Genomic DNA, 57,671 nt, shown 5'->3' with positions numbered 1-57,671 from the left:
GAATTCATGGAGGAGCTAGAGACTATTACATACTGTTCTTATTTAAATGAACTTGTAGACATAGCATTAGTTGATGGGGAAGTGAATTTTAATGTATTTAAAGACTTAGTTACAACCTATTATCTAATAAAAAATAAAGTAGGAGATATAGAGGTTTTAATAAGAGCTTTTGAGATTAAATTAATTTTTAATACAGGATATGCAATGGATTTATCACATTGCAGCAAGTGTTCAGAGAAAATTACAATGTCTAATTATATCAGTATAACAAATTATGGTGCAATTTGTACAAAATGCAGTAGGGAAAATTGCATTAAAATCTCAAATTCGACTTATAATATATTAAGATACATTATTAATTCCCCTTTGGAAAAAGTTTATAGGCTAAATGTTAGTAAGAGCAGTAAATTAGAATTATATAAATTAAGTCAAGCTTTTATTTTAGAGTTATATAGTAGAAAACCTAAAAGTTTAGAAATGTTCAATTATATTATTAAGGAGTGAGTTAAATGGAAAACATAACATTAGAAAAAATCGACATAATAAGAGAGAGGACTGGGGTTAACTACGCAGAGGCTAAAGATGCCCTTGAAATTTGTGAAGGGAATGTAGTAGATGCTCTAGTTTATTTAGAAGAGAAAATCAAAAATGAATCTAAAGAAAAAATAAATGAATTTGTAACTACAAAGGAAGACTTTAAAAAGTGGATAAATGATTTAATTCAAAAAGGAAATGTAACTAGAATTAAAATAAAAAAAGGCGATAGAGTTGTTGTAGATGTTCCAGTTAATGCTGGTATTGCAGCTGGGATGGTTAGCATGATTTTCCCACCAGTATTAGGAATAGGAGTTCTAGCAGCTATAGCTACAAAAGTTACTATTGAGATTACAAAAGAAGACGGGACAGTAGAAGTTGTAAATGCAGTTATTAAGAATGTAGTGGATGATACAATGGATAAAGTTAATAAATTAAAAAAAGATGTAAAAGAAAAGTTTAATGAAAACGATAAAAATTATAATGAAGAAGGTAAATCTTATTCTTATACAGTAAATTTTAATGAAGAAAAAGTAGAACCTATGGAAAATCAAAATTCTTGTTCACAAGAAGAGAAATGCTGCAATCATGATGAAAAATGTCATGAAGATAGCTGTTCTTGTGAGGATAACAAAGAAGATAAATAAGGTGATAATATCTTTGTAATATGAGGAGAAAGGACTACTTTAAAATTGGTCCTTTCTTTTTATTAAAATTTAATTTGTTTAAAATGTGAAATAAAAAAACAAAAAAACTTTAATATGTTACATTATTAATTAAATAATGTACACAATATCTATTGTAATATGATTAATAATACATTATAATAAAATTAAATACAAAACAAGCAAAAAAATTATAATATCTAAGGAACGGAAGAGGGTGAAGAAGATTAAGTTAACAGATAGACAAGAAGAAATCATAAGAATAGTTAAAAGTAATGAACCAATTACTAGTGAAAAAATAGCTAAAAAGCTAGATGTAACAAGGGCAGCCTTAAGACCAGACTTAGCTATTTTGACTATGACGGGAATATTGGATGCTAGACCTAAGGTAGGATATATTTACTCTAAAAAACCCTCTTATAGCATAATTTATGATCATCTTAAGGCAGTAAAAGCTAAAGAAATTATGAGTGAACCTAGTTTGGTGAAAGAGGAATGTAGCGTTTATGATGGTATTGTTCAATTGTTTTTAAATGATGTGGGTACATTGTTTATTGAAAATAATGAAGAAGGTTTAGTTGGGGCTGTATCAAGAAAAGACTTCTTAAAAATTGCTATGGGTGGAACTGACATGCACAAAGTGCCTATAGGTATAATTATGACTAGAATGCCAAATATAATTTTACTATCAGAGGAAGAACCAGTGTATGATGCAGCAAGAAAAATAATTACTCACGAAGTTGATAGTTTACCAGTAGTAAAGACTATGAAAAAGGATGGAAAGGATTTCAACAAAGTAGTTGGAAAAGTTTCTAAGACAAATATAACAAAACTTTTAATTAATTTAAGTGAAAACGGGTAAAATTTTATTTGGGTGGGACATATATGTCCTAAAGTTTGGGCTAAATTCTCTTGTTTTATCATAATAAACTATGAATAAATAAGGAGTTGGCATTATGGAAAATAAAAAATATGTGTATTTATTCAATGAAGGAAATTCATCAATGAGAAACCTTTTGGGGGGGAAAGGAGCTAATCTTGCTGAAATGACAAGGTTAGGAATACCAGTACCAGAAGGATTTACAGTAAGTACTGAAGCTTGTTTAAAATATTACGATGATGAAAAAGTTTTATCAAAAGAGATTATAGGAGAAATAAAAAGTTCTTTAAATAAAATAGAAGACACAACAGGGAAAAAGTTCGGGTCAAAAAAGAACCCACTATTAGTATCTGTTCGTTCAGGGGCTAGGGTTTCTATGCCAGGAATGATGGACACTGTATTAAACCTAGGTTTAAATGATGAGACGGTGGAAGGAATTGCTGAACTTACAAAAAATAAAAGATTTGCATATGATTCTTATAGAAGATTTATTCAAATGTTTTCTGATGTTGTAATGGGTCTTGACAAAAGTTATTTTGAAAAATTTATAGATGAGATGAAAGAGGAAAAAGGAGTAGAATACGATACAGATTTAGACGCAGAAGATCTTCAGAAATTAACTTATAAATTTAAGGAATACTATAAAAAAGAAATAGGAGAATCCTTTCCACAAGATCCATTTACACAGTTAATTAAATCCATAAATGCTGTTTTTGAATCATGGAATAATCCAAGAGCCATTGTATATAGGAGATTACATGATATACCAGGAGATTGGGGAACAGCTGTAAATGTTCAAAGAATGGTCTTTGGTAACATGGGAAATACTAGTGGTACAGGTGTTGCTTTTACTAGAAACCCATCTACAGGGGATAATAATATTTTTGGTGAGTACTTGATAAATGCTCAAGGAGAAGATGTTGTTGCAGGTATTAGAACACCTCAGACAATTACAAAATTAAAAGAAGATTTACCAAAATGCTATGACGAATTTATTAGCATATCACAAGCTTTAGAGAAACACTATAAAGATATGCAAGATATGGAGTTTACTATAGAAGAAGGTAAGCTTTACTTTCTTCAAACGAGGAACGGCAAACGAACAGCTGAGGCAGCTTTAAAAATAGCTGTAGAACTTGTAGAAGAAGGACTTATTACTAAAGAAGAGGCACTATTAAAGGTGGAGCCAAGGTCCCTTGATACTTTACTGCATCCAAACTTTAAAGAAGAAGAATTAAAAATGGCTAAAGAAATAGCAAAAGGACTTCCTGCATCCCCAGGTGCTGCTTGCGGAAAAGTTTATTTTACAGCAGAAGAGACTAAGATTCATCATGAGGCAGGGGAAAAAGTGATTTTAGTAAGACTTGAAACTTCTCCAGAAGATATAGAGGGTATGATAGCCTCTGAGGGCATACTTACTGTAAGAGGAGGAATGACATCTCATGCAGCAGTTGTAGCTAGAGGACTTGGAACTTGTTGTGTTGCTGGGTGTGGTGCTATAAGAGTTAATGAAAAAGAGAAATACTTCTCAGTAAATGGACAGGTAGTAAAAGAAGGAGATTATATTTCTCTAGATGGAAGTACAGGTAAGGTGTATCTTGGTGCTATAAAAACAAAAGCTCCAGAGATAAGTGGATATTTCGGTACCTTTATGTCCTGGGCAGATAGCATAAGAAAACTTAAGGTAAGAACTAATGCAGATACCCCAAAAGATGCAAAACAAGCAGTTGAGTTTGGAGCAGAAGGTATAGGATTGTGCAGAACAGAGCATATGTTCTTTAAGGAAGATAGAATTGCAGCAGTAAGAGAAATGATTCTATCTAAAACTGAAGAACAAAGAAGAAAGGCCTTAGGGAAAATTCTTCCAATGCAAAGAGAAGATTTTATAGGTATTTATGAAGCATTACAAGAAAGACCTGCTACTATAAGGTTTTTAGATCCACCACTACATGAATTCTTACCAACAGATGAGAAGGATATAAAAGAAGTAGCTAAAGAAATTGGAGTTACTTTTGAAGAACTAAAGGGAACAATAGATTCATTACAAGAATTTAACCCTATGATGGGACATAGAGGGTGTAGGCTAGCTATATCATACCCTGAAATTGCAGAAATGCAAACAAGAGCTATAATAGAAGCTGCTATAACAGTAAAAAAAGAAAAGGGATATGATATAAAGCCAGAGATAATGATTCCTTTAATAGGTGAAATAAAAGAACTAAAATATATAAAGGATATAGTGGTTAGGACTGCTGAGAGTATCATAAAAGAGGAAAGTATAGATATTAAGTATACTGTAGGCACTATGATAGAAATCCCGAGAGCTGCTTTAACAGCAGATGAAATAGCTAAAGAGGCAGAGTTCTTTTCTTTCGGAACTAATGATTTAACTCAAATGACTTTTGGATTCTCAAGAGATGATGCAGGAAAGTTCTTGGTTGATTATTACGATAAGGGTATATATGAACAAGATCCTTTCCAAAAGTTAGATCAAGTAGGAGTTGGAAAATTAGTTAAGATGGCTGTAGAACTAGGGAAAAAAGAGAGAAAAGACATTAAACTTGGAATTTGCGGAGAACATGGTGGAGATCCAAGTTCCATAGAGTTTTTCCATAATACAGGACTTAACTATGTGTCATGCTCTCCTTATAGGGTACCTGTTGCAAGACTTGCAGCTGCTCAATCACAAATTAAATATCCAAGAGAATAACCTGTTACATTTATTTAGTGAGAACAGTCTATAAGGGGACTGTTCTCATTAAATTTTTTCACAAAATTTATCCTCAATATAAGACTTAAAGTTTAAAGAGAATTCCAATTGATCTGCTCCATTTTTAACAGATTTTTTTAAGATTTTATAGAAAGCTTTTTTATTGCATTTTTGTATATTTCTATAATAATCTCTTGAAATTTTCCAATATTTTTGAGGAAAGCTTAAGTAAGCTAGTATATACTTATAATCATCAATATTTAATTTGTTTTCCTTATCATATTGACTTAATAGTGAAATAGCAAGGGAAACATTCCAATTTGTACTCTCTCGTCTTAAAAGCCTTCTTAAGGCATAGGATATATCGTGTGCCACATAATCAAGGGAAACCTTGTCAAAATCTATTACCCATAGGTTTTTATTTTCATCAAAAATAAGATTTTTATTTACATAGTCTTCATGACAAAGACTTTTACTTAGATTTAAGTTATTAATTCCATAGGAAATAGATGATGAAATTTCTGCAAGCTTACTAAAAGTATTAAAATGTTCAATATAAAGTTTAGAAAAAGAGTCTTTATGTTGAAAAGCTAAATTTGAATACTGCAAAATATTTTGCCAATGTTTATGAAGAGAATTATATAAAACATTACAGGAAGTTACAATCTCGCTTCCTGGTATAGGGAAGAAATCACAAGATACCCTATGAATGCGACCTAAATTACCCATAATAGAATTTATATGTTCTTCATTATCATAATCGCATTTAACTCCTTCAATCCACGGGGTTAAAATAAAAAGCATATCATTATAATTAACGTATCTTGAGTTACTTACTGTAGGCAATATTCTAGGAACATTTATGCCGAATCTATACCACCATTCTATAGATGAATATACAAACAGCAGTTTTTCAGAATTATAGTATACTTTTTTAAGACAAAAGACCTTATTATCTTTTGTAACTTTATATACGGCTCTTTGCTTATCAGTATTTTTAAATTTAATATCTTCAATTATGGCATCTTGCAAACCATATAAAGGCAAAACTTTATTTTTAACATTTTCAGGGGACAGAATAGAACATGTTGTATATAGTGAAGCCTTATGAGGCATTACAAATCAACTCCTTTAAAAGAATCTCTATATAAGCATATTAAAGATAGATGGATATTATAACAGAATAATAAAAGGAATTTTTACTAAATATATAGAATAATATATTTAAGCTTAATAATTAACTATATAATTATATAATCTTAATAAATGTATAGTAACTAGGAAAAAAGGGAAACAATAGAAAAGAAATAATTATGAAATTTAAAGGATTTTTGTATTATACAAAGAATATATATAATACGACAAAGAATATTAAAAGAATGTTAAATAAAAGAAGGATAATTAATATTTTTGTCGAAAATAGAATAAGTCGTATTAATAATAATAAAGGCTAGGTGGTAGTTTTTTGCTTATTCCAGAGGAAATAATTGAAAAAATAAGAGAGGAAAATGATATAGTTGATATAATCTCTGAAACTGTGAGACTTAAAAGAAGAGGTAGGAACTATATAGGTTTATGTCCCTTTCATAATGAAAAAACTCCATCTTTTACAGTTTCACAAGATAAACAGATATTTAAATGCTTTGGTTGTGGTGAGGTTGGAAATGTAATTACATTTTTAATGAAAACTAAAGGATTACCTTTTCCAGAAGCCTGTGAATTATTAGCAGATAGGGCAAATATAGATATTTCAGTTAGTAAAGGAAATGAAAATAAAGATACTAAAAAAAGACTCTATGATATAAACATAGAAGCAGCCAGGTTTTTTTTTGAAAATCTAAAAAATAATAAAAAGGTTATTTCATATTTAAGTAATAGAGGTTTAACTGGTAAGACTATTGCAAAATTCGGCCTAGGATACGCAAAAGATAATTGGAGTGAACTTTTTGAATATCTAAAAAGAAAAGGATATTCGGAAACAGAAATATTTTCACTGGGACTAATAATTAAAGGCAAAAATGATAAATTTTATGACCGTTTTAGGAATAGAGTTATATTTCCAGTTTTTAATCCTAGAGGAAAAGTTATAGGATTTGGTGGAAGAGTGCTAGATGATTCAAAACCTAAATATTTAAACTCGCCAGAATCTAAAATCTTCAATAAAGGAACAAATCTTTATGGATTGAATCTTGCTATAAAAAACAATCAGCAGAGAATCCTAATAATTGTAGAAGGTTATATGGACTGTATTTCACTTCATCAATCAGGAATTACAAATGTGGTAGCTTCATTAGGAACAGCATTAACTATTGGTCAGGCAAAATTAATGAAAAAATATGCTGACACAATATATATAGCATATGATGCTGATGTTGCAGGACAGGTAGCAACATTAAGAGGTTTAGATATCCTTATGAATGAAGGCTTTGATTTAAGGGTAGTGACAATTCCCTATGGAAAAGATCCCGATGACTATGTTAAATCTCATGGGAAGGAAGGATTTCTACAATTATTAGAAGATGCTCTACCTTTAGTTCAATATAAAATAGAACAGTCTAAAAAGAAAACTAATTTTAAGGATCAAAAGTCACTTTCAAATTTTATAAATGAAATAAGTGAAATTTTAATAGGCTTAGATCCTGTAGAGAGAAATTTATATGTGAAGCAGATTTCAGAAGAGATAAATATCAGTGAAGATGCAATTTATGATTTTTTAAATCAAAAGTTACAAAAAAACACAAAAAATACTAAAGTTATGAATATTACTGGTAATATTGGAACAAAATTATATTTAGAAGAACCTTATATGAAGGCGGAACGTACTTTATTAAATTTAATGATAAATAAGATAGGAATAGACTACATAATTACAAGTTTTAATGCAGAAAATATCATTAATGATTCCCATAAAAATATATTTGAACTAATAAAGAAATATAGAGATTTAGAAGTAGAAGAGTTAAAAAAGAAAGTAGATATTTTATGTCAAGATGTAGAAACATCAAAAGAGTTAATTAATATTTTAGAAATAGAACTTCTACCATTAGAAGATGAAGGAAGTAGAAGAACTTTTATAAATGATTGTTTTAAGGAAATAAAAAAATCAAAATTAGAGGAGTCGAAGAAGGAAGTTATGAATAAAATTAAACATTTTGAAGAAAGTGGAGTTTTTGAGGAAACACTAAAATACGTTGAAGAGCTTTCAAAAATTGATGAAAAGCTTAGAAATTTATAAAGTTGTGAAGGGAGGTAATTTAATGAAAGATAAGGCAGAAAAAATGAAAGTTGTTAAAAGTCTTATAGATAAGGGAAAGAAGAAAGGAAGCTTAACTTATCAAGAGATAATTGATGAGCTTGAAGAAATAGATATAACTCCTGAACAAATAGAGAAAATATATGAAGTATTGGAAAGTATGAATATAGATATTATAGGAAATATGGAAGAAGAAGAGGAAGAAGAAGAATTAGATATTTCTATACCAGAGGGGATTGCAATTGATGATCCGGTTAGAATGTATCTAAAAGAAATAGGAAAAGTTCCCCTGTTAACTCCAGAAGAAGAGATAGAACTTGCAAAAAAAATAGAAGCAGGGGATGAGTATGCTAAGAAAAAATTAGCAGAAGCTAATTTAAGACTTGTAGTAAGTATTGCGAAAAGATACGTAGGAAGAGGAATGTTATTTCTTGACTTAATACAAGAGGGAAATTTAGGATTAATTAAAGCAGTAGAGAAATTTGATTACAGAAAAGGATATAAATTCAGTACTTATGCAACATGGTGGATTAGGCAAGCAATTACCAGAGCTATAGCTGACCAAGCAAGAACAATTAGGATACCAGTTCACATGGTGGAAACTATAAATAAACTTATAAGGGTTTCAAGACAGCTTTTACAAGAATTAGGAAGAGATCCAATAGCAGAAGAAATAGCACAAGTTATGGAGATGCCTGTAGAAAAAGTTAGAGAAATCATGAAAATAGCTCAAGAGCCAGTTTCTTTAGAAACTCCTATAGGAGAAGAAGAAGATAGTCATTTAGGTGACTTTATACCAGATGATGATGCGCCAGCACCAGCAGAAGCAGCTGCTTTTACTATGTTAAAGGAACAACTTATAAATGTTTTAGATACATTAACACCAAGGGAAGAAAAAGTTTTACGATTAAGGTTTGGTCTTGACGATGGAAGGGCTAGAACTCTTGAAGAAGTGGGAAAAGAGTTTAATGTAACAAGAGAGAGAATAAGGCAAATAGAAGCAAAAGCCTTAAGAAAACTAAGACATCCAAGTAGAAGTAAAAAATTAAAAGATTATTTAGATTAAATAAAGCACCATCGCAAATGGTGCTTTATTTTCTATAAACACTTGAATTTAATATACAAATATTGTAAAATATAAGTGTCAATTAAAAGGTAGGTGTTAAGGGTGTATAAACCACAGAAGAATTTAGCAAGTTACATTATTTTATTAGGGCTTATAATATTAAACTTTGGGGTTTTTTATTTTACAAAACATTCAATGTCTTATACTATATCTATCATTCTTAAGATACTACTAGTTATTTTTGATATATATCAGCTTTATTATATAATATTAGGTTTATCCTTAAATTATGAAGTAGGCGAGGAGTACATGACAATAAAAGGGCTCTATGGATTAAAAACTATTAACATATATTATAAGGATATAACTGGATATAATATTCAAGAGGAGATAGATGGGATAAAGTTGTCTGGTATAAGTTTTAATAATTTTATAATTGGAAGATGTTATATAGAAAAGTTAGGAACTACAAGAATGTATACAACCTCTAAGGATGAAGTTGTATATATTTTAACAGATAAAATCAATTTTGCAATAACCCCAGCTGAGGTTAAAAAGTTTGAACAAGCTTTAAAAGAAAAAGGTATGAAACTTATAGATAACAATGAAAGAAGAAATAATGAAAAAGTAAATTTGCATAGGGATAAAGTATTTATGATTCCACTTGTAATAACTACCATACTTTCTTTTATTATGGTTATAGTTCCCTTTATTTATTATTTAAAGGGAAACCTTGGTGAAACTATGCCACTTAGTTTTGATCCTTCATTTAATCCAACTAAAATAGGTACAGGCAAGCAATTTGCTTTTCAGCAAATGATGTATGGTGCCTTAAATTTAGCCTTAATTTTTTGCATGTATTTTGCAGCACAAATAAATTCAAAATATGATAGGAAATCATCCTATAAATATATATATATTGCCCTAGCAGTGGCAATAACTTTTATGGTATTGCAAATTAAGATATTTTCAGTATACTTATAGTTTGAAGGTGATGAAATGGAACTTAGCAAGAGATTATATACTATTGCAAGTCTTGTAAAAAATGTAGATACAGTAGCAGATATAGGTACAGATCATGCTTATATACCTATATATCTTTTAAAAAATAGGGTTTGTAATTTTGCCATAGCAGGAGATATAAATAAGGGACCCATAGAAAAAGCAAAATCTAATATAGATAGAGAAGGACTTCATAATGAAATAAAAACACGTTTAGGCGGAGGACTTAGTGTAATTCACAAAGGGGAAGTTCAATGTACTATAATTGCTGGCATGGGTGGAGATTTGATTAGGGATATAATTCATTCTGATATAGAAAAATTTAAAGCTCTAGATTATGCTATAGTACAACCTGTACAAAATGCAGACGTATTTAGAAAATATGTATATGAAATGGGGTTTTCCATATTAGAAGAGAAAATTTGTTATGAAGATGATAAGTTTTATGAAATATTAAAAATAGCTTATGGAGAAGATAAAAAAGAAGTAGATCCAATATACTATGAAGTAAGTAAACTTTTAATAGATAAAAAAGATAATATGGTTAAACAATACATAGAATATCTTATAGATAAATACAAAGGTATTTTAAATAATACTAAAAGTGATACAGATAACTGGAAAAAAAGAGCTTATGAATTAGAACTTAAAATAAGTAAGTTAAGGAGTTGTTTATATGACTTTGACAGTTAAAGAGTTAATGAGGATTATGGAAAAATACGCCCCAGTAAGTTTAAAAGAAGAATACGATAACGTAGGACTTATGGTAGGGGATACTAATATGGAGATTAGTTCTATATTGGTAACCTTAGATTGTACTATGGAAGTCATAGAAGAAGCTATAGAAAAACAGTGTAACTTTATATTGTCACATCATCCTTTACTTTTTATAAAGCCTAAGTCTATAACCACAGAAACTATAAAGGGAAAGAAGATTATAAAATTAATAAAAGAAAATATTTCTCTTTATTCAGCGCACACTAATTTAGATTCTGTACAAGGTGGACTAAATGACTTCGCAATGGAACTTTTAGGGTTTAAGAACTACTCTATAATAGATGAAAATCCTATAAAAGAAAATTCAGGTATTGGAAGAATAGTAGAGTTAGAAGAAGCGATGAATTTAGAAGAAGTATGCAAGAAAGTAAAGTCAGCTTATAATATTGAGAACTTAAAATATAGTGGAAACTTAAGCAAAAAAGTAAAAAAAATAGCCTTAGTAAATGGTAGTGGTTCAGATTTTTTTGAAAGGGCAACAAAATTAGGAGCAGATTGTATAATAACAGGGGATACAACTTATCATGATGTTCATGAACTTTATGAGGAAGGAATTGCAATAATTGATGGAGGACATTTTAATACAGAGTGGCCAGCTATGGAAATAGTAGCAAAAATATTGCAGAAAAATTTATCTAAATTAGGATATGAAAATAAAGTATTTCTATCTAAAGAAGCAAAGGATACTTACAATTATTTATAGAAGAACTTTAAAATTTTGCTGTTCTAGATGAAAGTGTTGATATAAAGATTACTCTATCTAATATTTTTGTAATTTAGTTAAAAGAAACCTTTTGCTTTTTTATGATATATATGATAATATAATTATTGCGAGTAAGCCAGATGGTCGCTGCTACTAGAAATAGTAGGAGAGGAAAGTCCGAGCTCCGTAGGGCAGGGTGCTGGGTAACTCCCAGTGGAGGCGACTCTAAGGAAAGTGCAACAGAGATATACCGCCTGATATGTAACATTACATTTAAACACTCCTTTAAATATTTATTTGTTTTTGTTAATAACTTTATCAGGTAAGGGTGGAAAGGCGAGGTAAGAGCTCACCAGCACATAGGTGACTATGTGGCTATGTAAACCCCATCTGGAGCAAGATCGAATAGGGAGACATATGGGGCTGCCCGTCCCGTCTCCGGGTGTATCGCTTGAGCTTATTGGTAACAATAGGCCTAGATAGATGACCGTCTAATACAGAACTCGGCTTATAGGTTTAGTCGTACCATTGAAAACACTAGGTTTTATACTTAGTGTTTTTTTATTTTGTCATACTTTATAAATTTAAATCTTATAGTGTGTAGGGATTTTTAATAAAGCTATTCTTTCAGAATTTAAGTTAACACAAAACCAATTATATGTCTTCTTTACAAGCAGGGATTATTAAGGTAAAATATACATGGAAAATCAATATATAACTATAAGGGTAGTGTATATAAGTAAGAAATTTAGGGGTGGAATTATGAAGTCTATAATAAGAAATATTATGATTGCTTTTGTTAGTTTATCCTTAGTATTTTATGGGGTAGGAAAGGTTGCTAACAATTTATCCAATAAAGATAACTTTAAAAAAGTTTCAGCAATTAAAAACATGGAACCAATAGATTCTCTAATTGAAACTATAAAATTAAGTGTGACTAATAGTGAAATTAAAGATATTAAAGTAATGGAAAATGAAAATGGTGAAAAGCCATCTTTATTTGTTACTTTAAGTAGTAAGGGTAAAGAAGATGCTGAAAAAGATATGCTTAGAATAATATATAAATTAAAAATTTCTAAATCTCTAAATGATATTAAGTATGTTTATACTGATTTTAATATTATTGAATTAAATGAGAAAAATCAAAAAGTTGAGCTAGGGAAGGTAGGAGAATTCAATATAACTTCTAAGGAGATAAAAGAATTAAGTTTTGATAAGAAGAACCCTAGTGAGATTTGGAGTATAAAAGAAGGTAAAAAATATTGGGATAATAGCTTTAAGTAGAAGTAATAGTATTATGGAATTTTAAGAGTAATAATACATAAAATAAAGCAGTAAGTTTTAAATTAGGCTGTGCTAAATTTAAATGTCTAATAACGTCTAAAATTAAAGGTATTTCATGTAATTATGAAATACCTTTAATTTAATAGGAAAGCAATAATAAGAGAAAGAGTAGGAGAGTTAAATATGCTTAATTTGAATTCCCTAACAATTTTAGATGGTGCTATGGGAACTACCTTAATGAATTATGGTTTTTCCTTAGGAAATTGTGTTGAGAGTTTTAACTATAATTCACCAGAATTTATAAAAAATATTCATTTGAAATATTTAGAAGCTGGTTCTGATGTTATAACTACCAATACCTTTGGTTCTAATTCAGTTAACCTAGAAAAGCATGGTTATAAAGTTGAGGAAACTATATTTAAAGGGGTTAACTTAGCAAAAAAGGCTATAGAAGAATATAAAATAAATAGTAACTGTTCTAGTGAAAAACTAGTAGCTTTAGATTTGGGACCGACTGGAAAACTTTATCCTTATGGAAATATGAGTTTAATAGAGGTTTATAATCTTTTTAAAGAACAGGTACAATATGGGGTTAGGGCTGGGGCGGATATTATTTTAATAGAGACTATGCTTTCTATTGAAGAGGCTAGAGCAGCTGTATTAGCGGCAAAAGAAAATAGTAAGCTTCCTGTATTTTGTACTTTTACTTTTAATAAAGAAGGAAAGACAATGATGGGAGAGGGAATTGAGGAAATTATAAATACTTTAGAACCCTTAGACATAGATGCCATAGGAGCAAACTGTTCCATGGGTATTCAAGGAATAGAATTTTTAGCAGAGGAATTTTTACAATATTCTAAGTTACCTATAATAATGAAACCTAATGCAGGTCTTCCTAGAAAAGTAAATAATAAAAATATATATGATATAACTCCTTCAAAGTTTGCTTTTAAGATTAAGAATCTTATTGAAAAAGGAGTTACCATAGTTGGAGGATGTTGTGGAACTACACCGGAGTTTATAAGGGAAATAAATAGAATTAAAATAAAATAATATTCATATATTGTAATCATTGAAAATAATATGTTAGTATAATATAATGTAGTGATAAATGTAGAAAGTCAATCAAAATTAGGGGGAGTTATATGAGAAAAGAAAATGTTTCTTCTAATGCAGAAATCAAGACAAAAGCAAAAGAAGCTCTAAAGGGAAATTGGGGAGTTGCTATAGCCTCTTGTATAATTTATGGATTACTACTTCAAGGTTTTTCCTTTGTAATTAATATGAGGGATTTAACCATTAATGGCTTTACAGATGCCTTAGAAAATAGTAATGGTGATTTTAAAAGTTCAATTATAGTGCTTCTAATAAATGTATTTTTAGCTGGTGCTATGACTTATGGATTAAATAACTTTTTTATAAAATTAATTAGAAGAGAAAATGCAGATATAAAAGATGTTTTTGAAGGATTTAAGCATTATAAGGGTACCTTTTTTATAAATCTTCTTTTATTAATTTACCAATTCTTATGGGCCTTAATGTTTATAGTTCCTGTGGTAATAATTTTAATTATAGCAGTAGTTTCTGTAGCTACAGACAATATAAGCATTACGGCTATATTACTTGTTTGTTTAGTTATTATTGTAGTTAGCATAGTATTATCTATAATATTATTTAGGTATTCAATGAGCTTTTATATTTATATTGATAATCCTGAATTAACAGCATCAGAGGTTATAAAAGAAAGTATTGATATGATGGAAGGAAATCAAATAAGACTATTTAAACTCTATTTAAGTTTTATTCTATGGTTTTTATTATCTATTATTACCTTAGGCATTGCCATGATTTGGGTGGGACCTTACATGCAAACCTGTACAGCTGTATTTTATGAAGAATTAAAAGATGAAGGCTGGAATAGTGCAGATATAAATAATATCTTTTAACTAATTAAAAGACTCTAGGACTTATTTTCTGGGGTCTTTTTTTTATGGGAAAATTTAAGAAAGAATTAAGGTTATTTTAATGAAAATACCATAATACTTTATTTAAAAAGAGGTAAAATAATAAGTATAGAGGAGGGATAGGATGGAACATAAGAAGAGGGATGATAAACCATATTCTGGGCTTACATTTAATGAAGTGCAGCATAGAAAAGAAAAAGGTGATATAAATAAATTTCCTAAAAATCCATCTAGAACTTTTGGAGAAATAATAAGAGCAAATCTTTTTACTATATATAATGCTATTAATTTTATTTTAGCTATTATTGTAATTATTGCTGGTTCTCCTAAAAATGCACTTTTTGCAGGAGTTATTATAACTAATACTTTAATAGGTATAGTTCAAGAACTGCGTGCTAAAAAGACCTTAGAAAAACTTTCTGTAATAAATAATATAAAGGCTAAGGTTGTAAGGGATGGAGAAATTAAGACAATTAATGCAGAAGAGATTGTTTTAGACGATGTACTTATTTTAAATTCAGGTATGCAGGTTTTAGTAGATGCAGAGGTTTTAGATGGTACTGACATTGAAATGGATGAATCTATGCTTACAGGAGAATCTGATACAGTAATGAAAAAGAGAGGAGATAATCTTTTATCTGGAAGCTTCGTATCCAATGGATATGGTTATGCTAGGGTTAAAGCCGTAGGAGGAAAAACTTATGCAGCTAGACTTTCTGATGAAGCTAAAAAGTTTAAACTTATAAATTCAGAGTTAATAACTTCTGTAAATAAAATTCTTAAAATAATTATTTGGGTTATACTTCCTATGGGCATATTACTCTTATTTACTCAAATTATGATGAATCAAAAAAACTGGAGAGATGCTACCATAAGCTCAGTGGCTGGTATTATAGGTATGGTACCTGAAGGACTTATACTACTTACTAGTTTAACTTTTGTAGTTGCAATAGCTAGGTTATCTAAGTGGAACACTTTAGTACAAGAGCTTCCCGCTACAGAGGTTTTAGCAAGGGTAGATACTCTTTGTTTAGATAAGACGGGAACTATTACTGAGGGTAAATTAAAGCTGAGAGGATTAGTTTACTTTGGGGATTTAAATAAGGATTATGTAGAGGAGATGCTTTCAAGCTTTATAAGTTCCTCTCCTAGTAATAATCAAACCTCAGAGGCCATTTTAGAAAATTATAAAACTGAAAATCCTAAGGAAGTTGTAGAGGAATTGCCTTTTTCATCTGGTAGGAAGTGGAGTGCAGTTAAATTTAAGGAGGAAGGTATTTGGATTTTAGGTGCTCCTGAGAATATAATGGGAAATAAGTACGAAGTAATAAGGGAGAAAGTAGAAAGTGAAGCTGAAAAGGGAAGTAGAGTATTACTTTTTTTGAAATATAATGGGGATAAAATAAAAGAGAATTTAGAGGAAAAAAATCTAGAAGAGGTGGCTTTAATTTTGATAGAAGATATTATAAGAGAAGAAGCACCTAAAACCCTTGCTTATTTTGAAAAGCAAGGAGTAAACATAAAGATTATTTCAGGAGATAATCCTTTAACTGTATCTTCTGTAGCTAAAAGAGCAGGTGTTAAAGGAGCTGAAAAATATATAGATGCTAGAGAAATAGATGAGAATAAAGATATTTCTAAAATTTTAGAGGAAAATGTAGTTTTCGGTAGAGTTACACCACATCAAAAGAAAAACTTTGTAAAAGCTCTTCAATCTACAGGGCACATAGTAGCTATGACAGGAGATGGAATTAATGATGTTTTAGCTTTAAAGGAATCAGATTGTGGTATTGCTATGGCCAATGGTTCTGATGCTACAAAGGCAGTAGCTCAGTTGGTTCTATTAGATTCTAATTTTTCTTCTCTTCCCCAAGTTGTTTTAGAAGGTAGAAGAACAATTAATAATCTTGAAAGGGTTGCAAATCTTTATCTATCAAAGACTGTTTACTCTTTAATAATGGCCATTATATTTTGTTTTCTATTTATGCCATACCCTATAATGCCTATACAACTAGGATTAATTGGGGCCGTATCTATTGGAATTCCATCTTTTTTCTTAGCTATGTCACCTAATGATTCTATAGTAAAAAAGGGTTTCCTAAGTAGAGCTTTAAGTTTAGCCATACCTAATGGAATTTTTATAAGTATATGTACGGTATTTGTTTTTTTACTAGGAAGATACAAGGGACTTAATTTAGGGCAGTGTAGAACTCTTGCAGTTATCATTATAGGTGGTTGTAGTTTGAGTTTACTTTTAGAAGTTTCAAAACCTCTAACAAGACTTAAAATTCTTTTAAATGTATTTATGAGTGTACTCTTTATAGTACCGTTTTTTATACCAATAGGTAGGAAATTTTATATGTTATATGATGTAAAGAATATTTATATTATAATTTCTGTATTATTAGTCTTAATATCTCCGGTGGTAGTAGATATGTTAAAAAATATAATAGAAAGAGTAAAAATTCACAGTAATGAAGTTCTTAAGTAAGAAAAAAGTGTAGGGAATTTGAAACTTAAAATTCCCTACACTTTTGAATTAAAGGAAAAGATCTATAAATTTAAAGCTATTTGTATCAACAAGACCTCTATTTGTAAGCCTTATTTCAGGAAGAACGGCTAGGGATAATAGTGCCATAGTCATAAAAGGTGATACTAAATCACAGCCTAAGTTTTCCCAAGCAAGGTGCAGAGCTTGTACTTTTTCAGCTATCTCACTTGCAGAATCTTCACTTATCAATCCAGCCACTGGAAGAGGTAGGAGAGCTAAAACTTTACCATCTTTTACTGCTACCATGCCACCACCAGATTCTTTTAAAGTATTTGCAGCTAAGGCCATATCGGAATCATTTGTTCCAAGAACTATTAAATTATGTGCATCATGTGCTACAGTAGAAGCTACAGCTCCACAGTTAATATGGAATCCTTTTATAAATCCTTTACCTATTGTGCCTGTAGCTGTATGTCTTTCTATAACTGCAGCTTTAATAATATCATTTTCTAGATCAACTGATACATTACCTGAAAAAACAGGAAGATTAAACTCCTTTTTGTAAGTACCTACCTTTGCTTCAATAATTTCTATTATGTTGACTTTTATACTTTTAGCATTAGCTATTGGTGCTTTTATTTCAAAATCCTTGGGTTCTAAGATTTTCCCAATGTTCATGGTATTCTTCGCAAATTTAGGAATAGGCTTTTTAATTATAGGTACCATGGTTTTACCTTCTTTTGCAACTAACTCCCCATTTATAAATACCTTTTCTACTTTTACCTTAGTTAAATCACTTAAAAGTAATATATCAGCAAACTTACCAGGTGATACACTTCCAAGGTCACGAGACATATTAAAACATTCTGCTACATTTATAGTAACCATTTGTATTGCTGTTATAGGGTTTACGCCTTCTTCAATAGCTCTTTTTACAATATGATTTAGATGTCCTTCATTGATTAAAGTATTAGGATGAGTATCATCACTGATTAAGGTTGCAAAACGAGTATCTATATTATTTTCTGTTATGGCTTTTATAGTTTCTTTTAAATCATGCCAAGCAGAACCTTCTCTTATTTGTGCATACATGCCAAGACGCATTTTAGCAAGAGCATCTTCCATTCTTACAGATTCATGACAACATCTAGCACCTGATGCTATATATGCATTTAGACCATTGCTGATTTCAGGTATTGAGTAGTGACCTGTAATTGTTTTATTAGCTTTTAAGGTCTCTTTAAGTTCTTTGTGAATTTCCCCATCTCCATTTAAAACACCAGGAAAATTCATCATCTCACCAAGACCAACTATATCATTAAGTTTCATAGCCTCTTTTATATCTTTTGAATTTAAGGTAGCTCCATTGTCTTCAAAGCTTGAAACTGCTGGAACACAAGAAGGCATGGTAGTGAATACTCTTAAAGGAACATCTTTGCCATCTTCTATCATAAGATTTACTCCATCCATACCTAATACGTTGGCTATTTCGTGAGGGTCCATAAAAATTGAAGTTGTCCCACAAGGCATAACTGTTTTTGCATATTCAGAAGTTGTCATCATGCTACTTTCTACATGGATATGTCCATCCATAAATCCAGGTGTTATGTACATTCCAGTAGCATCTATAATTTTTGTATTTGCCCCTATAGTGTTACTTGCATCGCCAACTATTGCTATCCTTCCTTTTATAATAGCTACATCCATGTTAGGTATAATTTCTTTTGTGTTTACATTTACAAGCTTTCCATTCTTTATAACCATATCTGCAGGAGTTTTACCCATAGCGACAGATACTAAATCTTCTGTTACTTCCCAAAGTTCATAAAATTTTTTCATAAAAAAATATCCCCCTTCTTTTGTTCTCTCATAAATAGGAGGAGATTAGAGCTACTGTGATTTTTAAATTCACTGTATACCATAATCTCATAGTAAAATAATTCACGGTTATTTTGTAGAAACTTCTGAACCATATTATCAGAACTATATGAGAGTTTTATAAATTTAAAAAGTATCATAACATAGAAAGTTATAAGATTCAAGTAAAATTAGCTTAAAATCTTGTAATAATCTATAAAATTAAGTTTAGATTGTTTGTGATTAGATCCCATTCATAGACTAAACCATTTTCTATATTTACGTAATACCATCTAAGAGTTACAGTGGAACCCTTATTTAATTCATATTCCCTTATTAAAAAGTAATCTACCTTTTGAATCTCTTCTTTACATATAACTGAAAATTTGTTTTTAGAATTAGTAGCTAATTTAACTTTTTTTATAGCTTCTTCTTCACTTAATCTATTAGTTACCATGATTTTATAAGTTTTTAAAGCGTTTTTTTCTATATTATTATATTTTCTATTTTCAATATAATTAATTTTTCCTAAGGAGGTTATAAATATACAAGAAGCTATAGGTAGTAAAATAGATTTTTTATATAGTTTCATTTTATATCACTCGCTAATCTCATATTTAAATTTACAAATAAAAAATTTAATATTTTATTATTTGTAAATTTACTATAAATAATTCTTAAGATTAGATTTAGTATAATAAGGGGACTGTCGCATTAAGAATAAACACACAATATATCATGCTAATTTTAAAATTGCAAATCAATATATTGTACGTAAATTTATTAGTGCAACAGCCCCATATTATGTTACTCAATGTTTTTACTTTTTTTAAATGCAAATCCCGAAAAAACTGTAGCTACTACAATTATTATTAATGGAATTATAAATTTTGCAGAACATGGATTTAATATATTTTGTCCCATAAAAGAATAACAAAGAGTTTCAGGTACAACACCTAAAAGTGAAGCTAATATAAATGCAGGATACTTTATTTTGGTAAGCCCACAAGCATAACTTAAAGGGTCATAAGGAAGTACCGGAGGAAGCCTTAATAAAAATAAAATTTTAAATCCATTTTGCTCCATATTATTATTTAAACTAAGTACTTTTCCCTTTAGTATACTATCTACAAAATCCTTTCCCAAGAATCTAGCAAGATAAAAGGCTAAGGTACCAGATATAAAAAATCCAATCATATTAAACATAAATCCCTTAGTAGGGCCAAACAAAATTCCACCTGCAACAGATAGCATAGCTGATGGAATTACTATGAGAAGAGGTTTTAAAGAAAAAACCAGTATAAATAAAAAGGCAGCATATTTGCCATAACTTCTTAGTAATGCTACAAAATTATGTAGGTTGGTATATTTACACCAATAACTTTTAGTAACAATTAGTAAGGGGGTAATTATAAGTATTAATGCAATTAATACTATAATTTTAAAATTTATTTTTATTTTCATTTTTATTTCAACCTTTCATAAACTTATTTACATTTTATTCTTTTGTGATACACTTACTTATATATTGTAGTAGAAAAATATATTCTAGGCAATTAAATTTAATTACAAAATGCAAATTTAACCTTGTTGTAATATTATAAAGATGAAATAAATATATTTATTATGTTTAATTTACATAATAAAAGAGTTATAATATAAAGACTCTAGGAGGTTTTTAAAATGGATGATAGAATAATAGATTTTAATGAGCTTAAAAACAAAGCTAAGGATGAAGATGTGTATAAGTTTGAACAATATATATATTCACTTTACTACTCTTTAGCTCAAGGTGAAATTACCATGGGCGATTTCTCAAAAAAGGTAATGGAATATATGGAAAGTAATAATATTTCTCATGAGAAATTTTTTAATATACAAAGGGAATTTATGAAAAAATATGGGTTTGATATGGATAATATATCAGATGAAATGAAGAAAATTGGTATTGATATACCTAATTTAGATCCTAAGGTTGAGTATGAAAATGCTAGAAAATTTATGAGTTTTGAAGAAAAGTATAAAGGTAGATTAGCTAATAATATGGTAACAACTTATTTTATAAAGAATGATACTAATAATCTAGAAGCGATATTAACTAAAGAAAATATTATTTTAAAGAGTGAAAAACTTATTGATTTAAATGATTCTGAATTAAATGAATTTTTATGTTCGTATAAAAAAGTTATGGAAGATATACCTCTAAATATATGTATTTGTGAAAACACTAAGAGTTATAATTATTAATTTGGAAATTGTTATCTAGGGGAGTAGACGCTCTTTCCTTGAACTTTGAAGAGGAGGGGAGTATTACGGCAGATAGTCATCAGATAGAGAATTTTCAAGTACAGAGATTTATAATATGTAATAAATTTGCTTACCAAAATTATAGTAAATAGGTTTTGGTAAGCAAATATTTCTATCTTTTTAGATTTTTCCTAGCAGGTTCCAAATCTCTAATTTTATATCCACTTACAGAATCACGGCTTTCTTCTTGCGTTTCTAAAAGAGAATGGAAATGTGATAATTCATTAATAGGAACTTGTTTTTTTCTCTTATTAGGCATATATAAATCCTCCTTTTAACATAATAAATATTTAGATTTATGTATTTATTATATGTGAAAAGAAAATTTATAAACATAGATTATATTTCCTGAACTAGTTCAAGTTTCTCTCCAAAAGGTCCCCAAAAAAAGACAATATACTTTTCATCTAACAAAACTGGAGTATCTGATTGAAATTTAACTCCCTTTTCTTTTAACTCTTCAATAGCTCGTCTAATATCATTTACTTTAAAAGCTAAATGGTTTACAGTACCATCTAGTTCATTAAAATAAAAGTTATTTTTATACACTAATTCTATAACCGTATTTCCGGATTTTAAAAAAGTTAGTTCTCTTATTTCATCCCTATAACTTCTAATATATTTACAATCTAAAACATTACAATAAAAGTCCTTTGAAGTTTTAGTGTCTTTAGTAAGAATGCCTAAATGATCTGCTACATACATTATAAATCCCCCTTACATTAATCTAGTTTATATAGTAAGATTATATCATAAAGAATAGTTGTAAACTTATATATAGATATTTAGAATAGGGGTGGATTAGATGAATTTTAAGGATTTATTTAAAACAGGTCATAATTACAAGGTGTTTTTATGTGAAAAAGAAGGGGCTTATAAAGAAAAAATTGAAGATCTAGTAGATAATTTAAATGTAAAAGAAGAAACTAAAGATAGAATTGCAAAAATCGAAGAAGATATAAATATATTAATTGCAGCAGAAGTGTGGTGTCCGGATTGTGTACTCAATGTGCCAGGTGCTTTATATATTTCAAAGTTAAATCCTAAAGTTAAATTAAGTTTTATAAAAAGAGAAGGCAATGAAGAGTCTCTACAAGAGTTTGCTATAGACGGGAAGGTTAAAATTCCAACTTTTATAGTTATGGATAAGGATTTTAAATTAAAAGGTACCTTAGTAGAGAGACCTAAAAATATAAAAGAAGTTGAAAATCAGGATGATCAAGTAAAAAGAATTGTGGAAATGAAAAAATATAGATCAGCAGAATACATAGATAAAGTGGTAGAAGAGTTAATGGACATAATAGAAGGTTAGGGAGTGTTATGGTTGAAACCACTAGCAGATAAAATAAGACCTGCTAATTTAAAAGATGTAGTAGGTCAAGAGCACATTTTAGGCGAAGGGAAAATTATTAATCGTATTGTAAATTCTAACAATATAACTAGTATGATTTTTTATGGGCCACCAGGTGTTGGAAAAACTACTGTGGCTAACATTATTGCAAAGACTGCAAATAAAAGCTTTTATAAATTAAATGCAACTACAGCATCTATAAAGGATGTACAAGAGATAATAGGAGAACTTAATACTATAGAAAATATAAACGGTATACTTCTTTATTTAGATGAAATTCAAAATTTTAATAAAAAACAACAACAATCTATATTAGAGTTTATGGAAAATGGGAGAATTACTTTAATTGCCAGTACTACAGAAAATCCATATCATTATGTATATAAAGCTATTTTAAGTCGTGCTCTAGTATTTGAGTTTAAGTCTTTAAAAGAAGAGCATATTATAAAAGCCTTAAAACGTGCTTTAGGGAATACTGAAAGAGATATTGGTGAAGGTATTATTTCCACGGATGAAGAGGCTCTTAATTATATAGCTATGGCATGTAATGGAGATCTTAGAAAAGCATTAAATATTTTAGAAGTATCTATATTATCTACACCAAGAGATATAGAGGGAAAAATAAATATAACCAAAGAAATAATTAAGGAGTGTAGCGGAGTTAAAAACTTAAATTATGATAAAAATGGAGACAGTCATTATGATATTTTAAGTGCTTTTCAAAAATCCATAAGAGGAAGTGATGTTGACGCAAGCATACACTATCTTGCAAGGCTTATAAAGTCAGAGGATTTAATATCTATATGCAGGAGACTTTTGGTTATAGCAGCGGAAGATATAGGCCTTGCGTATCCTAATGCAATGCCAATTGTTAAGGCTTGTGTTGATTCAGCTATGCAGCTTGGGTTCCCAGAGGCTAAGATACCCTTAGCAGAAGCTGTAATACTACTGGCATCCTCTCCAAAATCTAATTCTGCCTATAAAGCTATAGATAAGGCTCTTAGCGACTTAGACAATAAAAACATAGGAGATATCCCATCATTTTTAAAGGATTCACACTATGAAGGAGCTAAAAACTTAAATAGAGGGGAAGGGTATAAGTATCCACATGATTATCCTAATTCATACATAAAGCAGCAGTACTTACCTTCTGAATTAGAAAATCAACAATATTATTTTCCAGGAAATAACAAGATGGAAAATGCCATTAAAAGTTATTTAAAATCTCTTATTTAATGTTGACAGTATTACTCAGATTTGCTATTATTAATTCAGAGTAAAATACTCGACTTTAAGGATGTGATTAAATGAAACTGTCTACTAAAGGCAGATATGGGGTAAAGGCTATGGTAGATCTTGCTATAAATTATGGTGAGACCCCAGTTTCTATAAAGACCATAGCAGAAAGACAAAATATTTCTGAATACTATCTAGAACAGCTGTTTTCTAGTCTTAGAAAAGCAGGACTAATCAATAGTATCAGAGGGGCTTCTGGTGGATATGTATTAAATAGAAAGCCATCAGAAATTACAGTACATGAAATTATGGAAGTTTTAGAAGGACCTGTGGAAATATCAAATTGTATTGTGGATGATTGTTGTGACAATATAGAAGGATGTCCTACTAGACTTTTATGGATAAAATTAAAAGAGAGTATTGAGGAAGTAACATCATCTATCACCTTACAAGATATGGTAGATGATTATAATAGCATGAAAACACTAAAGATAGAATTTTAAATTGTAGGATTTTAGATTAATTTTTTATGTATGAAGGAGAGAGAGACATGAAAAAACAGGTATATATGGATCATGCGGCAACTACTTATACCAAGAAAGAAGTATTAGAAGAAATGATACCTTATTTTACAGAATATTATGGTAACCCATCTTCTATTTACTCTTTATCTAGGGAAACTAAAAAGGCCATAGACACAGCAAAGGATAGGGTAGCTAGGGCAATAAATGCAGAAAGTAGTGAGATTTATTTTACAGGCGGAGGATCAGAAGCTGATAACTGGGCAATAAAAGGCATTGCATTTGCTCATAAGAATAAAGGAAACCATATAATAACTACTAAAATTGAGCATCATGCTGTATTGCATGCTTGTGAATATTTAGAAAAGCATGGTTTTGAAGTAACCTATTTACCTGTTAATGAAGAGGGAATAGTAGATGTTAAGGATTTTGAAAATGCTATAACTGATAAAACTATATTAGCAACAATTATGTTTGCTAACAATGAAATAGGATCAATTCAACCAATAAAGCAAATGGGTGAAATATGTAGAGATAAAAAGATTATATTCCACACAGATGCAGTTCAAGCTGTAGGACATATTCCAGTAGATGTAAAGAGCATGAATATAGATCTTCTTTCTATGGCAGCTCATAAATTTTATGGGCCTAAGGGTGTTGGTGCTTTATATATAAGAAAGGGAATTAGAATAGACAATCTAATCCATGGTGGAGCACAAGAACGTGGAAGAAGAGCAGGTACAGAAAATGTAGCAGGTATTGTAGGACTTGGGAAAGCACTAGAACTTTCTGTAGAACATATGGAAGAGAACAACAAAAGAATTAAAGCTTTAAGAGATAAATTAATGAATGGGTTATTAGAAATACCATACTCAAGATTAAATGGACCTAAAGATGAAAATAGGCTACCAGGAAATAGTAATATTTGCTTTAGATTTATTGAAGGAGAATCTGTGCTTTTAATGTTAGATGCTAAGGGAATTGCAGCATCTAGTGGAAGTGCATGTACATCAGGATCTCTTGATCCATCACATGTATTACTTGCAATTGGTCTGCCACATGAAATAGCTCATGGTTCTTTAAGATTATCTTTAGGAGATGGAACTACAGAGGAAGAAGTTGATTATGTTTTACAAGTTGTTCCTGAAATTGTTCAAAGACTGAGAGATATGTCACCATTATGGGATGATTTTTTAAAGGAAGGGGATAAATAATTATGATATACAGCGAAAAAGTTATGGATCATTTTACAAACCCAAGAAACGTAGGAGAAATTCCAGATGCTAATGGAGTTGGAGAAGTTGGAAATGCTAAATGTGGAGATATAATGAAAATCTATTTAAAGGTTGAAGATAACATAGTAAAAGATGCTAAATTTAAAACTTTTGGATGTGGCTCTGCTATAGCATCTTCAAGCATGGCTACAGAACTTATTATTGGTAAGGATTTAGAAACTGCTTGGGAACTTACAAATAAGGCCGTAGCTGAAGCTTTAGATGGACTTCCACCAGTTAAAATGCATTGCTCTGTATTAGCTGAAGAGGCTATCCATAAGGCTATAAATGACTATAGGGTAAAATCAGGTATGGAACCTTGGGATTATGTAGAACATGAAGATATTCATGATGAGGTACATGGTCACTAAATTTTGATATTTAGCTCCTTTAAAAGGGGCTTTATTTATTTAAAAACTTAAGTTAAAAGGTGAGAAATATGAAAAAGAAAGTAGTAATAGGAATGAGTGGAGGAGTTGACAGTTCAGTTGCTGCATATCTTTTAAAAGAACAAGGATATGATGTAATTGGAATTATGATGAAGCTTGCTCCCGATGATGAAGAATATACATTAAATGAAGGGGGATGTTGCTCTCTTTCAGCTGCTAATGATGCAAGAAGGGTTGCTGATAAATTAGAAATCCCTTTTTATGTAATGAATTTTAAACAATCTTTTAAGGAAAATGTTATAGATTATTTTGTTGATGAATATTTAAAAGGACAAACGCCTAATCCTTGTGTAAGGTGTAATAAGACTATAAAGTTTGCAGAATTCTTAAGAAAATCTAGAGCTTTAGGTGCTGATTATATTGCAACAGGTCATTATGCTAAAGTTGAAAAGCAAGAAGATAGGTATCTATTAAAAAAATCAGAAGATCAAAAAAAAGATCAAACTTACATGCTATATAATTTAACACAAGAACAACTGGCGCATACTTTAATGCCTTGTGCTGCATATGAAAAAACTGAAATAAGAAGTATAGCAGAAAAGATAGGTCTTGATGTATTTAGAAAAAAGGATAGTCAAGAAATCTGTTTTATACCAGATAATAACCATGGAAACTTTATATTAGAAAGTGTTGGACCTGAAAATATTAAAACTGGTAATTTTGTAGATAAGAATGGTAATGTATTAGGAAAACATAAAGGAATTGTGTATTATACTGTAGGGCAAAGAAAGGGTCTAGGTTTAGCCTTAGGAAAGCCTGTGTTTGTAACAGATATTATTCCTTTTAGAAATGAAATAGTAATTGGTGATGAAGAAGATTTATTTAAGACAGAATTAATAGCAAATGATATAAATTTAATTTATGTGGAAGAGTTAAAAGAGCCTATGGAAGTTGGGGCAAAGATAAGATATGCAGCAAAAGACTCCCCAGCTATTATATATCCTTTGAAAGATGGAAGGATTAAAGTTAAGTTTATAGATAAGCAAAGAGCTATTACAAAAGGGCAATCTGTAGTGTTTTATAAAGACGGCTATGTAGTCGGTGGCGGTATAATAGAGGAAATAGTGTAAGGTTATTTAACTTAATATATAAAAGGTTTATAATATTTATATATTACCTATATAGACTTTACTTTCATAGCTATGTTTTGCAGATTTAATTGTTAATAGAAGATAAACTAAGGGGATGATTATTTTGATGGAATATAGTGATAAAGTGCTAGAACATTTTTATTCTCCAAGAAATGTAGGGGTATTACCTTCTGCTAATGGTATAGGGGAAGAAGGGGATCCAAAATGCGGAGATGTTATGAAAATTTACTTAGAAATAAAAAATAACATAATAGAAAATGTAAGATTTAAAGCCTTTGGATGTGGATCTGCCATAGCTTCAGCTAGTATAGCAACAGAACTTATAAAAGGAAAGACTTTAGAAGAAGCATGGGAAATTACAAATCAATCTGTAATTGAAGCTTTAGATGGCCTACCTTCAGTTAAAATCCATTGTTCTGTTTTAGCAGAAGAAACTATTCATAAAGCTATAAATAATTATAGAATATCAGAGGGATTAGAACCTTGGGGTGAAAATTATTTAAAAGAAGTTTAGATAAAAATAAGAGACTTTTAAAGGAATTATAAAGGTCTCTTATTTTTTTAGTTAATTTTGCATATGAATTTTAAATTTAGGTTATACATAAGATTAAGATATTAAAAAATAGAAAGGTATATAGGTGCAATCAAAAGTTGATAAAAATATATAAAAACATATTTATAGTTCATGTGTTTTCAGCAAGGCTTTATGGGAGTAGAAGTTATAAACAAAAAAAGTTAGTTGATGTAGTAGAGGATGTGATTATATGTATAGAATAAGAGACTTTAAGGGTAAAATAATAAAAGATTTAAAAGGGAAAAAATTAGGCATAGTAGAGGATGTTTTAATAAATATAAATACAAATAAAGTCTGCGGATTTAAAGGAAGAGAAAAAAATTTTTTGAGAAAAGACTTTTTTATATTATGGGAAGATATTGTTTATTTTGGAAACAATATAATAATAAAAAAAGTTTCTAATCTAAAGTGTTTTTGTTTTGAAAATATAGATTCAATGGAGATTATCGATCTTAATGGAAATGTTATGGGTATAGTTGAAGATATTTTGTTTTCAGAGTCTAATTTTAATATATTAGGACTTATGGTATCAGAGAGTTTTTTTAGACGTTACACAAGGGGAAAACGAATTATACTAACAAAAGATATAATCTTAGGTGATAAGGAGATTTTGTTTCATAATTTACAATCCTATTATTTTTATAGTAAATTAATATTTTAAAAAACAAGGAGGAATCATATGATGAAAAATAAAAAGACCTTACTAATTTCTTTTTTAATATTTTTCTTTTTATTGGCAGTTTACTTTTTGTTAAAGATTCCCTTTGTATATACTCTTTTTAAAGTAATTATATATTCCTTTTTATTTACATATACATTAAAGCCTATATATAATTATATGATAAGTAAGGGAGCTAAAAAAGGGTTGTCTGCACTTATTTTGGTATTAATATTATTTGTAATATGTATTGCATTAAGTAGTATTTTAATTCCTAAATTTGTATGGGAAGTACTATCTCTTAAAGAAAACTTTGGAGTTATAATATCTTATGTAAATGATATTTTAGGAAATATAAAGCTATTACAAAATAACCATCTTTTTAAGAATTTAATTAGAAAAATTGTGACCTTAGGAAGTGAAACTGCTGAATCTATAGTTTTTGGAATTATGTCCTTAAGTCAAAATTTTGGAACTTATTTAATTATGCCAGTACTTATATATTATTTTTTGGTAGATGGAGAATGGTTTTTAGATAAAATATTGTTTTTTATAAATTGTGAAAAAAGAAGATTCATAAAAAAAATGGTAAGTCATATAGACTGTATTTTAAGCAAATATATATTAAGTCAAATTATTTTAAGTATAATAACAGGAATTTTAACATTTATAATATTGCATTTCTTAAATGTGAAGGGTGCTTTAATACTTTCGGTATTTAATGGAATTTTAAATATTATACCATTCTTTGGCCCTGTAATAGGTGCAATTCCTGCAATAGCCATAGCTTCTTTTAGTTCATTATCACAGGGATTTTGGGTAGCATTTTGGATTATAGTAATGCAACAAATAGAGGGAAACTGTATATCACCAAAAATTGTAGGAGAACTTGTAAATATTCATCCTGTGGTAGTAGTCTTACTTCTCGTAGTGGGAGGAGAAATCGGAGGATTTATAGGTATGCTCATGGCTATTCCCATAGGAGTCATAGTAAAAGTGGTTTTTGAAGATATAAATTATTATTTTTACTAGAAAAATGCTATAAAATACAATATATGTGTAATACTATATAGAAATATTGACATAAGTTATGATTTTTTTTATAATCAAAATAAACAGTATGCTATATAAAGCCTTAAAGTTAAATAGTACTTTAATGCAAAGCTTTTGTTTCTTTAAAAGAAGTGAAAGTTTTTTGTTTATTAATGAATAAAATCCAGGTTGGAGGAGATTATAATGAAAAAAATGGGATTAAATGAATTAAGAGAATCCTATCTCAAGTTTTTTGAAAGTAAATCTCATTTAAGATTACCAAGTTTTTCTTTGGTACCTGAAAATGATAAAAGTTTATTACTTATAAATGCTGGTATGACTCCTATGAAGGCATACTTTACAGGACTTCAAACACCACCTAGCAAAAGAATAACTACTTGTCAAAAGTGTATAAGAACTGGAGATATAGAGAATGTAGGTAAAACATCAAGACATGCTACTTTCTTTGAAATGTTAGGAAACTTTTCTTTTGGAGATTATTTTAAAGAAGAGATAATACCATGGTCTTGGGAGTTTATAACAAAGACTTTGGAAATACCAAAGGATAAGCTTTATGTTACCATATATTTAGATGATAATGAGGCTTATGATATTTGGACAAAAAAAACAGATATAGAACCTAGTAGAATATTTAGGTTAGGAAAGGCAGATAATTTTTGGGAACATGGAACTGGACCTTGCGGACCTTCATCAGAAATTCACTTTGACAGAGGGGAAAAACTTATAACATCTTCTGAAGAATTTATTGAAGCTAGTGATAGAGATGAAGTTGTGGAGTTTTGGAATTTAGTATTTACTCAATTTAACAAAGAAGAAAGTGGAGAATATACTGAACTTAAAAATCCTAACATAGATACAGGAATGGGCCTAGAAAGAATAGCTACTATAATGCAAGGAGTAAATACTATTTTTGAAATAGATACTATTGAGAATATTTTAAAGGAAGTTTCTAAAATATCAGGTACAGAATATGGTAAAGATAAACAAACAGATACTTCTTTAAGAATTATAACTGACCATATAAGAAGTGTTACATTTATGATAAGTGATAACATACTTCCTTCAAATGAAGGAAGAGGATATGTGTTAAGACGTTTACTTAGAAGAGCTTCTCGTCATGGAAGATTACTAGGACTAGAAGGAGTATTTTTAAATGGTTTATGTGATGTAGTTATAGAAAACTCAAAAAATGCATACCCAGAATTAGAAGAAAAGAAAGATTATATTAAAAAGATAATAAAGTTAGAAGAAGAAAGATTTTCTGAAACTATTGATTCTGGAATGGATATTTTAAAGACATATATAGAAGAGTTAAAAGAAAATAATGAAACTACTTTAAGTGGAGATAAAGCATTTAAACTTTATGATACTTATGGATTTCCAATTGAACTTACAGAAGAAATATTAGAAGAAAATAAGCTTAACCTAGATAATAAAGCTTTTGAAATCAAAATGGAAGAACAGAGGAATATAGCAAGAGCTTCTAGAAGTGAATCTAATTATATGGGAAAAGAACTTACCATAGTAGATAATATTCCTAAAGAAATAGAAACAGAATTTAAGGGGTATAGCGATACCACATTAAATTCTGAGGTAACTTTTATTATAAAGAACAATAATTTTGAAAATAGTGTATCTCAAGGTGAAGAGGCTATAATATTAACTTCAAAAACTCCTTTTTATGCTGAAATGGGTGGCCAAATAGGAGATACAGGTATTATTGTAGGAGAAGGATTTAAGGCTAAGGTTCTCGATTGTCAAAAGAACATATCAGGTAAAATAATGCACTTTATAAAATTGGAAGAGGGAAGATTAAATATTGGTGACAAGGTTGAACTTTCAGTAGATATTGAAAGAAGAAAAAATGTATGCAAAAATCATACAGCTACACACTTACTTCATTCAGCTTTAAGAAAGGTATTAGGAGAGCATGTTCATCAATCTGGCTCCTACGTAAATGGAGAGAGATTAAGATTTGACTTTACTCACTTCCAAGCTTTAACAGAAGAAGAAATTAAAAAGATTGAAGAGCTTGTAAATAAAGAAATAATGAATGGGGATATAGTAAAAACAGATATAATGTCTATTGAAGAGGCGAAGAAAAGCGGAGCAGTAGCTTTATTTGATGATAAATATGCAAATGAAGTTAGGGTTGTATCTGTTGGTGATTTTAGTAGCGAACTATGTGGTGGAACTCATGTTAAAAATTCTTTTGAAATAGGTGGAATTAGAATTCTTTCCGAGTCAGGAGTTGCAGCTGGAGTAAGAAGGATTGAGGCTTTAACAGGAAAAGCTCTTATAGACTACATGATAGAAAAAGAAGAGCTTCTTAAAGCAGCTTGTACTTTAATGAAGTGCTCAGAAAAAGATTTATTAAATAAGATCGAAAATCAAGCTTATGAAATAAAGGAAATGGAAAAGGAACTTCAAAATATTAAAAATGAAATGTCAAAGTCTATGGAAGATGATTTCTTTAAAGATATAAAAGAAGTAAAAGGAATTAAAATAATCTATAGTACAGTTAAGAATATGGATGGAGACACTTTAAGAGAATTAGTAGATAGATTAAGAAATAAATTAGGATCAGGGCTAGTCATCTTAGGAAGTGAAGATGAAGGAAAAGTAAATTTCACTGCTATGGCAACTAAAGATGTAATATCTTCTGGAGTACACTGTGGAAAAATTGTAAAGGAAGTTGCAGCTATAACAGTTGGCGGTGGTGGTGGCAGACCTGATATGGCACAAGCTGGAGGGAAGATTCCTGAAAAGTTAGAGGAAGCTATTTCTTTAGTTCCAACCATCTTAGAAAAGTTTTTAAAATAAGTTTTAAATAATTTAATTTTAAATTTTTCCAATATGTGATAGAATATATGTATTAATCTATCGTTAAAAGATGAATTGAGGTGATCTAGATGGTAGATGATAGAACTTTACAGTTTAATACTATTAGGGATAAAAGTGCAATAACAAAAGAAATACTAACAGAAGTATTTAACTCTTTACAAGAAAAGGGGTATAATCCTATAAACCAACTAGTTGGTTACTTTATATCCGGGGATCCTAGCTATATAACTAATTATAATGGGGCTAGATCTTTAATCAATAAGATAGAAAGAGATGAAATACTAGAAGAAGTATTAAAACATTATTTAGATGTTAAATAATAAAGATGCCCTTTTGGGCATTTTTATTTTAGGCTGTGTTAGATGAAAAGATCTAACAAAGCCTTATTTTAAAATTTATTATAAAATAATATAGAGTATTATAGATATATGTGCAAATAATACGATTATATAGACTAAGATTTAAAGGAGTTTTAAATATGAGAATTCTTGGGTTAGATATAGGAGATAGAACTATAGGTGTTTCTATTAGTGATCCCCTTGGCTTTACAGCACAAGGAATAACTACTATTAGAAGAAGAAATGAAGAATATGATTTAGAAGAATTAAAAAAGATTTGTAAGGAATATTCAGTGGAGAAGATTGTGTCTGGACTTCCCAAAAATATGAATGGAACCATAGGACCACAAGGAGATAAGGTAAGAGAGTTTGCTGAAAAAATAAGAGAAAATCTAAATTTAGAAGTAATTTATTGGGATGAAAGATTAACTACTGTTGCCGCTAATAGAGCTATGTTAGAAGCAGATTTATCAAGGAAAAAAAGGAAAAAAATAGTTGATAAAATAGCATCTACATATATATTGCAGGGATATTTAGATAGTAAACAAAAATAACTTGAATAAACTTTATAAAAATATATAAAATAAAAGTATAGGAGTGTTTAGGTTGGAGAAAAAATTAGAAACTATAGTCTTAATGGATGAAAATAATAAAGAGGTGGAGTTTGAAGTAGTAGAAAAAGTTTTAGTAAAGGATGATAAGTATATAATTGTAACGCCCTTAGAAGATGATTCAGATGAAGCCATAGCACTTAAAATGGAAGAGGGAGAAGAAGGACAATGTATTTTTAAGCCTGTAGAAGATGAAGAGGAATTACAACTTGTAGAAAGAGCTTATGAAGAAATTATTGAGGAAGAATAAACCCCTATTTCATAGTGCAAAATAGAAACTAGATGAATATTATCAATTGACAATTATTATTTATTATATTAAAATGAATATATATTTAAAACTAAAGCAATAAATTCATATATAATAAAAGTAATAAATTTCATATATAATATATGTAGTTTAAAAGAAATGAGGGAATGAAATATGTCTAAATTATCTCCTGATAAATTATTAGAATTAAAAGATGTTTTAAAAGAAAAAGGATATAAATTAACACCACAAAGAAGAGCAATTCTAAATTCAATCATAGAAAATGATGGAAAACATTTAACTGTAGAAGAATTATATGAAGAAGTAAAAAAAGATTGCCCAGAAATAGGGCTTGCTACTGTATATAGAACAGTTCAATTATTAGAAGAAGTTGGCTTTATTTGTAAACTAGATTTTGATGATGGATGTAGTCGTTATGAGCTTATAAATGAAGATGAAGAGCACCATCACCATCATTTGATCTGTAATGCTTGTGGTAAGGTTATTGAAGTTGAAGGGGATTTATTAGGGGAGTTAGAAGATAATATAGAGAAAAATTATAAATTTAAAGTCCTTAATCACAGTGTAAAATTCTATGGGATTTGTAGTGAATGTAAGGATTATAAAGAAGAAAATGAATAAAGGGTACACCTTTTATTTATATATAAATTAATTTACGCAAAAACTTAATAAAGGAGGGTAGAACTTTGCGAAAAGAAAAGGACAAAATTAGAATTATACCTCTTGGGGGACTAAATGAAATCGGAAAAAACTTAACTGCATTTGAATTTAAAAATGAAATTGTAGTTATAGATTGTGGGTTAAAGTTTCCTGATGATGAAATGTTAGGTATAGACGTAGTAATACCTGATGTAACTTATCTAATTAAAAATAGAGATAAGGTAAAAGGAATTTTCCTAACACATGGTCACGAAGACCATATAGGAGCATTACCATACGTATTAAAACAGATAAATGTTCCAGTGTTTGGAACAAAATTAACTTTAGGAATGGTAGAATCAAAGTTAAAAGAGCACGGATTATTAAGTTCTACAGTTTTGAGAAGAGTTAACCCGAAGGATGTGGTTAAGCTTGATAATATTGCAGTGGAATTTATTAAGACTAGTCATAGTATAGCAGATTCAGCGGCTATAGCTATACACACACCTATAGGAATAGTACTTCATACAGGAGATTTTAAAATTGATTTTACTCCTATTGATGGTTCTGTAGCAGATCTTGCTAGATTTGCAGAAATCGGAAAAAAAGGCGTGCTTGTAATGTTAGCTGATAGCACAAATGTTGAAAGACCTGGATATACTATGTCTGAAAGGACAGTGGGAGAAGCTTTTGAAAACATATTTATGAAAGCTAAAGGGAGAATAATTGTTGCAACCTTTGCCTCAAATGTTCACAGAATTCAACAAGTTTTTTCAGCTGCTCAAAAGTACCAAAGAAAAGTTGCTGTATCAGGAAGGAGCATGGAAAATATAGTTTCTGTAGCTATAGAACTTGGATATTTGACAGAAACAGAAGATACTTTAATTAGTATAGATGAGATAGGTAAGTACCAAGATGATAGAATAGTTATAATTACTACAGGAAGTCAGGGAGAACCTATGTCAGCTCTTTCTAGAATGGCCGCTTCAGAACATAAAAAATTAAATATTCAAAAAGGTGATATGGTTATAATTTCTGCAACACCAATTCCGGGAAATGAAAAATTGGTTTCAAAAGTAGTAAATCAATTATTTAAAAAAGGTGCAGATGTTATATATGAAGCCTTAGCTGATGTTCACGTTTCAGGCCACGCTTGCCAAGAAGAGCTTAAATTAATGCATACTTTGGTTAAACCTAAGTTTTTTATTCCAGTACATGGTGAGTATAGACATTTAAAACAACATGGTGAACTTGCAATGAAACTTGGATTAAAAGAAGAAAATGTTCTTCTAGGAGATAATGGTGATATTATAGAAGTATCTAGAGATTGTATCAGAAAAAATGGTTCTGTAATATCTGGGCAAGTATTTGTAGATGGACTAGGTGTTGGTGATGTTGGTAATATTGTATTAAGAGATAGAAAACATTTATCTCAAGATGGTATATTAACTGTAGTTGTTACTATAGAAAAAGAGAGTGGAAAAGTAGTTGCAGGGCCTGACATTATTTCAAGAGGATTTGTATATGTTAGAGAATCTGAAGATCTAATTGATGAAGCTAAAGAACAGGTTAAAATTGTGTTAAAAGGATGCGAAGAGAAGAAAATCAAGGAATGGGCAACTATTAAATCTAGTGTAAAAGATGTTTTAAGAAACTTTTTATATGAAAAAACAAAGAGAAATCCAATGATTTTACCGATAATTGTAGAAGTTTAGTAGCTTTTATTTGACATTTTATAAACATGCGATTAGAATAAAATAAGGTTTTAAATTAAGATTGGATACAAAATAGTATCCAATTTTTCTTTGGAAAAAATTTAAAGACACAGATGAATAACTTGGAGGAGTTTTTATGAATATATTTGAAAGAAATGATATAAGAAACATAGCTATAATAGCCCACGTTGACCATGGTAAGACTACTTTGGTTGATGCACTTTTAAAACAAAGCAATGTTTTTAGAGAAAATGAAAAGGTAGAAGAAAGAGTAATGGACTCTAATGATCTTGAAAAAGAAAGAGGAATTACTATTCTATCAAAGAATACTTCAGTAACTTATAATGGAGTGAAAATAAATATTATTGATACCCCAGGACATGCTGATTTTGGAGGAGAAGTAGAGCGAGTACTTAAAATGGTTGATAGCGTACTTCTTGTAGTAGATGCTTTTGAAGGAGCTATGCCACAGACAAAATTCGTTCTTAAGAAAGCATTAGAACTAAACCTAAAACCTATCGTTGTAATAAATAAAATTGATAAAGCAAATGCAAGACCAGAAGAAGTAATAGATGAAGTTTTTGATCTATTTGTAGAATTAGGCGCTAATGATGAACAATTAGATTTTCCTATAGTGTATTGCTCAGCTAAATCAGGTATTGCAAAGCATGAAATTTCAGATGAAGGTACTGGAATGGAGCCTTTATTTCAAACAATAATTAAAAATGTTAAATCTCCTGAAGGATATTTAGATCAGCCTTTGCAACTTTTAATTTCTAGTATAGACTACAATAGTTTTGTTGGTAAAATTGGTATAGGTAAGATTATAAGAGGAAAAATAAAGAAAAACCAACAAGTAGCTCTTTTAAGAAAAGATGGCTCTCAAAAGAGTGTTAAGATATCTAATCTATATGTATATGATGGTTTAAATAGAGTGGAAACTGAAGAGGCTATGCTTGGAGATATAGTTGCTGTATCTGGAATTTCAGATATAAATATTGGTGAAACCATAGCAGATATAAATAATCCAGAGGCATTACCTTTTGTAGAAATTGATGAACCAACTTTAAGTATGAACTTTTTAGTAAATAACTCTCCTTTTGCAGGAAAAGAGGGGGACTATGTAACTTCAAGACATATAAGAGATAGATTAATGAAAGAACTTGAAACTAACGTAAGTTTAAAAGTTGAAGAAACTGATTCTGCAGATTGCTTTAAGGTAAGTGGAAGAGGAGAATTACACTTATCTATATTAATAGAAACTATGAGAAGAGAAGGGTACGAATTCCAAGTTTCAAAACCAAGTGTTATTTATAAGCATGAGAATGGTAAGAAATTAGAGCCTATGGAGGAACTTACAATAGACGTACCAGAAGAATTCATGGGTGTAGTTATGGAAAAACTTGGACCTAGAAAAGCTGAAATGAAAAATATGACTTCAGCAGTTAATGGTTATGTAAGATTAGTCTTTGACATACCTTCAAGAGGATTAATAGGCTTTAGAAACGAGTTTATGACTGATACCAAAGGAAATGGTATAATGAATCATGTTTTAACAAGCTATGAGCCATATAAAGGAGATATTCCTGAAAGAAGTAGAGGATCTTTAGTAGCTTTCGAAGGTGGGACTGCTATTACTTATGGTTTATTTAATGCCCAAGAAAGAGGAATGTTATTTATAAACCCAGCAATAGATGTGTATGAAGGGATGATTGTTGGAGAAAACTCAAGACCTGGTGATATTGAAGTTAATGTATGTAAGAAAAAGCATTTAAGCAATACAAGATCATCTGGTTCTGATGATGCCTTAAAATTAGTACCACCTAGAATTATGAGTTTAGAGCAATGCCTAGAATTTGTGGCATCTGATGAACTTGTAGAAGTTACACCAAAGAGTATAAGATTAAGAAAAAGCATATTAGATACAACACAGAGAAAAAAATTAGTTAGTAGAAGTAAATAATAACCCTTTTAAATTGGAGGGAGAAAATAGTATGAGCGGAATAATGTATGATTACATGGAGACTTATATAAGAAGTCTTATAAAGGAGCAAGATGATGTCTTGCTCCAAATTGAGAAGTATGGAAGAGAAAATAATGTTCCCATAGTACAAAAAGAAACTGCAAATTTTCTAAAGCTTATGATAGAAATTAAGAAACCTAATAGAATATTAGAGCTTGGAACAGCTATAGGATATTCTGCTATACTTATGAAGAGAGCCTGCACAGAAACAGTAGATATAACAACCATTGAAAGAGATGAAAATATGGTTGAAAAGGCAAGAGAAAATATTAATAAATATGGTTATTCTAATTCTATTAATATAGAACAAGGAGATTGTAAAGAGGTTCTAGAGAGGTTATGTGAAAATAAAGCAAAACCTTATGATATTATATTTATGGATGCAGGAAAGGGGCATTACAATCATTTTCTTCCTTATTGCTTAGAACTTTTAGATAAAGATGGTATAATTATAGCTGATAATGTGCTATTTAGAGGTATGGTAGCATCTAAAGAATTATTAGTTAGAAGAAAAATAACCATTGTAAAGAGAATGAAAAAATATTTAGAAGAAGTAAGTGGAGATAAATTTATAACATCAGTATTGCCCATGGGAGATGGGATAGCTGTTACTGTAAGGAGGAAATAAAATTGAAAAAACCTGAGTTGCTAGCACCTGCAGGTAATTTAGAAAAACTAATGACTGCCATAGATTTTGGAGCTGACGCTGTTTACCTTGGAGGGAATAAGTTAAATTTAAGGGCATTTGCTAATAACTTTGATTCAGAAGAATTAAAAACAGGTATAGAATATGCCCATACTAGAGGAAAAAGGGTATATGTTACTTTAAATGTATTTCCCCATAATGAGGATTTAGAAGGCCTTGAAGAATATCTTTTAGAATTATATAATTTAGGTGTAGATGCTATAATTGTATCTGACCCTGGGATTATAATGACAGCAAGGGAAGTAGCACCTGATTTAGAAATACATTTGAGTACCCAAGCAAACAATGTAAACTGGAAAGCAGCTAAATTTTGGTATAATCAAGGAATTAAGAGAATAGTTCTTGCAAGGGAACTTTCTATAGAAGAAGTTAGAGAAACTAAAGATAAGATACCAGAGGATATGGAAATAGAGGCTTTTGTCCATGGTGCTATGTGTATGTCTTATTCTGGAAGATGTTTTCTTTCAAATTATATAGTAGGAAGAGATTCTAATAGGGGACAGTGTGCTCAACCTTGTAGATATAAATACTATTTAATGGAGGAAAAGCGTCCTGGAGAACTTTATCCTATAATAGAAGATGACAGAGGAACATATATAATGAATTCTAAGGATTTATGTATGATAGAACATATTCCAGAATTAGTTGAAGCAGGCATAGATTCCTTTAAAATTGAGGGAAGAATGAAAAGCATGTTTTATGTGGCTTCAGTAACTAAGGCATATAGGGAAGCTATTGATACATATTTTAAGTCACCAGAAGAATTTAAATTTAAAGATAGATGGATGGACTACTTAATGAAACCAAGCCATAGGAAATACTTTACAGGGTTTTATTTTGGAGAAAAAGACAAGCAAGTTTATGATAGTTCAGCTTATGAAAAAAATTATAATATAATAGGAATTGTTCAATCCTTTGATAAGGAAACAATGGCTGCCACAGTTAAACAAAAAAATAAAGTAACTGTAGGTGAAACAGTGGAAGTTTTAAAGGCCCAAGGAGATAATGTAGAAATTAAAATAGAAGAGATGAAAAATGAAAAAGGTGAAAATATAGAAGCAGCACCTGCTGCAGAGATGATTTTTACTATTAAAGTTAATGAAGAACTTAAAGCAAAAGATATATTAATTAAAGCACAGGATATCATAAATATTTAAGGAGGATGACTAATGGAACAGCCACTTGTCATTGGAATTACTGGAGGCTCTGGTTCTGGTAAAAGTACTATTGCAAAAGAAATTTGTAAAAGATTTGGAGAAGACTCACTTTCAACATTAGAGATGGATTGTTATTATAAGAATCAAAGTAATCTTTCTTTTGAAGATAGAAGACTTACAAATTATGATCATCCTGATGCCTTTGATATGGATCTTTTAATTCAGCACATAGTAGAACTTATGAATGGAAAAAGTGTAGAAAAACCCCTATATGATTTTGAAATTCATAATAGAAAAAGTGAGACTATATTAGTTCAACCCAAAAAGATAATAATAGTAGAAGGAATATTAGTTCTTTTAGAAAGTAGACTTAGGGAGCTTTTAGACATAAAAATTTATGTGGATACTGATGCAGACGTTAGGTTTATTAGAAGACTTGTAAGAGACATAAATGAAAGAGGAAGAACTATTGAGTCTGTAATTGATCAGTATTTAGGAGTAGTAAGACCTATGCACATGCAATTTACTGAATCCACAAAAAGATACGCAGATATTATAATTCCTGAAGGTGGACATAATAAAGTAGCTATTGATTGTTTAGCATCTAAAATAGAAAGTATTCTTAAAGAATAAATATAATTTTATATTTTGTATAAAACACCTTATTTTGGGTATAATTTTACCTAAAGTGAGGTGTTTTTATGCTTAGAGAAAAAAAAACTATGTTACTTTTCTTACCTCCTAGAAAATACGAGCATAGAATAAAAAAAATATGTTTATTCTTAAGTTCAATATTTCTATTATTGATAGTGAGGTACTTATATGTAATGGTATTTGAAGGAGAGCAGCTAAAGTCAAAAGTGAATAGTCAATTTTTTTATACAGAAAATATGAAGGATAGAAATTATAAATTAATAGATAAAAATGGTAAAGAATTTATAGAATATGAAAAAAAATACTTTGCAGTCATAGATACAGGATTTTATTTAACTTATAATAAGAATAAGGAAAATGATAATATTAAAAAGGCAAAGTATATACTAAGGGACTATAAAAAAGAATATAACCTTCCAGATGAAATAGAAGATAGGGATTTTAATAAAAAAATAAAATATGAAATTAATAAGGAAACTTATGACAAGTTAAAAGAAGTTAGTGATATAAAAGGGTTTTATATTTACGATTATAATCAATCTAAGTTAGAAAAAAATTGGAATATAGTTAGTATTATGGATAGTGCTAATAATCTTAAAGATAGTTCATTAAAAAGCAAAGGGACTTTAGAAAAAACCATGCTTGACATAAGAAAAGAAAATGAAGTCGATAAGATTTTAGTTCAAAAAGAATTAGATACTCATGGTAAGAAAGTAATTTTAAAAAATAGCAATGAAAATTTAAATTTTAGGCTTACTCTAGATAAGGATATACAAAGTCATTTAGAAAATATAATAAGAAGCGAGAATTTTAAAAATTATAAGGATGTTGGAGTTATATTAATGGAAAGTGAAACTGGGAAAATACTTTCCATGGCTCAAAAAGATGATAATAAACCTAATATAAACATAGGAGCAGCTTCAAATAATGGATATTTTCCTGCTTCAATATTTAAAATAGTAACAGCTACTTCTGCTATTGATAATAATATATCTCACATGGATAAAATCTATAAAAGAAATAAAGATATAAAGGAATATAATAATAGGGAAAATATGTCCTTAAAAGAAGGCTTAATCTATTCGTCTAATGATATATTTTATCAAGTAGGAGAAGAAGTAGGGTTTAATAATATATATAAATATGCTAAAAAATTTGGACTCCTAGATACTGTTTTAGGACTTCAAGATGAAAAGAACGGTAAATTTGAAGTAGATAGGGAAAATGTATCTAGGGACGAAGTTAGACATAGTGCTATAGGACAGAAAATAAGAATAACTCCCATAGAAGCTATTAATATCCCTAATGTTATAATAAATAGTGGAAAGTTTGTTAGACCATATATAATAGATGCCATTGTGGATGAGAATAATAAAATAATTAAAAACATAGATAATAATAGTGAAAAAGTTATAAAAAATAGTACAGCAAAAATTATGGAAAATGCCATGATTGATGTTGTAGAAGATTCAGAGGGTACTGGTCATAAAGCTAAGGTTAAGGGAGTAAGGATAGGAGGAAAAACAGGTACATCAGAATATTATGAAATAAAAGATGGAAAGAGGCAAAAGTTTTCTGATGGATGGTTTACTGGCTTTTTTAGAATAAATAACAAGAATTATTCTATGGTAGTTTTAGTTAGAGATATAGATTGGGTTAAAAGAAAAGATGGAGGCAAAGAAGAGGATGGTGGTAATACTGCTGCTCCTATATTTAAAAAAATAGTAGAAAATTTTAATGAAAAAAATTTATTAAATTGATTAAAATATTAGAACTAATAAATCCTCTCATTTTATAAAAAATAACTATTTCAATATTAGAAAAATATGAAAAAATAATATAATAAAGGATTATAAATAAATATTGAAATTTAAATTAAATCATGTGATAATTATATAATAATATATTACAATATTGAGAAAATAGGTTAAATATATGAAAAACAAATTTAAAATAGTTTTAAGTAGAAAAATAGGTACAAATATTTTATCCCATCCAGTTAGTTCACATGCTATGATAATATGACAATCAAAAGATGTGGCTGTTATAAATAAAGACAAAGTTTTGAACTAGACAAAGCAAAGGTTTTCTTCATAAATGTAACATATCATCAGCCATGGGGAAGAGAAACTGGAATTTCATATATGGGGGATTAATCATGAAGACTAAACAACATAAATTATCTGTGATAATAATTATTTTTTGTATAATTGCATGTATTAGTATAATTATTATTTACAAAAAGAATTCTGTAACTATAGATGTTAAAGAAATAACCAAAACGGAGGATAGTGTTTGTATAAAGCAGGTTAAGAATAAATCTATATTTGATGTAGCTTATAAGATAAAAGAAACTGATAATGATAAATATTGTGAACAAGAAATCACTTTTAAAAATAATACTAAAAAACAAAAAGTATATATGGTATTTAACATTCATATTCCTCAAAAGTTAATAGATGAAAATATAGTTTCACAATTTTACGATTATGAAACTTATGGTAGTATCTATAATTTGGATACTGTGCCAAGGGTTACAGAAGCCACAATTCATAATCGATATGAGATAACTGAATCGGATCTAACTGAGCAACAACAGGAAACATTGAAGAAATTAAAAAATATTTTGTATTGTGAAGCTTACATGGATAAGTATATTTTTTATTTAAAATTATCTCCTAAGGGCTATGAAATAATATCATTAGAGGAATTTGAAAAGAATGCAGGTCCCTTTTCAAAAGGAAAGTTAATAAAGAATTTAAAAAATACATCTCCAGATTATAAAATAGTACGTATAAAAAAGATAGACTAAAATAAAATTTAAAAATATAACTTTAAATAAAGATTGAATATTCATTGAATATGTAAAGAGCTTACTTTTAAAGTTATAATTAAAAATATAACTTTAAATATGCAACAAGTCTTAGGTATTTGCATACTATAGTAATAAGCACTATTAGGAGGCACATTTTGTTGTTAATACAAAGCTTATTACAATTTATAGGGAATTTGAATTTTTTTACTGCGTATGTTTCTGGAAGTAATTCCTTTCCTCAACCTTTAGATGAAAAAGAAGAAAAATATTACTTAGAAAAATTAAGTGAGGGCGATCAGTTATCAAAAAATATATTGGTAGAAAGAAATTTAAGATTGGTGGCCCACATTGTTAAAAAATATTCTTCTATAGGTAAAGATATGGATGACTTGATATCTATAGGGACTGTTGGATTAATAAAGGCTATAGATTCTTTTGATACTTCAAAAGGAACTAGGCTTGCTACTTATGCAGCTAGGTGTATAGAAAATGAAATATTAATGCTAATTAGAAATACGAAAAAAACAAAGGGAGAAGTGTATCTGCAAGATCCAATAGGAATCGATAAAGAGGGAAATGAAATTTCATTAATGGATGTACTAAGTAGTGAGGAAGATTCTGTAATAGAAATTGTTCAAAACAAAATTCAAGTTAAAAAACTTTATGAGAAGATAGAATCATCCCTATCAGAGAGAGAACGTATAATAATAAAAGATAGATATGGTCTTAAGGATGGCAAACCAAAAACTCAAAGGGAAATTGCGAAAAAATTAGGTATATCTCGTTCATATGTATCTAGGATAGAGAAGAGAGCTTTAAATAAATTAAATAAATCCTTAAATATAAAGTAGATAATTATTTTTATATGGATTTATAAGTAAAATATAATATTAATTTTAATATAAAAAAAATGCTCTAGAGTAAAATAGGGAATAATGTTGAAATATATACTAATTCATGATAAATTTAATATGAGTATAACCTTTTTATTGTATGATGGGAGGAATAAAATGATAAACTTAGATAATTTATTAGAAACGGCTATTAATAAGAATGCTTCAGATATACATTTGACAGTGGGAACATATCCTTATGCAAGAGTTTCAGGAGAATTAATTCAAATATTTAATGAAAAATTAACTGTAGAAGATACAAATATGTTTTCAAAAGCTATTTTAGGAGAACAATATGGAATATACGAAAACTCAGGGGAAATTGATACAACCTATTCAGTAGCAGGTCTTGGAAGATTTAGAGTAAATATTTATAAGCAAAGAAATAGTGATGCATTATCTATAAGAACAGTAGGGGGCAAGGTGCCTTCAATAAAAGATCTAGACCTTCCACAAGCTGTTAAAGAATTAGCAAGTAAGAAAAAGGGTTTAGTTTTAGTAACTGGACCTACAGGAAGTGGTAAAAGTAATACTTTGGCAGCTATAATTAATGAAATAAATAATACTAGATCAGAAAATATAATTACTTTAGAAAACCCTATAGAATTTTTGTACAAACATAATAAATCTATAGTAAACCAAAGGGAAATTGGTAAGGATAGTAGAACTTATGAATCAGCACTAAAATCACTGCTAAGAGGAGACCCAGATGTAGTATTCATAGGAGAATTAGATAATTTAGAAACTATAAGTATAGCTTTAAGGGCAGCTGAGAATGGGCATCTAGTTTTATCTTCTTTACATACTACTGGGGCAGTTAAGACTATTGAGAGACTTATAGAGGTTTTTCCACCATATCAACAAGAGCAAGTAAAATCTCAATTAGCAGCAGTATTACAAGGTATAATCTCTCAACAACTTGTTCCTAAAATTGGAGGAGGAAGAACTGCAGCCTTAGAAGTTATGGTAACTACTCCAGCAATTAGAAACCTAATAAGAGAAGAGAAATTATTCCAAATTGAATCTATAATGCAAACAAGTTCAAAGCTGGGAATGAGTACTATGGATATGTCTTTAGTTGAATTGCAAAAGAAAAATGTAATATCAAAAGACACTGCTATTACATATGCAATGGATAAAGAAATAATAACTAGGATGTTGTTATTATAGATCCCTTTATATCTTTATAGTAGATATGAAAATTTATAGTTTTAAATAGTGACTTAAAAGGTATATTTATGTTATAAATTATAACATGGATTAAACTTTTAAGTCATTTTTATAATTTAGTTTTGTTATAATACTAAATATTATGATATAATTGACAGAGTAAGATAAAATATTTCAATGTAGATTAAAAGGAAAAATTTGAAATAAAAATTACATATAAAATAAAAGGAAAAATAAGTTTTATGTTGAATATATAACTTTGAGGATTCTCTTAAGGAGGTATGATTCATGGACGAATATATAATAGGACTAGATATAGGATCTTCAAAAATTTGTGCTTCTGTAGGTAAAGTTAATAGTCAAGGTTCACTGCAAATTATGGGAATAACCTCCGTTTCTTGTAAGGGACTAAAAAAGGGCGTAGTTGTTGATATTGATAAAACCTCTGAATCTGTTGAAAAGTGTATTTTTCAGTTAGAAAAAATAGTTCAATTTAAAATAAATGAAGCATTCATAAGCATTCAAGGGGGAATCTGTGAGTTTGTAAACAACAAAGGCGTTATAGCAGTTTCAGGAGAAGATAGAGAAATTAATAGAAAAGATGTTAATAGAGCTATTGAGGCCGCAAAACTTATATCCATAGATAATGGCAAGGAAATTATAGGAGCTATAACAGAAGAATTCATAATAGATGGATATGATAATATAAAAGATCCTATAGGAATGAGTGGAGTTAAGTTAGAAGTAGATGCTAAGATTATACTAGCACAAAGTACAGTGGTTAATAACCTTATTAAAAGCATAAATAAAGCAGGTATAAGGGTATTAGGTATTGAACTTCAGCCGATTGCTTTATCATCACTATTATTAAAAGATGAAGAGAAACAAAAAGGAGTTGCCATAGTTGATATTGGACTAGAAACTATTAACATATCTATATTTAAAAACGGAAAGCTTTCTAAAAATATTTTTATTCCACTAGGTGGATATAATATTACAAAAGATATATCTCTATGTTTAAATATATCTTATGAGGAGGCAGAAAGTTTAAAATTAAGATATGGGAGTGTTACAAAGCATAATATTGAAGATGAAAAAATAGTATTAAACTCATCTAAAAAAGATGAAAAAGAAGTAAGTTATTTTACTTTAATAGATATAATTAATGCTAGAACTGAAGAAATGTTTAAATTTATAAGAGCTTTTATAAAAGAAAGTGGATATTATGAAGATATTTACAGTATAGTACTTGTTGGAGGAGGGGTTTCATTTTTAAGAGGAATACTAGAGTTAAGTGAAAATATTTTTAAAAGACCTGTAAGAATTGGTATTCCAGAATACATAGGAGCTTCCAATACCTTGTATTGTGGTAGTGTTGGGGTTTTGAAAGAAGCATCGGAGTATATAAAGCCTCTTAATTTTTCAAGTGCAAATAGTATGAAGGATAAAGAGAATTTTACATTAGAAGATAACGATGATGAAGAACTAAAGGAAAAATCCCCTGGTTTTTTCAGTAAGATAAAAGAGTTTTTTGCTGATTTTTTCTAAATTAAGGAGGTAGTAATGTGATAGATATTGATATGCAAGATCTTACTCAGATAAAAGTAATTGGTTCTGGTGGCGGCGGAAACAATGCTGTTAATAGAATGATTAAAGAGGGTTTAAAGAATGTAGAGTTTATTGGTATAAACACAGATAAACAGGCCTTAATATTATCTCAAGCATCACAAAAAATTCAAATTGGAGATAAACTAACTAAAGGGCTTGGTGCAGGAGCTAATCCTGAAATAGGAAGAAAAGCTGCTGAAGAAAGTAAAGATGAAATAGCAGAATGCATAAAAGGTGCAGATATGGTTTTTATAACAGCTGGTATGGGTGGTGGAACTGGTACTGGTGCTGCGCCAGTAGTTGCAGAAATTGCTAAGTCAATGAACATTCTAACAGTAGGAGTTGTTACTAAACCATTCCCATTTGAGGGAAGAAAAAGAATGTTACAAGCTGAGATGGGTATAAAAGAGTTAAAGGACAAAGTAGATACTCTTGTTACTATTCCTAATGAAAGATTACTTTCTATGGTAGATAAAAAAACATCACTTATGGAAGCTTTTAAACTTGCAGATGATGTATTAAGACAAGGGGTTCAAGGTATTGCGGATTTAATTACAATTCCAGGACTTGTTAACTTGGATTTTGCAGACGTTAGAACAATTATGTTAGATAAGGGACTTGCACATATGGGTGTTGGACGAGCTACTGGGGAGAATAGAGCTTCAGAAGCAGCTAAACAAGCTATATCTAGTCCACTTATAGAAACTTCTATTGTTGGGGCAACAGGGGTTTTATTAAATGTTACTGGTGGAGCAGATCTAGGATTATTAGAAATGGATGAAGCCTGTGAAATTGTAAGAGAAGCTGCAGATCCAGATGCAAATATAATTTTTGGAGCAGTTATAGATGAAAGCTTAAACGATGAAATAAAGATAACTGTTATTGCAACTGGTTTCGACAAAGAAAAAGCTGAAAGTAACAATGCTACAAAAAATGAAAGCAAAGCTCCTTCAAACTCTAAGGAAGTTGAAGAAGAAACAGTTGCATTTACAAAAGATCCTTATGATGAAGAAGAGCTAGAAATACCAGCGTTTTTAAGAAGACAAAGTAAATAGTTTATAAAAGACTTATCACAAAAGTGGTAAGTCTTTTTTTTTATATGCTTTTAAAAATATGGAGTATATTGTGATTATTTTGGGAAATATAAACATTTAAAATTTTAGCTTAAAGATAAAAGTTGACAAAATTTTGAATAAACTAAGTGTATAATAATTGTAAGGGGGGATGTATATGGAAATATATCTTGATGTACTCATATTAGAGAACCTTATAATTAATTATTTTCTAATATACATTACATGTAAAACTTTAAATATTAAACATAGGGTAGGATTAAATTTACTAGCGGCATTTATAGGTAGTCTTGCACCTATTGCAATGTTATTTTTGTCATTAAATATTTATTTTCAATTCATACTAAAAATATCAATTGCTATGTTAATGGTTTTTATATCTGTAGGGAAAAATTTAAAAACTATTTTGAAAGGGGTATCTGTACTAACTTTTTATACCATAGCTTTAGGTGGATTATGTATATTTATAAAATTTAATGAAAGTGGTATAATGCCCAGAAATTCATACATAGTAAACTTTACCTATAAAAAACTTATTTTAGGCATTTTTATAAGTGCAATGTGTATGGACAGGCTTTTTACTTTTATAAAAGATAAAATTTTGGTTAATAAATTGATTTATGATATAGAAATTAATTTAGGGGGAGATTGCAAAATAATCAAAGCTTTTTTAGATACTGGCAATGAACTAAGAGAACCAGTTACTAATTTACCAGTAATTATAGTAGAAGAAGATATATTTTGTAACTTTGAAATACCAAAGGGACATGAGTTTTTAATACCATATAAAGTTGTAAATGGTAGTAATGGAAACCTTAAGGGTGTGAAAGCTGATAGTTTAAGGCTATTAGATAAAAATGAAATTAGTGAATTTAAGAATGGAATAATCGCATTTTGCAATACAAGTTTAAGTGAAACAGGGGAATATAATGCATTACTTTCAAGAGGAATTTTATAGAGATGGAGGTACAAAATGATTAGACTAAAATCTTTTTTAAATAAAGTTATTTCAAAGTTAAATATATTTTATAAAAGAGTGTTTTACATAGGAGGTAATGATGCTCTTCCACCACCCTTAACAAAAGGAGAAGAAGAAGAACTACTTAATAAGATATCAGAGGGTGATGAAAAGACAAAATCAATTTTAATAGAAAGAAATCTAAGATTAGTTGTGTACATTGCTAGAAAGTTTGAAAATACGGGAGTAAATATTGAGGATTTGATTTCTGTTGGTACCATAGGGCTAATTAAAGCTGTAAATACCTTTGATCCTAGTAAAATGATAAAACTTGCAACTTATGCCTCTAGGTGTATAGAAAATGAAATTTTAATGTATCTTAGAAGAAACAACAAGATAAAATCAGAAATTTCTTTTTATGAACCTTTAAATATTGATTGGGATGGCAATGAATTACTACTATCAGATATATTAGGTACTGAAAATGACATGGTATATAATATGATAGAAGATGAGGTAGATAAACAATTATTATTTATTGCAATGAAAAAATTAAATGAAAGAGAAAAGGAAATAGTAATACTTCGATTTGGATTAAACGGACAAAAGGAAAAAACTCAAAAAGAGGTTGCAGATATGCTTGGAATTTCTCAATCTTATATATCAAGATTGGAAAAAAGAATAATAAAAAGACTAAAAAGAGAAATTAATAAAATGTTATAAGGTTGTCTTACGTATAAAATTTATTTCATAAGGGGAAAATTCTAATGCAACTATACTGAAGGGATGGATGACCTTATGAAAATTAACAAAGTTGAGATTTGCGGAGTTAACACAGCAAAACTTCCTGTATTGAAAGAAAAAGAGATGAAAGACTTACTTTTAAAACTAAAAAAAGGGGATTTAGAATCTAGGGAAAAATTTATTAAAGGAAATTTAAGATTAGTTTTAAGTGTAATACAAAGATTTAATAACAGGGGTGAAAATGCTGATGATTTATTTCAAGTAGGCTGTATTGGTCTTATTAAGTCAATTGATAATTTTGATTTAAGTCAAAATGTAAAATTTTCTACTTATGCTGTTCCAATGATAATAGGAGAAATAAGAAGGTACTTAAGAGATAATAATTCCATAAGAGTAAGTCGTTCCCTTAGAGATATAGCCTATAAAGCTTTACAAGTTAGAGATAGATATTTAAAAGACTTTAATAAAGAACCTACAATAACTGAAATAGCAAAGGAACTTGAAATTGATAGAGAAGAAGTGGTTTTTGCATTAGATGCTATCCAGGATCCTGTATCATTATTTGAACCCATATATCATGATGGAGGAGATGCTATATATGTTATGGATCAAATAAGCGATAGTAAAAGTTTAGATGAAAATTGGATAGAAAATATTTGCATAAATGAGGCAATGAAAAAATTGAATAATAGAGAAAAGCTAATTTTGAATTTAAGATTTTTTAATGGGAAAACTCAAATGGAGGTAGCCGATGAAATAGGAATTTCACAGGCACAAGTATCTCGATTAGAAAAATCCGCACTAAAGCATATGAGAAAATTTGTATAAGGCCTATCTAGGCCTTTTTTTTAAAAATAATGAAAATAACATAATTTTAACATAATTATATAATTTTATAATAAATATTATATAGTAAGTTGTAAGGAGGGATAAAATGGAGAGTGTAAATGAAGTTCAAGAGTTATTTTCAGTAAATAATATTAGGACCATGGAAGTTATAGATGTAGAATCTGGTAAAAAGCTAGGTTTTATTAAAGACTTGGTAGTGGATTGTGATAACTATAAAATTATTTCTTTGATTATACCAGAAGAGAAGATGTCCTTGTTCGGAAGAGAAGGTTCTGTAGAAATTCCTTGGGAGAACATATGGAAGATAGGCATAGATGTTATATTAGTTAAGGATGTAAAATAAGATTTAATATAATATTTATTATATGTAGAAAAAAATATATAAAGATGATAATATATAATTGATAATTTATATTAAAGGAAGATGTAAATATGAAATGTCCATACTGCAATTATGATGAAAGTAAAGTAGTAGATTCAAGGTCAACAGATGATAATTCAGCTATAAGGAGAAGAAGAGAGTGTCTTAAATGCAAAAAAAGATATACTACTTATGAAAAGTTAGAAAACATACCTATATTAGTGGTGAAAAAAAATTCCAGCAGAGAGTATTTTGATAGAAATAAAATAATAAACGGATTAATTAAAGCTTGTGAAAAACGACCCATATCAAGAAGTCAAATTGAAGACATAGCTGATGAGGTGGAAAAGAGGCTTTGTAATGATATGGTAACAGAGGTGAGATCAGAATACATAGGTGAGATAATAATGGATATTTTAAAGGAAGTAGATGAGATTTGCTATGTAAGGTTTGCCTCTGTGTATAGGCAATTTAAAGATATAAATACTTTTATGGAAGAAATAAAAAATCTTATTGAAAAAAAACATGAAAGATAAGAGCCCTTTTGGGCTTTTTTCTATATGAATGTTGTGTATAAGTTAAATTAGTTAAACTTAGGTTAAATTTATTTTTTATGATTTTTAATAAAAAATAAATGCTAAAATATAATTAATAACTAATTCAAGAGGTGTATTATGCAGGAGTTAAATATGGATGAATTTAAATTTATAAAATTCAACTATGAAAATATAAATATTATATTTTCTACAGCTGAGGGGGGACTTGACTTTAATAAAAATTCTAATGAAGGATTAAGAAATATTCAAAAGCTAAAAGAGTGGTTTCATGTGAGAAATGTGGGTTATTTAAGTCAAATTCATAGCGATAAAGTTTTAAATTATACAGGGGAAATAGAAGAGGGGGATGCTCTAATTACAGATAAAAGTAATGTGGCTATTGGGGTTTTTACAGCTGATTGTGTGCCTATATTATTTTTAGATAAGAGTAAAAAAGTTTTGGCAGCGGTACACAGTGGATGGAGAAGCACACTTAAAAACATTGCAAGAAAAACCCTGGAGAATATGATAGAAAAATATAGTTGTAATCCAGAAGATATTTTGGTATATATAGGTCCACATAATAGGAACTGTTGTTTTGAAATTGGAGAGGAAGTCATAGAGCAATTTAAACATACTAAAGAATTTTCTGAAGAAATGCTTTGTGGTAGGAACTTAAATTTAGAAAAATATATAATTACTTGTTTAAAAGAAGCTAATATACTAAGAGAAAATATAATTACTGTGGATTATTGTACCTATTGTGATGAAAGGGTAAAATTACATTCATATAGAAAGCAAAATAAATCATATGGAAGAATGTTTTCTTTTATATATAAAGAATAGATTTTTTATTTATTATAATCTTAGGAGAGTGTTATTATGAAAGAGCCTAAAATACTTATTGTAGATGATGAGGAACATATACAAGAACTTATTAAGTTTAACATAGAAAAAAACGGCTATAGAGCTATATGTGCAGGAAATGGATTTGATGCTATTAAGCTGGCTAAAGAAGAGCTTCCAGATTTAATTCTTTTAGATCTTATGCTTCCAGGTATGGATGGATATGATGTTTGTAAGGAGATAAGAAAGGAGTCCACATTATCTAAGACACCAATTATAATGATAACAGCAAAAAGTGAAGAGTTTGATAAAATATTAGGTCTTGAACTTGGAGCAGATGATTATATTACAAAGCCTTTTTCTATTAGAGAGCTATTAGCTAGGGTTAAGGCTGTTCTTAGGAGAACAGCTATGCAGTATGAAGAAAAAGCGTGTAAGTTCGGGAATATATCTATTAATTTTGAAAAGCATGAAGTATTAAAAGAGGATAAAAAAGTTGATTTAACCTTAAAAGAATTTGAATTACTTGAAATACTAGTAAAAAACAAAGGTAGAGTAATGACTAGAGAATTTCTATTAGACAAAATATGGGGATATGAATATATAGGAGAAACTAGGACTGTGGATGTGCATATTAGACATCTTAGAAAGAAGTTAGAGGATGATGATAAAAATCCTAAATTTATTCAAACAGTAAGGGGTATAGGGTATAGATTTAGTACAGGAGAGTAATTATGAGAAAAAAACTTATGATGTATTTTTCTTTTTCCATTATATTTATAGTGATTACCATGTCTTTATTACTTACAAAAATATTTGATTATAAAGAACAGGAAATCATAAAAGGGTATCTAAGGTCTAATAATAAATTTGCGCAAAATATTATAAAAAACAATAAAAAGATAAACCAATATGAATTCAACTCAAAAGAAATAAGAATAACTTACATGGATTCTTATGGAAATGTTATTTTTGATAATCAATTAAACAAATCTGAGCTTCAGAATCACTCAAACAGAGAAGAATTTAAAGCTGCAAAGGAGAAGGGTGAGGGTGTAAGTATAAGATATAGTGAATCAGCTAAAAAAAATATGATCTATTTAGCAACTAAACTTGAAAATGGGAATATAATAAGAAGCTCTATTTATATGGATAACCTAAAAGTTATTAATGGTAAGTTTATGGATTATTATATAGTCGTAATCGTATTAATAATTATTTTATCTATATGGCTTTGTATAAAGCTTACTTACATTATAGTTAAACCTATTAAAGATTTAGATCAAGCTACTTCTAAAATTGCAAAAGGTGAATTAAGTAGGAGAGTAAATATAACCACTAAAGATGAACTTGGAAAACTGGGAGAAAACTTTAATTTTATGGCTGAAAAACTTGAAGATACCATTAAAGAAGTTTTAGATAAACAAAATAGATTAGAAGCTATATTAAAGTGTATGGATAGTGGAATTATCGCTGTAGATAGAAGCTTTAAAGTTATTATGGTAAATCCTTATGCAGAAAGAATCTTTGGTATAAAGAGAAATGTTATAGGAGAAAATTTACTTGATAATATAAGAAACTTTGAACTAGAAAATCTTTTGACAAATAATGATAAGGAGTATAGGGAAATTAAAATTATGTTTCCTGAGGAAAGAGATTTGAGAATTAAAACTACGGATATAATTAATAGAAATGAACATATAGGCACCGTGGCAGTAGTGCAGGATATAACGGATATTAAAAATCTGGAAAATATAAGATCACAATTTGTAGCAAATGTATCTCATGAACTTAAAACTCCGTTAACATCTATAAAAGGATTTGCAGAAACCTTAAGAGAAGTAGATGATACAGAACTTAGAAATAAATTTTTAGATATTATTAATAGCGAGGCTGAGAGACTTACAAGGTTAATAAACGATATATTAACCCTTTCCCATATTGAACAGCAAAAAGAAGTGAAAGAGCAACTTATAGACGTAAATAAAATTTTAGGTGACGTGTATATCTTAATTAAATCCACAGCAGATAAAAAAGAAATTGAGCTAGAACTTAAGAATAATGAAATAGGCCAGCTATTGGGAGATGCAGATAAATTTAAACAAATGTTAATTAACCTTGTAGATAATGCTGTAAAGTATACAGAGCCTGGCGGTTATGTAAAGATTATACCTAAGTCTTATGAGGATTATTTTTCAGTGAGCATTGAAGATAATGGGGTAGGTATTTCAAAAGAGGAGATACCTAGATTGTTTGAAAGATTTTATAGAGTTGATAAAGCTAGATCTAGAGCTAATGGTGGTACTGGACTTGGACTTGCTATTGTAAAACATATATTAGTATTATTTAATGGTAATATTGAAGTTGAAAGTACCCTAGCAGTAGGAAGTAAGTTTATTATTAAAATTCCATATAATATTAATAAAAGATCAAATATTTAAGATATGCGTAGTTATAAGCTTTATTGGGATTTTTACTTTCAATAAAGCTTATAAAATTTTATGAAAGTTAGTGATAAATACGTACTTAAATTTTTAAAGTGTATGAATATTAGAGTATGAATAACTCTATGAATTACAAAGAATTTGTTTAAAAAGAAATATTTCTAATGCACTGTGAATAAAACCATGTATAAAAGGGGGACTTTATTTCCTATTTATACATGGTTTTTATATTATTTATGTGTACTTTGGGTTATGAAACATATCATTTACCTTTAGATTAAGACTTATTGATTCATAGATTTTTTATAATTATGTAAAATTAAATTAACAAGATTATGGGTTTAATTAACCTATACATAATAGTTTTTTAACTTAAATAGAATATTATCTTATTGTGGGGAGAAAATAATAACCAATATAAAAATATTATGGAGGGAATAATTTATGAAAAAAAAGGGTATTAGGTTGCTAACAGGTGTTTTAATTATGGCATTAATGAGTGGAGTTTTTTATGGATGTGGAAATAATGCTAAAAACAATGAAAAATCCACATCAGAAGTTAAAGGAGTTTCAGGAACCATAACTACATTAGGATCTTCAGCATTACAACCGCTTGTAGAGAAAAGTGCAAATAATTTTAAGATTAAAAACCCTAATGTTACTATAAATGTACAAGGGGGCGGAAGTGGAGCAGGCATAAATCAAGTAGCTAGTGGTAATTGTGATATTGGCAATTCAGATGTAAGTGCAGAAACAAAATTAAAAGATAAATCTAAATTAAAGGAATTAAAAGATCATAAAGTTTGTGGTATAGGTTTTGCTATGGTTGTTAGTAAGGATGTAAAAGTAGAATCCTTAACTAAGGAACAGATAAAAAATATTTTTGAAGGAAAAATTACTAATTGGAAACAAGTAGGGGGAGAGAATAAACCCATTAATATAATAAATAGAGGGGCATCCTCAGGAACAAGGGCGACTTTTGTGGATACTATAATGGATGGAGTGAAGGAGAAAAGTGGACTTGGTACTACACAAGACTCAAGTGGTGCAGTAAGAACTTCTTTAAAAAATACAGAAGGTGGTATAAGTTATTTAGCACTATCATACTTATCTGAAAACATAAGAAAAGATATAAATGTATTAAAAATAAATGCTGTAGAAGCTACAAATGAAAACATAGTAGCAAAGAAATATCCCTTCTGGTCCTATGAGCATATGTATACCAAGGGTGAACCTAAAGGACTAACAAAAGAGTTCTTGGATTATATGGTAAGTGAAGAGAATAAAGAAACAGTTAAAAAGCTTGGTTACATTCCAATAAGTGATTTTAAATAGTTTATAAAAAAGGTCGGACTACCGATCTTTTTATAAATAAGAATATAATGAGGCGAGATATATGGAAAAAAGAAGTTATTATAACAAATTAAAAACTGAATATTTAGGTAGAGGATATGCATTTTTTTGTGGAATTCTTATAGTAGTTTTAACTATTTCAATAATATCTTTTCTGGCTTTTAAAGGGCTAAGTACTTTTATCAATAATAATATAAGCATAAAAGAATTTATTTTTTCAACTAAATGGATGCCAGAGAGTGATACTCCATCCTTTGGTGCTGGAATATTTATATTAGGATCTACCTTTGTCTCTTTGGGAGCTGTATTAATAAGTGCACCTATAAGTATTGCACTTGCTATATTTATGAACTTTATTTCTCTAAAATTAGGTAAGAAGATTATTCAACCAACTTTAGAATTATTTGTAGGTATTCCTTCAGTAGTCTATGGATGGATAGGAATCACAGTCTTAGTTCCTTTTATAAAAAAAATATTTGGAGGCATAGGCTTTAGCTTACTTTCTGGAATTATAGTTTTAAGTATAATGATACTTCCAACTATAGCCAGTATTTCATCTGATGCATTAAAAGCTATACCTAATGATTATATAGAAGCATCTTATGGGTTAGGGGCAACAAGGTGGCAAACTATATCAAGAGTTATTATTCCAGCAGGAAAAAATGAAATTTTAACTGCAATAGTATTAGGCCTTGCAAGAGCATTTGGAGAGGCCCTTGCAGTTCAGATGGTCATAGGAAATGCACTAAAAAAACCATTCTATTTATTAAAACCAACGACAACATTAACTAGTATTATAACTATGGACATGGCTAACACTGTAAGTGGAACAGCATGGAATGATGCACTATGGTCATTAGCGCTATTACTTCTAATAATTTCTTTTATATTTATTTTGTTAATTAAGTTTCTAGGTAAAAGAGGTGGAGCCTAATGAATAAAAAAACTATAGATAGAATATGGACTGCCATATTTTATGGTATTTCATTTTTAGTTGTGCTATTATTGATATTTTTATTAGGATATATTGTATATAATGGAAGGCATGCTTTAGATTCTAAATTTTTATTTGGATCTCCATCTATTGGTGAAGAGGGAGGGGGAATAGGTCCTCAGTTATTTAACTCTATTTATATGCTTATTATTTCCTTAATAATATCTGTACCTCTAGGAGTTGGTGCTGGCATTTATTTATCAGAATATTCAGGGCATGGATTATTAATAAAGATAGTAAGACTGTGTATTGAAACCATGGCATCACTGCCATCAATTGTTGTAGGTTTATTTGGACTCTTGATTTTTGTAAATGCTACTGGGTGGGGATTCACCTTACTATCTGGTGCTTTAGCTATTAGTATTTTAA

The 57,671-nt window shown here is 29.2% G+C and carries 57 protein-coding genes, 1 other RNA gene and 1 riboswitch (2 of these 59 cut by a window edge); of the genes, 52 read left to right on the top strand and 6 right to left on the bottom strand.

The window, feature by feature from the left end; all coding sequences use genetic code 11:
• From recO to ppdK, 4 genes are all read left to right on the top strand, one after another.
• Positions 1-504 carry the 3' portion of a DNA repair protein RecO gene (recO, locus tag FNZ64_RS09305; protein WP_142414529.1) on the top strand. 249 nt of this gene lie to the left of the window's left edge, so 504 of the gene's 753 nt are visible here — the last part of the coding sequence; its start codon lies off the left edge, out of view; the stop codon is at positions 502-504.
• Between the two features lie 5 nt (positions 505-509).
• Positions 510-1,181, top strand: coding sequence for a DUF4342 domain-containing protein (locus FNZ64_RS09300; RefSeq protein WP_142414528.1), 672 nt, complete (start codon positions 510-512; stop codon positions 1,179-1,181).
• Between the two features lie 235 nt (positions 1,182-1,416).
• Entirely contained in the window at positions 1,417-2,061 is a 645-nt protein-coding gene (ccpN, locus tag FNZ64_RS09295) for a transcriptional regulator CcpN (RefSeq protein WP_142414527.1), read from the top strand.
• Positions 2,062-2,155: 94 nt separating this feature from the next.
• On the top strand, positions 2,156-4,789 hold the full coding sequence (gene ppdK, locus FNZ64_RS09290; RefSeq protein WP_142414526.1) for a pyruvate, phosphate dikinase: 2,634 nt from the start codon (positions 2,156-2,158) through the stop codon (positions 4,787-4,789).
• A gap of 48 nt (positions 4,790-4,837) precedes the next feature.
• Here the strand turns inward: ppdK and FNZ64_RS09285 are convergent, their stop codons facing one another.
• Entirely contained in the window at positions 4,838-5,905 is a 1,068-nt protein-coding gene (locus FNZ64_RS09285; protein WP_142414525.1) for a CotS family spore coat protein, read from the bottom strand.
• 349 nt (positions 5,906-6,254) lie between these two features.
• Between FNZ64_RS09285 and dnaG the strand changes: the two genes are divergently transcribed.
• The 10 genes from dnaG (at position 6,255) to FNZ64_RS09235 (ending at position 17,329) form a co-directional block, all read left to right on the top strand.
• Positions 6,255-8,024, top strand: coding sequence for a DNA primase (gene dnaG / locus FNZ64_RS09280; RefSeq protein WP_142414524.1), 1,770 nt, complete (start codon positions 6,255-6,257; stop codon positions 8,022-8,024).
• Positions 8,025-8,046: 22 nt separating this feature from the next.
• Positions 8,047-9,108: an RNA polymerase sigma factor RpoD gene (gene rpoD, locus FNZ64_RS09275; RefSeq protein ID WP_185903739.1), complete on the top strand. Its 1,062-nt coding sequence runs from the start codon at positions 8,047-8,049 to the stop codon at positions 9,106-9,108.
• A gap of 102 nt (positions 9,109-9,210) precedes the next feature.
• Positions 9,211-10,092, top strand: coding sequence for a PH domain-containing protein (locus FNZ64_RS09270; protein ID WP_142414522.1), 882 nt, complete (start codon positions 9,211-9,213; stop codon positions 10,090-10,092).
• 15 nt (positions 10,093-10,107) lie between these two features.
• Positions 10,108-10,803: a tRNA (adenine(22)-N(1))-methyltransferase gene (locus tag FNZ64_RS09265; RefSeq protein WP_142414521.1), complete on the top strand. Its 696-nt coding sequence runs from the start codon at positions 10,108-10,110 to the stop codon at positions 10,801-10,803.
• Positions 10,787-11,590, top strand: a complete 804-nt coding sequence (locus tag FNZ64_RS09260; protein WP_142414520.1) for a Nif3-like dinuclear metal center hexameric protein — start codon at positions 10,787-10,789, stop codon at positions 11,588-11,590. The genes FNZ64_RS09265 and FNZ64_RS09260 overlap by 17 nt, the downstream gene beginning before the upstream one ends.
• Before the next feature lie 128 nt (positions 11,591-11,718).
• An RNA gene (gene rnpB / locus FNZ64_RS09255) (RNase P RNA component class A) lies at positions 11,719-12,117 on the top strand.
• A 235-nt stretch (positions 12,118-12,352) separates the two neighbouring features.
• On the top strand, positions 12,353-12,874 hold the full coding sequence (locus tag FNZ64_RS09250) for a hypothetical protein (RefSeq protein ID WP_142414519.1): 522 nt from the start codon (positions 12,353-12,355) through the stop codon (positions 12,872-12,874).
• A gap of 183 nt (positions 12,875-13,057) precedes the next feature.
• Positions 13,058-13,927 (top strand): homocysteine S-methyltransferase family protein, encoded by an 870-nt coding sequence (locus FNZ64_RS09245; protein WP_142414518.1) that lies wholly within the window; start codon positions 13,058-13,060, stop codon positions 13,925-13,927.
• 92 nt (positions 13,928-14,019) lie between these two features.
• Positions 14,020-14,820, top strand: coding sequence for a DUF975 family protein (locus tag FNZ64_RS09240; RefSeq protein ID WP_142414517.1), 801 nt, complete (start codon positions 14,020-14,022; stop codon positions 14,818-14,820).
• Between the two features lie 142 nt (positions 14,821-14,962).
• The gene (locus FNZ64_RS09235) at positions 14,963-17,329 is read left to right on the top strand and encodes a cation-translocating P-type ATPase (RefSeq protein WP_142414516.1); all 2,367 of its coding nucleotides are present in this window, start codon (positions 14,963-14,965) and stop codon (positions 17,327-17,329) included.
• A 48-nt stretch (positions 17,330-17,377) separates the two neighbouring features.
• On the opposite strand, the gene ade is transcribed toward FNZ64_RS09235, so the two are convergent.
• The 3 genes from ade to FNZ64_RS09220 form a co-directional block, all read right to left on the bottom strand.
• Positions 17,378-19,168 (bottom strand): adenine deaminase, encoded by a 1,791-nt coding sequence (gene ade, locus FNZ64_RS09230; RefSeq protein WP_142414515.1) that lies wholly within the window; start codon positions 19,166-19,168, stop codon positions 17,378-17,380.
• Between the two features lie 70 nt (positions 19,169-19,238).
• Positions 19,239-19,340: riboswitch (purine riboswitch) on the bottom strand.
• 60 nt (positions 19,341-19,400) lie between these two features.
• Positions 19,401-19,778, bottom strand: a complete 378-nt coding sequence (locus FNZ64_RS09225; RefSeq protein WP_142414514.1) for a hypothetical protein — start codon at positions 19,776-19,778, stop codon at positions 19,401-19,403.
• A gap of 215 nt (positions 19,779-19,993) precedes the next feature.
• Positions 19,994-20,650 carry a TVP38/TMEM64 family protein gene (locus FNZ64_RS09220; protein ID WP_142414513.1) on the bottom strand — a complete coding sequence of 219 codons (657 nt, stop codon included), beginning with the start codon at positions 20,648-20,650 and terminating at the stop codon, positions 19,994-19,996.
• A 219-nt stretch (positions 20,651-20,869) separates the two neighbouring features.
• Between FNZ64_RS09220 and FNZ64_RS09215 the strand changes: the two genes are divergently transcribed.
• On the top strand, positions 20,870-21,433 hold the full coding sequence (locus tag FNZ64_RS09215; protein WP_142414512.1) for a DUF3867 domain-containing protein: 564 nt from the start codon (positions 20,870-20,872) through the stop codon (positions 21,431-21,433).
• A gap of 172 nt (positions 21,434-21,605) precedes the next feature.
• Here the strand turns inward: FNZ64_RS09215 and FNZ64_RS14705 are convergent, their stop codons facing one another.
• Positions 21,606-21,752, bottom strand: a complete 147-nt coding sequence (locus tag FNZ64_RS14705; protein ID WP_185903738.1) for a hypothetical protein — start codon at positions 21,750-21,752, stop codon at positions 21,606-21,608.
• 80 nt (positions 21,753-21,832) lie between these two features.
• On the bottom strand, positions 21,833-22,198 hold the full coding sequence (locus tag FNZ64_RS09210) for a VOC family protein (RefSeq protein ID WP_142414511.1): 366 nt from the start codon (positions 22,196-22,198) through the stop codon (positions 21,833-21,835).
• Between the two features lie 100 nt (positions 22,199-22,298).
• Here FNZ64_RS09210 and FNZ64_RS09205 point away from each other — a divergent pair, with 100 nt between their 5' ends.
• The 37 genes from FNZ64_RS09205 to pstA all read left to right on the top strand — a co-directional run.
• Positions 22,299-22,805 (top strand): thioredoxin family protein, encoded by a 507-nt coding sequence (locus FNZ64_RS09205; protein WP_142414510.1) that lies wholly within the window; start codon positions 22,299-22,301, stop codon positions 22,803-22,805.
• Between the two features lie 3 nt (positions 22,806-22,808).
• A complete protein-coding gene (locus tag FNZ64_RS09200) occupies positions 22,809-24,080 on the top strand; it encodes a replication-associated recombination protein A (protein WP_341472631.1) in 1,272 nt (423 codons plus the stop codon).
• 71 nt (positions 24,081-24,151) lie between these two features.
• Positions 24,152-24,583: an RrF2 family transcriptional regulator gene (locus FNZ64_RS09195; protein ID WP_142414508.1), complete on the top strand. Its 432-nt coding sequence runs from the start codon at positions 24,152-24,154 to the stop codon at positions 24,581-24,583.
• Positions 24,584-24,630: 47 nt separating this feature from the next.
• Positions 24,631-25,815, top strand: a complete 1,185-nt coding sequence (nifS, locus tag FNZ64_RS09190) for a cysteine desulfurase NifS (protein ID WP_142414507.1) — start codon at positions 24,631-24,633, stop codon at positions 25,813-25,815.
• A gap of 2 nt (positions 25,816-25,817) precedes the next feature.
• Entirely contained in the window at positions 25,818-26,246 is a 429-nt protein-coding gene (gene nifU, locus FNZ64_RS09185) for a Fe-S cluster assembly scaffold protein NifU (protein ID WP_142414506.1), read from the top strand.
• Positions 26,247-26,314: 68 nt separating this feature from the next.
• Positions 26,315-27,394, top strand: coding sequence for a tRNA 2-thiouridine(34) synthase MnmA (gene mnmA / locus FNZ64_RS09180; protein ID WP_142414505.1), 1,080 nt, complete (start codon positions 26,315-26,317; stop codon positions 27,392-27,394).
• Positions 27,395-27,521: 127 nt separating this feature from the next.
• Positions 27,522-27,929 (top strand): Fe-S cluster assembly scaffold protein NifU, encoded by a 408-nt coding sequence (gene nifU / locus FNZ64_RS09175; protein ID WP_142414626.1) that lies wholly within the window; start codon positions 27,522-27,524, stop codon positions 27,927-27,929.
• 137 nt (positions 27,930-28,066) lie between these two features.
• Complete coding sequence (locus FNZ64_RS15025) at positions 28,067-28,192, top strand: hypothetical protein (protein WP_279233268.1); 126 nt, start codon at positions 28,067-28,069, stop codon at positions 28,190-28,192.
• Entirely contained in the window at positions 28,180-28,650 is a 471-nt protein-coding gene (locus tag FNZ64_RS09170; protein WP_142414504.1) for a PRC-barrel domain-containing protein, read from the top strand. Before FNZ64_RS15025 ends, FNZ64_RS09170 begins: the two co-directional genes overlap by 13 nt.
• Before the next feature lie 18 nt (positions 28,651-28,668).
• Positions 28,669-29,679: an AI-2E family transporter gene (locus FNZ64_RS09165; RefSeq protein ID WP_142414503.1), complete on the top strand. Its 1,011-nt coding sequence runs from the start codon at positions 28,669-28,671 to the stop codon at positions 29,677-29,679.
• A gap of 204 nt (positions 29,680-29,883) precedes the next feature.
• Positions 29,884-32,523 carry an alanine--tRNA ligase gene (gene alaS / locus FNZ64_RS09160; protein ID WP_142414502.1) on the top strand — a complete coding sequence of 880 codons (2,640 nt, stop codon included), beginning with the start codon at positions 29,884-29,886 and terminating at the stop codon, positions 32,521-32,523.
• 89 nt (positions 32,524-32,612) lie between these two features.
• Positions 32,613-32,864 carry an IreB family regulatory phosphoprotein gene (locus FNZ64_RS09155; RefSeq protein ID WP_142414501.1) on the top strand — a complete coding sequence of 84 codons (252 nt, stop codon included), beginning with the start codon at positions 32,613-32,615 and terminating at the stop codon, positions 32,862-32,864.
• 158 nt (positions 32,865-33,022) lie between these two features.
• Positions 33,023-33,436 carry a Holliday junction resolvase RuvX gene (ruvX, locus tag FNZ64_RS09150; protein WP_142414500.1) on the top strand — a complete coding sequence of 138 codons (414 nt, stop codon included), beginning with the start codon at positions 33,023-33,025 and terminating at the stop codon, positions 33,434-33,436.
• A gap of 52 nt (positions 33,437-33,488) precedes the next feature.
• On the top strand, positions 33,489-33,743 hold the full coding sequence (locus FNZ64_RS09145; RefSeq protein ID WP_142414499.1) for a DUF1292 domain-containing protein: 255 nt from the start codon (positions 33,489-33,491) through the stop codon (positions 33,741-33,743).
• A gap of 174 nt (positions 33,744-33,917) precedes the next feature.
• Positions 33,918-34,385, top strand: coding sequence for a Fur family transcriptional regulator (locus FNZ64_RS09140; protein ID WP_142414498.1), 468 nt, complete (start codon positions 33,918-33,920; stop codon positions 34,383-34,385).
• Between the two features lie 65 nt (positions 34,386-34,450).
• Positions 34,451-36,118 (top strand): ribonuclease J, encoded by a 1,668-nt coding sequence (locus FNZ64_RS09135; protein ID WP_142414497.1) that lies wholly within the window; start codon positions 34,451-34,453, stop codon positions 36,116-36,118.
• Between the two features lie 136 nt (positions 36,119-36,254).
• On the top strand, positions 36,255-38,081 hold the full coding sequence (gene typA / locus FNZ64_RS09130; protein WP_142414496.1) for a translational GTPase TypA: 1,827 nt from the start codon (positions 36,255-36,257) through the stop codon (positions 38,079-38,081).
• A gap of 31 nt (positions 38,082-38,112) precedes the next feature.
• Positions 38,113-38,769 (top strand): O-methyltransferase, encoded by a 657-nt coding sequence (locus FNZ64_RS09125; RefSeq protein ID WP_142414495.1) that lies wholly within the window; start codon positions 38,113-38,115, stop codon positions 38,767-38,769.
• Between the two features lie 2 nt (positions 38,770-38,771).
• The gene (locus tag FNZ64_RS09120) at positions 38,772-40,004 is read left to right on the top strand and encodes a peptidase U32 family protein (protein WP_142414494.1); all 1,233 of its coding nucleotides are present in this window, start codon (positions 38,772-38,774) and stop codon (positions 40,002-40,004) included.
• 12 nt (positions 40,005-40,016) lie between these two features.
• Positions 40,017-40,637 (top strand): uridine kinase, encoded by a 621-nt coding sequence (gene udk / locus FNZ64_RS09115; protein ID WP_142414493.1) that lies wholly within the window; start codon positions 40,017-40,019, stop codon positions 40,635-40,637.
• A 194-nt stretch (positions 40,638-40,831) separates the two neighbouring features.
• Positions 40,832-42,418, top strand: coding sequence for a penicillin-binding transpeptidase domain-containing protein (locus FNZ64_RS09110; protein WP_185903737.1), 1,587 nt, complete (start codon positions 40,832-40,834; stop codon positions 42,416-42,418).
• A gap of 398 nt (positions 42,419-42,816) precedes the next feature.
• Positions 42,817-43,470: a hypothetical protein gene (locus FNZ64_RS09105; RefSeq protein WP_142414491.1), complete on the top strand. Its 654-nt coding sequence runs from the start codon at positions 42,817-42,819 to the stop codon at positions 43,468-43,470.
• A 158-nt stretch (positions 43,471-43,628) separates the two neighbouring features.
• Positions 43,629-44,324, top strand: coding sequence for an RNA polymerase sporulation sigma factor SigK (sigK, locus tag FNZ64_RS09100; protein WP_423244944.1), 696 nt, complete (start codon positions 43,629-43,631; stop codon positions 44,322-44,324).
• A gap of 159 nt (positions 44,325-44,483) precedes the next feature.
• Positions 44,484-45,536, top strand: coding sequence for a type IV pilus twitching motility protein PilT (locus FNZ64_RS09095; RefSeq protein ID WP_142414490.1), 1,053 nt, complete (start codon positions 44,484-44,486; stop codon positions 45,534-45,536).
• A gap of 288 nt (positions 45,537-45,824) precedes the next feature.
• Entirely contained in the window at positions 45,825-47,084 is a 1,260-nt protein-coding gene (gene ftsA / locus FNZ64_RS09090; RefSeq protein ID WP_142414489.1) for a cell division protein FtsA, read from the top strand.
• 32 nt (positions 47,085-47,116) lie between these two features.
• The gene (gene ftsZ / locus FNZ64_RS09085) at positions 47,117-48,199 is read left to right on the top strand and encodes a cell division protein FtsZ (protein WP_142414624.1); all 1,083 of its coding nucleotides are present in this window, start codon (positions 47,117-47,119) and stop codon (positions 48,197-48,199) included.
• Positions 48,200-48,374: 175 nt separating this feature from the next.
• Positions 48,375-49,175: a sigma-E processing peptidase SpoIIGA gene (gene spoIIGA / locus FNZ64_RS09080; protein ID WP_185903736.1), complete on the top strand. Its 801-nt coding sequence runs from the start codon at positions 48,375-48,377 to the stop codon at positions 49,173-49,175.
• 15 nt (positions 49,176-49,190) lie between these two features.
• The gene (gene sigE, locus FNZ64_RS09075) at positions 49,191-49,898 is read left to right on the top strand and encodes an RNA polymerase sporulation sigma factor SigE (RefSeq protein WP_142414487.1); all 708 of its coding nucleotides are present in this window, start codon (positions 49,191-49,193) and stop codon (positions 49,896-49,898) included.
• Positions 49,899-49,973: 75 nt separating this feature from the next.
• Positions 49,974-50,747 (top strand): RNA polymerase sporulation sigma factor SigG, encoded by a 774-nt coding sequence (gene sigG / locus FNZ64_RS09070; RefSeq protein ID WP_142414486.1) that lies wholly within the window; start codon positions 49,974-49,976, stop codon positions 50,745-50,747.
• A gap of 106 nt (positions 50,748-50,853) precedes the next feature.
• The gene (locus FNZ64_RS09065; protein WP_142414485.1) at positions 50,854-51,111 is read left to right on the top strand and encodes a YlmC/YmxH family sporulation protein; all 258 of its coding nucleotides are present in this window, start codon (positions 50,854-50,856) and stop codon (positions 51,109-51,111) included.
• 89 nt (positions 51,112-51,200) lie between these two features.
• On the top strand, positions 51,201-51,665 hold the full coding sequence (gene nrdR / locus FNZ64_RS09060; protein WP_142414484.1) for a transcriptional regulator NrdR: 465 nt from the start codon (positions 51,201-51,203) through the stop codon (positions 51,663-51,665).
• 153 nt (positions 51,666-51,818) lie between these two features.
• On the top strand, positions 51,819-52,511 hold the full coding sequence (pgeF, locus tag FNZ64_RS09055) for a peptidoglycan editing factor PgeF (RefSeq protein ID WP_243129243.1): 693 nt from the start codon (positions 51,819-51,821) through the stop codon (positions 52,509-52,511).
• A gap of 36 nt (positions 52,512-52,547) precedes the next feature.
• Positions 52,548-53,243, top strand: coding sequence for a response regulator (locus tag FNZ64_RS09050; protein WP_142414482.1), 696 nt, complete (start codon positions 52,548-52,550; stop codon positions 53,241-53,243).
• A 2-nt stretch (positions 53,244-53,245) separates the two neighbouring features.
• Positions 53,246-54,952: a two-component system histidine kinase PnpS gene (gene pnpS, locus FNZ64_RS09045; RefSeq protein ID WP_142414481.1), complete on the top strand. Its 1,707-nt coding sequence runs from the start codon at positions 53,246-53,248 to the stop codon at positions 54,950-54,952.
• Positions 54,953-55,399: 447 nt separating this feature from the next.
• Positions 55,400-56,290, top strand: a complete 891-nt coding sequence (locus FNZ64_RS09040) for a phosphate ABC transporter substrate-binding protein PstS family protein (protein ID WP_142414480.1) — start codon at positions 55,400-55,402, stop codon at positions 56,288-56,290.
• A gap of 61 nt (positions 56,291-56,351) precedes the next feature.
• Positions 56,352-57,242, top strand: a complete 891-nt coding sequence (gene pstC, locus FNZ64_RS09035) for a phosphate ABC transporter permease subunit PstC (protein WP_142414479.1) — start codon at positions 56,352-56,354, stop codon at positions 57,240-57,242.
• A protein-coding gene (gene pstA, locus FNZ64_RS09030; RefSeq protein WP_142414478.1) for a phosphate ABC transporter permease PstA crosses the window boundary here: on the top strand, positions 57,242-57,671 show its 5' end (the start). It continues 458 nt past the right edge of the window; 430 of the gene's 888 nt are visible here — the first part of the coding sequence; its start codon is at positions 57,242-57,244; its stop codon lies off the right edge, out of view. The genes pstC and pstA overlap by 1 nt, the downstream gene beginning before the upstream one ends.

It is taken from the genome of Hathewaya massiliensis, assembly GCF_902143515.1.
GTDB classification, from domain to species: Bacteria; Bacillota; Clostridia; order Clostridiales; family Clostridiaceae; genus Hathewaya; species Hathewaya massiliensis.
This window is presented reverse-complemented; position numbering and strand designations above follow the sequence as displayed.

Coding starts and splice junctions, on each gene's coding strand:
- FNZ64_RS09155 (WP_142414501.1), top strand. CDS start 32,613: ATGGTAGATGATAGAACTTTACAGTTTAATACTATTAGGGATAAAAGT.
- FNZ64_RS09110 (WP_185903737.1), top strand. CDS start 40,832: ATGGTATTTGAAGGAGAGCAGCTAAAGTCAAAAGTGAATAGTCAATTT.
- typA (WP_142414496.1), top strand. CDS start 36,255: ATGAATATATTTGAAAGAAATGATATAAGAAACATAGCTATAATAGCC.
- FNZ64_RS09245 (WP_142414518.1), top strand. CDS start 13,058: ATGCTTAATTTGAATTCCCTAACAATTTTAGATGGTGCTATGGGAACT.
- FNZ64_RS09235 (WP_142414516.1), top strand. CDS start 14,963: ATGGAACATAAGAAGAGGGATGATAAACCATATTCTGGGCTTACATTT.
- FNZ64_RS09205 (WP_142414510.1), top strand. CDS start 22,299: ATGAATTTTAAGGATTTATTTAAAACAGGTCATAATTACAAGGTGTTT.
- ftsZ (WP_142414624.1), top strand. CDS start 47,117: ATGCAAGATCTTACTCAGATAAAAGTAATTGGTTCTGGTGGCGGCGGA.
- FNZ64_RS14705 (WP_185903738.1), bottom strand. CDS start 21,752: ATGCCTAATAAGAGAAAAAAACAAGTTCCTATTAATGAATTATCACAT.
- FNZ64_RS09140 (WP_142414498.1), top strand. CDS start 33,918: ATGTCTAAATTATCTCCTGATAAATTATTAGAATTAAAAGATGTTTTA.
- FNZ64_RS09265 (WP_142414521.1), top strand. CDS start 10,108: ATGGAACTTAGCAAGAGATTATATACTATTGCAAGTCTTGTAAAAAAT.
- FNZ64_RS09165 (WP_142414503.1), top strand. CDS start 28,669: ATGATGAAAAATAAAAAGACCTTACTAATTTCTTTTTTAATATTTTTC.
- FNZ64_RS09095 (WP_142414490.1), top strand. CDS start 44,484: ATGATAAACTTAGATAATTTATTAGAAACGGCTATTAATAAGAATGCT.
- FNZ64_RS09210 (WP_142414511.1), bottom strand. CDS start 22,198: ATGTATGTAGCAGATCATTTAGGCATTCTTACTAAAGACACTAAAACT.
- pgeF (WP_243129243.1), top strand. CDS start 51,819: ATGGATGAATTTAAATTTATAAAATTCAACTATGAAAATATAAATATT.
- pstC (WP_142414479.1), top strand. CDS start 56,352: ATGGAAAAAAGAAGTTATTATAACAAATTAAAAACTGAATATTTAGGT.
- nifS (WP_142414507.1), top strand. CDS start 24,631: ATGAAAAAACAGGTATATATGGATCATGCGGCAACTACTTATACCAAG.
- ruvX (WP_142414500.1), top strand. CDS start 33,023: ATGAGAATTCTTGGGTTAGATATAGGAGATAGAACTATAGGTGTTTCT.
- nifU (WP_142414506.1), top strand. CDS start 25,818: ATGATATACAGCGAAAAAGTTATGGATCATTTTACAAACCCAAGAAAC.
- FNZ64_RS09170 (WP_142414504.1), top strand. CDS start 28,180: ATGTATAGAATAAGAGACTTTAAGGGTAAAATAATAAAAGATTTAAAA.
- FNZ64_RS09260 (WP_142414520.1), top strand. CDS start 10,787: ATGACTTTGACAGTTAAAGAGTTAATGAGGATTATGGAAAAATACGCC.
- ftsA (WP_142414489.1), top strand. CDS start 45,825: ATGGACGAATATATAATAGGACTAGATATAGGATCTTCAAAAATTTGT.
- spoIIGA (WP_185903736.1), top strand. CDS start 48,375: ATGGAAATATATCTTGATGTACTCATATTAGAGAACCTTATAATTAAT.
- FNZ64_RS09240 (WP_142414517.1), top strand. CDS start 14,020: ATGAGAAAAGAAAATGTTTCTTCTAATGCAGAAATCAAGACAAAAGCA.
- rpoD (WP_185903739.1), top strand. CDS start 8,047: ATGAAAGATAAGGCAGAAAAAATGAAAGTTGTTAAAAGTCTTATAGAT.
- FNZ64_RS09125 (WP_142414495.1), top strand. CDS start 38,113: ATGAGCGGAATAATGTATGATTACATGGAGACTTATATAAGAAGTCTT.
- udk (WP_142414493.1), top strand. CDS start 40,017: ATGGAACAGCCACTTGTCATTGGAATTACTGGAGGCTCTGGTTCTGGT.
- pnpS (WP_142414481.1), top strand. CDS start 53,246: ATGAGAAAAAAACTTATGATGTATTTTTCTTTTTCCATTATATTTATA.
- FNZ64_RS09065 (WP_142414485.1), top strand. CDS start 50,854: ATGGAGAGTGTAAATGAAGTTCAAGAGTTATTTTCAGTAAATAATATT.
- FNZ64_RS09105 (WP_142414491.1), top strand. CDS start 42,817: ATGAAGACTAAACAACATAAATTATCTGTGATAATAATTATTTTTTGT.
- FNZ64_RS09220 (WP_142414513.1), bottom strand. CDS start 20,650: ATGAAAATAAAAATAAATTTTAAAATTATAGTATTAATTGCATTAATA.
- ppdK (WP_142414526.1), top strand. CDS start 2,156: ATGGAAAATAAAAAATATGTGTATTTATTCAATGAAGGAAATTCATCA.
- FNZ64_RS09225 (WP_142414514.1), bottom strand. CDS start 19,778: ATGAAACTATATAAAAAATCTATTTTACTACCTATAGCTTCTTGTATA.
- FNZ64_RS09285 (WP_142414525.1), bottom strand. CDS start 5,905: ATGCCTCATAAGGCTTCACTATATACAACATGTTCTATTCTGTCCCCT.
- sigG (WP_142414486.1), top strand. CDS start 49,974: ATGAAAATTAACAAAGTTGAGATTTGCGGAGTTAACACAGCAAAACTT.
- FNZ64_RS09195 (WP_142414508.1), top strand. CDS start 24,152: ATGAAACTGTCTACTAAAGGCAGATATGGGGTAAAGGCTATGGTAGAT.
- FNZ64_RS09250 (WP_142414519.1), top strand. CDS start 12,353: ATGAAGTCTATAATAAGAAATATTATGATTGCTTTTGTTAGTTTATCC.
- mnmA (WP_142414505.1), top strand. CDS start 26,315: ATGAAAAAGAAAGTAGTAATAGGAATGAGTGGAGGAGTTGACAGTTCA.
- ade (WP_142414515.1), bottom strand. CDS start 19,168: ATGAAAAAATTTTATGAACTTTGGGAAGTAACAGAAGATTTAGTATCT.
- FNZ64_RS09300 (WP_142414528.1), top strand. CDS start 510: ATGGAAAACATAACATTAGAAAAAATCGACATAATAAGAGAGAGGACT.
- FNZ64_RS09050 (WP_142414482.1), top strand. CDS start 52,548: ATGAAAGAGCCTAAAATACTTATTGTAGATGATGAGGAACATATACAA.
- FNZ64_RS09040 (WP_142414480.1), top strand. CDS start 55,400: ATGAAAAAAAAGGGTATTAGGTTGCTAACAGGTGTTTTAATTATGGCA.
- nrdR (WP_142414484.1), top strand. CDS start 51,201: ATGAAATGTCCATACTGCAATTATGATGAAAGTAAAGTAGTAGATTCA.
- alaS (WP_142414502.1), top strand. CDS start 29,884: ATGAAAAAAATGGGATTAAATGAATTAAGAGAATCCTATCTCAAGTTT.
- nifU (WP_142414626.1), top strand. CDS start 27,522: ATGGAATATAGTGATAAAGTGCTAGAACATTTTTATTCTCCAAGAAAT.
- FNZ64_RS09215 (WP_142414512.1), top strand. CDS start 20,870: ATGGATGATAGAATAATAGATTTTAATGAGCTTAAAAACAAAGCTAAG.
- sigE (WP_142414487.1), top strand. CDS start 49,191: ATGATTAGACTAAAATCTTTTTTAAATAAAGTTATTTCAAAGTTAAAT.